Below are 57671 nucleotides of genomic sequence, written 5' to 3'. Positions count from 1 at the left end.
CTTTAAGAGAAGTTTTAGGCTCGCATGTGAGTCAAGCAGGGAGTTTAGTGGAATCCAAACGATTGCGCTTTGATTTCTCGCATGCTAAAGCGCTCAATGATGAAGAGTTAGAAAAAGTAGAAGATTTGGTTAATGCTCAAATTTTCAAGCATTTAAAAAGCCAGGTGGAGCATATGCCTTTAAATCAGGCTAAAGATAAGGGAGCGTTAGCGTTATTTAATGAAAAATACGCTGAAAATGTGCGGGTGGTGAGCTTTAAGGAAGCGTCCATTGAATTGTGTGGGGGCATTCATGTGGAAAATACCGGGCTTATTGGGGGGTTTAGGATTGTAAAAGAAAGCGGGGTGAGTAGTGGGGTCAGACGCATTGAAGCGGTGTGCGGGAAAGCCTTTTACCAACTGGCTAAAGAAGAAAATAAAGAGCTTAAAAACGCTAAGACTTTATTGAAAAATAACGATGTGATCGCCGGCATCAACAAGCTTAAAGAGAGCGTGAAAAACAGTCAAAAAGCCCCCGTTTCTATGGATTTACCGGTTGAAAAAATCCATGGCGTGGATTTGGTGGTTGGCGTCGTGGAGCAAGGCGACATTAAAGAAATGATTGACCGGTTGAAAAGTAAGCATGAAAGATTGCTCGCTATGGTGTTTAAAAAAGAAAATGAGCGAATCACTCTCGCATGCGGGGTGAAAAACGCGCCCATAAAAGCGAATGTGTGGGCTAATGAAGTGGCACAAATTTTAGGGGGCAAAGGGGGCGGGAGAGGTGATTTTGCGAGTGCTGGAGGCAAGGATATTGAAAATTTGCAAGCCGCGCTCAATTTAGCGAAAAATACCGCTCTTAAAGCTTTAGAGGGATAGCGTGGAGCTTATTTTAGGCTCTCAATCCAGCGCTAGGGCGAATCTTTTAAAAGAGCATGGGATTAAGTTTGAACAAAAAGCGCTCTATTTTGATGAAGAAAGCCTAAAAACCACAGATCCTAGGGAGTTTGTCTATTTGGCGTGCAAGGGGAAATTAGAAAAAGCTAAAGAGTTACTTGCGAATAATTGCGTTATCGTGGTGGCTGATAGCGTGGTGAGCGTGGGTAATCGCATGCAACGAAAAGCTAAAAACAAGCAAGAAGCCCTTGAATTTTTAAAACTCCAAAATGGTCATGAAATAGAGGTTTTAACCTGCTCTGCATTGATTTCTCCTGTTTTGGAATGGCTGGATTTATCGGTTTTTAGAGCGCGTTTAAAGGCGTTTGATCCTAGCGAGATAGAAAAATATTTAGAGAGCGGATTGTGGCAAGAAAGCGCGGGCTGTGTGCGGTTAGAAGACTTTCATAAGCCCTATATTAAAAGCTCAAGCAAGAATTTAAGCGTGGGGTTGGGGCTGAATGTGGAAGGCTTGTTAGGGGCGCTAAAATTAGGGGCTGAAATTGTGTCGTTATAAACGCTATTGTTTTATAAACATTAAAACACTATCCACTGACTGATAAATCCCCTTGACAAACAAAAAAAAACGATATAATACAACATTTGATGTTTAAGGAGTTGTCATGGGGTCTTGGTCTCGTATTCTTTTATCAATCTTGGTGGTGGTTTTGGGATTAGTGCTTACTACCATGCTCATAAATTGGCATGTTTAGCGGGAATGATCTATTGTGGCTATGGCATTATTACAGATTTTAGCGTTCTATCATCTACAATGTGGTGGTTGGTCTTTATCAAAAATAACATGGTTTTGCATAGGTTATATCGCTTTATGGGGGCTTACGCTTATTAGGAGTTTTTTTACATGTTCTACAATAGAAGACTATTCGTAAAAATTGATTGAAAAAATCAAAATAGGGGAAAAACCAGAACCTTTAAAAACAGGTTCTAGCAAAAATATAAAGTTAGGGATTATTTCCCAAAACGCCCACCGGTGGTAGGGTAGCCATAAATAGAGCCATCTTTGATTTTCATGTGATCTTCCCAAGGCAATTTGTATTTACCAGCGGCTAAGTCTTTGATGTAGGTTAAGCCTGCATCATGTTCTCCGCCCGGTTTAGCCACATACCCTCTATGGCCTAGGTTGTAAATGTTGTTTTCTAAGCCCCAGCTTAAGCGAGCGTTGTCAGCCATTTTAGGATAGATTTCCCCAGTTACAATCTCCCAAGGGTTGCGGTGCCCTTGAACAAGAGTCGTGCCATCAAAGTTACAGATTTGTCCCTCACCAAAGTAGTAAAAGACATTATCATAGCCGGCTAAATTCACGCTCACGGTATACATCAAATTGTGCCATGCGTTGGAGCGGTTGGTCAAAATCCATTGATCATTGACTTGAGTGCTATAGCCTGAAATGCGGATATACACATTGCACCCTTTATAGGCTGCTTCTCTAGCAAGTTCTGGAATCATGCCGTCATGGCAAATGCACACGGCTAATTTTGATCCGCCCGGACCCTCGCACACAGGCATTCCTAAATCCCCAGGATACCATGGTTCAATGGGATTCCATGGGAATAGCTTGCGGTATTTTAGAATGATTTTACCTTGCGGATCAATGATAATGGCGGTGTTGTAGGGGTTTTTGTTAGAATCAGGATTGCGTTCCATGATTGAAAAAACACCATAAACTTTCGCCTCTTTACACGCTTGAGCGTATAACTCTGTCTCTTTACCCGGGACATCTAATAAAAACTCTTCGCTAAGCCACTTAGCGGTATTCAAACCTTGCGTGCTATATTCAGGGAAAATGATAAGTTCCACTCCCGGATACCCCGCTTTAGTCGCATGCAAGGTTCTAATAATGCTTTCAATATTGTGATCAATATCCTTACGGCTATTGACAATTGGCACAGGAAACTGAATGGCTGCCACTAAAAACCCTTCAATAGGTTTGCCCATACTACCGATACTTCCCATAATAACTCCTTCTAAAAGTTTTGTCGCAATAACAATAACAATTATTGCGAGAGAATACTATTGCAAGAGAACTAATTTAGAGTAAATGCGAGATTTTTTGATAAAAAGATTCAAATCTATTTTTAAAGCACTTTTCAACCTCTATGGGTGCTGCTTTAAAAACCCCTAAAAGCCCTTTAACAATTCCACAAATTCTTTAAAAATATAGTGGCTCTCTTTGGGGCCGGGGCTGCTTTCTGGGTGGTGCTGGACAGAAATAATGGGAGCGTTTTTATAGCACACGCCCTCAATGGTGTTGTCAAAAAGATTGCGGTGCGTGATAATAGCGATTTCTTCAATGTCTTCAGGGACGCAATAGTTGTGGTTTTGCGCGGTGATTTCAACAGCGTTTGTTTTTAGGTTTTTAACGGGGTGGTTGCTCCCATGATGGCCAAATTTGAGCTTGTAAGTAGGGTAGCCTTGTGCGATAGAGAGCAATTGATGCCCTAAGCAAATGCCAAACATGGGGATTTTAGCGTTAATGAGTTGTTTGATTTCTTTAATTTCTTGCTGCAAGCTTAAAGGATCGCCCGGCCCGTTAGAGAGGAAAATCCCGCTAATTTCTTTTTTTTCATAGGCTTTAATCAGCTCGTTAGCTTTAGTGTGGTGCGGGTAAATAAGGGCTTTTAACCCCACATTTTGAAGCTCGTTTAAGATATTGCCCTTAGCCCCAAAGTCTAACACGGCGATAATTTTATGAGAGGTTTTTTCATCAAAAGGCTTGTAATCTAGGGTTTTGAAATCAAAAATCGCGCGTTGGTGCGTGGTGATTTTTGGCGTAGAAACGCTAGACACTAGGGGGGAGTGAGAAATTCTAGGGGCGTTTTTTAAAATTTCTTCAAGCTTGTTTTTGTCATGCTCTATCGTGGAAGCGACCATCATCAAGCACCCATGATGGCGTAAGGTTTTGATCAAACTCCTGGTATCAACGCCACAAATCCCTAAAACGCCACGCTCTTTCAAATAAGCGCTCAAGCTAAAATCCGCCCTTGAATTAGAAAAAAATTCGTTGTAATGGCGCGCTAAAACCCCTGCGCATGAAAAAAGGGATTCATCATCTTTAAAATTAGCGCCCACAACCCCAATTTCAGGCATGCTAAAAACCACAAATTGCCCCTTATAGCTAGGGTCGCTAATGACTTCTTGATAGCCGCTCATAGAAGTGTTAAAAACAAGCTCGCCCGCTTGCGTGCCACTAGCCCCAAAACTTTGCGCTTTTAAAAAAAGCCCGTTTTCTAAATAGAGAGAGACCATTATAAAAAGCCTTTGCGCCTTAATTCTTCTTCATAGAGCCTTTCAAACACCAACTCGTATTCATCGCTCCCTACGGGCAGTTTGCGTTTGTAATGCTTGATTTTTTCATGCACTTCATTTTCAATGCTTTCATACGCTTTAGAATAGGTGTCAATGGATTTGTAAATCAAGTTTCTTATCAAATTCTCTGACACGCTAAACATGATCAAATCCTCATCTAAGATTTTATTCAAAATCTGGTGCGACAAATCGTTGCACCTTTCTTCCCAAAACAAATGGAAGCCCTCTTTTTGAGCGATCTGTCTTTTAATCATCCAAAAAAGCTGCCTTTCATCCATCCGCATGAATTCTATCTCATCGGTGTTTTCTTCTAAAAGCTCTCTGGCTTGCTCATCTATGGCGTTTTCTTTTTTAACGCTTTTTTCCAGAATTTCTTCTATCAATTCGCACAACAATTCCCTAGGGGCTTTTAATTCTAATAGTTTTGAATGGATAAAGTCGTTGGCAATCTTATGGCTTATATGGTTTATATGGGTTAGTTTGAGTCTCATGATTTTTCTCGCATATTTTATTTATTTTTAGAGTGTATTTTATCACTCTTTAGATAAAATGCTTTTTAAAGAATGGGTTAATGGCGCACCAAACTATAGGATTGTAGAATTTTATCAGCGTAGATGATTTTAATATCCGGGCGTTTTTTAGAAATTTTAGTGTTAATCAGTCTTAACCTCCCCCCCTCTTTAATACCATAAAATTGAAGCCTTAAAGCGAGTTGTTTATTGTTAGTGCGGATTTGATGAATGCCCCTTAATTGCAAGGCTATAGCGACTTCTTTGGCTAAGAAATGCCGGTTTAATAATTTTTCATTAGCGCCAGAAATTTTACTCCCCCATAAAAAAAGCGTTTCAGTGAGCATTAAAAGATACAAACTAAAAACGCGCAAATAATACTGCCCCCTAAATTCCTTTAAACGCACCCTAAGGCTATTTAAAACGCTTTTAACAAACAAAGGCAAACCGATTAACGCTAAGGGGGCGAAAGTTTTTAAATCTATCTCTTGACGCATGCTCAAAAGCAAAGGGAAAAGCCAACCGCTCGCGCTCATAAAGGCTAGTAACGATGGCTTTTTATCAAAAAGGGCTTTGTAGAGCGTATAAGGGTAGTAGAGGAAGAATAAGGGCGAATATAAAAGCATGAGTTCTAAGCATGTGTCTATAAAATACCCACTAGGCAAGCCCTTATTGAAACTCCCGCTAAAAAGAGCAATATTCACGCCCAAACCCACCAAAATAAAGATCGCGCTCTTAAAATAGCGTCTTCTTAAGGCGTAGGCAAAAACCCCTAGTAAAAGCGGGATGAACGCGCCGTCTAAAAATGCACAAGCGCTGAGGGTTAAATAAGGGATTTTTTGGGTTTTGATATACAAATAGCTAACCAAAAGCCCAAGGCTTAACACCAGCACGCTTTTAGCCAATAAAATCGCAAAGAGATTCACCCCAGGCAATAAAGCGTAAGTCAATACCACATAAAGGGCGTCTTTAGGCTTTTTTAAAATCTTTCGCCCTATCAAATAAAATAAAAACATGTTAATGAGATGAGCGATCAAAAAAGGCAATCTTAAAGCCAAATCGTTTTGGCCTAAAATGGCGGCGCTTTTTTGAGCGATTTGAACAAACCATGCGCTGCTATAAAAAAAATCCTTCGCTTCATTGTAGCTGATAGAAATTTCTTCACTCATCAACAGCCCCAAAGCCAGGACTAAAAAAACCATGATGATAAAGACTAAATCGCTTAAATCAAAGCTTCTTGTTTTTTTCTCTGGATAAATAAAATAGCGGAAATATAACAGAGTGCTTTGTAAGGGGCTTAGTTGCATGGCTTAAATTTTTTTAATTCTTTTAAAAGAGCGGGCAAGGCAATGAGTAGGCCTGAACATAAAATCAAAGCCACCCCTAAAGAGCTTTTAAGATCCAAAAATGTATCGCCCAAATACAGCCCAAACAACAGCCCCCAAACAATGCGGGTGTATTCAATGGGGGCAATGATCCCAGCAGGAGCGTTCATGTAAGCATAGGTTAAGAAATACTGCCCTAAAGTCCCGCTAATCCCTATTAAAGAAATCCACAAAATGTCTTCTTTTCTAGGGATATGAATGCCTGTGGATAAAAAAGGAATATCAATGAACATGCCTATTAATCCAAGAAGGCTCATGCCAAAGGCGAACGCTAAAATCACGGCTTGCTTGTCATAATATTCCCTCAAATCCCTTAAAGTGATATACGCTAAAGACACAAAAATCCCGCTCAATATGCCCATAAGGATTTCAACCGGCCCCACATTTTCCACGCTAGGATCGGAGATCAACACCACCCCCACTAGCCCGATGCATGCAGAAATTAACGCGCTTCTTTTGAGTTTTTCTTTCAAAAGCAAAGGGGAAAGAAGCACCGTATAAATCGGTGCGCATTGCGAAAAGGCCGTCGCTGTAGCGAGCGAAATTTTTTCAATATTATAAAAAAACGCTAGCATGGCTAAGCCCCCCACAACGACCCTAAAAGCGAGCTTTTTAAAACCGCCTTGTTTGTAACTCTTCAAGCGGTAGGGTTTGAAAGGATAAACAAGTAAGAGTAAAAGCGTCATGGTAATGGAGCGGTAAAACACGTTTTCCATAGGGGAAAAATAATCCGCTGTGATTTTAACAAACGCGCTCATGATCCCAAAGCAAAAATTCGCCAAGAGTATCATTGAAACGCCAAATAAAATGGTATTACGCATGCCCTTTACCCATAAAGATTTTAGGGTAGTTTAACCTAAAATCTCTAATTAAGTCTTAAAGTTTTTAAGCTCTAAAAGCATAAAAGTTGCATTGATTGGTAAAATCATGTTATAACAATGTTCTAGGAGTTTTACCTTTTGTTTTGTCTAGAATGATTCTAGAAGCTTCAGCATTTCAAGCTCCTTATAGAAATATGAAAACATAAAAACACGAATCCTTTTTGAAAATAAACTCCTAGACCCTTTTTAAAGGGTTTGAACGCCATCACTTAGAAAACTCTTTTAAGATTTTCAAGTCCCTTGTTTTGTTAAAAACCCATGCCATAAGATCTCATCTCATTAGGGAATGGATTTTGCTTAACATTAGCGTAAAATTCAATTATAGGAAATTCGCATGGCTGTTTCTTCTATCAATCTGTTTGATTCTAATCTCTATGGGCTTTTAAACGCTAAAAGCACTCCTAAAGAAGACCTGGCTCCTGTTGAAAACACAGAAAAAATAGAGCGAGAAAAAAAGGACGCTCCAACAGAAAACCTCCCCTTTAACCCTGACAAGCGAGAGACTTACGGCTTTTTGGTTTTAGAATTGATGAGCGATAGAGAGTATGAGGCTTTTTTAAGAGCTACGGCCGGAATGGATGAGAGTCAGAAACGCTTGGCCGCTCAGTCGCTCTATAGTTTGACGGATTTTTATAACGGGAAATTCTCTAAAGAAGTGGAAAACGCCCCCAAACAACCGATAAATGGCTTGCACAAAAAAGCCCTACAAACCTTTAACGCTACCAACCATAACGCTTTTTTGCAACGCTACCAGAACGCTTATAACAACCCTTCAACGATGGATGTTACCCTTTAAAATGGGGTTAGGGTTGAGGCGCTTTTTTTAATCCGTTTCTTCCAAACTCTTAAACACCTTGATGAGATCGATATGCTCATCAATGTCATGCGCTCTTAAAATACTCGCTCCATTTTGCAGCGCCATTAAATGCAAACTCAAAGTGCCAGCGAGCCGGTCTTGAACTTCACGCCCGGTGATAAGCCCGATCGTGTTTTTACGACTCGCTCCCACCAATAAGGGTTTTTTGAATTTGAGAAAGTGGCTTAAATGCTTGATTAAGGCTAAATTATGCTCTTTTAATTTAGCGAATCCAAACCCTATATCTAAAATAATATCTTGTAACGCGTATTTTTCTAAAACCTCTAATTTTTCCTTAAAAAAGCGATCCATTTCATCAAACAGATTGTGGTAAAAAACATTTTCTTGCATGTCTTTGGGGGTTTTTTGAGCGTGCATTAAAATGCAAGTGGGCTTGTAATCTCGTGCGACTTCTAGCATTTCAATGCTATTAAAACCGCTCACATCATTAAGGATAGAAAAACAATGCTCCAAAGCCATTTTAGCGGTTTGGGCATGGTAGGTGTCTATGCTGAATTTAGCGTATTGGTAGAGTTTTTGGGATTTGATCTCTAGTAAAATTTCTTTTAAGCGCTCTTGCTCTATTCTTGGATCAATGATTTCACTCTCTGGCCTTGAACTAGCCGCACCTATATCAATGAGCGTGATACCTTTTTCTAACAATTGATAGATTTCTTCAAGCGCTTTTTTACTATCAAACCGGCTCTTTTCATAGAAGCTATCCGGAGTCAGGTTTAAAACCGCCATGATCTGCGGGGCGTTAGGTTTTTTGGCTTTGAGGTGGCTTTTTAATTCTTGCGCTAAATGTTTAAGCCCAAAGGGTTGGGAATGGCACTTAACAATAAGGCGTTCTAATTGCTTAGCGCTCGCAATCAACACCCCATCATAAAAAGGCTCTTTAGCTAAAATACAATCTCTTGGCGTGGCAAAATCGCCCCCAACGCTTATGGCCTCTTGCTTTAAAATGAGCGTTGCGCTTAAGGGCAGATGCTGGATTTCAAAAACAAAGCTAACGCCTTTTTGATGCATACGATCTTGTGCGATCTTTTCTGGGCCTATTTTTTGTAAAGCGCTTTTGAGCGCATCAGGGTTAAGGCGTTTTACAATCATGGCGTTTTCTTTTTGGATAAAAGGCTTAAAAGCAGGGGTAAAAGATTATAGCTGAGCTTGTAATAAGAGCTGTTAGCCTTGATCGCTAAATCAAAAGCTTGCAATTCTTGCTCGTTTAAGGGGATCTTATGCCTGTTAACGCTCTCTAACAAGCTTTCAATTTTTTCCCTCTGATTTTCTCTGGAATCAAAATTTTCTTTGTCTAAATTTTTTAAAAACGCATAAATATCTTTCAAATCCAGCTTGGATAAATCCAAATCTAAAGGTTTTAGGGGGATTTTTTGGCGCTTGTCTTCTTTGATCAGGCGGGATTTAATGGTGGCTAAAACATGGTTTGGGCTTTTAGCGAACATGATAAAACAAACATTATTTGGGGGTTCTTCTAAGATTTTTAAAAGTGCGTTTTGGGCTTCTATGCCATAGCTAGGAGCGGCGATTAAAAAGGCGTTTAATTCGCTGTGTTTTAAGTGCGCCTTTGAAATAACTTCTTTAGCATGCTCTATTTTAAAATCCTTGTTGAAAGTTTTGATCACCTTTTTGTCTTTTTCAATGATCTCGGTGTAGAATTTAATGTGGCGCTCAAAAAGGCTTGCAGCCTCTTCTAGGCTCTCTTCAAGATTGTCCGTATAAATAAGGCGGTTGGAGTTTTTCACAGAGTAACCTTATTGTATAGCACGCTAAAAAGCGCGTTTTCAAAGAGTTTGAAGAGTTGCAATAATTTATAATCTAGCAAGCTATCATGCTCTTTTAAAAGCAAGCAATCTTCTTTAAGCTCTTCAAAAAGCCATAAAAAACTAGGGATTTTACTCAATAGTAAGGTTTTTAAGCCTTCATTTTCAACCCTCCCAACATGCCAAAACATGGGGTTTTGATAAGTCATCTCTATGGTGGCTAGAGAGAGATTCGCATCGTTTTTGGGGTAGAAAGAAGAAGCGTTAAAATCAATGACGGACAATAAGGGGCGCTCTTTTAAATCTTTAGGGTTTAAGTTAGAAAGAATGTAGTTTAAAAACCAGCGCCTAGAAGAATCCGTGCTCACTAACAGCGATCCGCCATTAAGCACATGCGAGATGGTTTGCGCGATGAGTTTGGCATAGCTTGATCGCTCTAATTCCAGCCACCCGCTTTGCTGGGCGATAAATTCCCCTTGATCGCGCACAAATTCCTTGATCCAGTCGTAGAAATTTTTCATTGATCCAATTGATACACCGCATGCAAAGTTCTAACCGCTAATTCAGCGTATTTAATGTCAATCAAAACCGAAATTTTAATCTCGCTTGTAGAAATCATCATGATATTGATATTGTCTTTGGCTAGGGCTTTAAAAGCGATGCTCGCTACCCCAGAATGCGACTTCATGCCCACGCCCACTATGGAAACTTTAGCGATATTTTCATCATAATCAATGGAATCCATTTGCGCTAAAAAAGGCTTTAAGGCTTGCTTGGTTTCTTCTATTTGGGTTTTAACGATCGTAAAATCCAAATCGGTTTTGCCGTCTCTGCCGATCGTTTGGACGATCATATCCACATTAATGCGATACTCCGCTAAAGCGCCAAAGATTTCAGCGGCAATGCCAGGCCGATCTTCCACGCCCTCCATGCTCACACGAGCCTGATTCTTATCCAATGCGATCCCACTCACTATAGGGGTTTCCATGCGTTCTCCTTTAAAGTCTTTTTCAGCCACAATGAGCGTGCCTTCGCTATGGTTAAACGAATTGCGAGTCACTAACTTCACGCTGAGTTTTTTGGCCAACTCTACCGAGCGGTTTAACAACACTTTAGCCCCCATAGAAGCTAATTCAAGCATTTCATCATAGCTGATTTGCGCGATTTTTTGAGCCTTTTCTTCAATGCGCGGATCGGTGGTATAAACGCCATCCACATCCGTATAGATTTCGCACAGATCCGCTTTTAAAGCCCCGGCCAAAGCGACCGCGCTCAAATCGCTCCCCCCACGCCCTAAAGTCGTTGTTTCACCTTGAATATCAGCACCTTGAAACCCAGCGATCACCACAATGTAGTTTTTTTCTAAAAGCTCTGTGATGCGTTTAGTGTCAATGGATTGGATCACGGCGTTTTGAAAATGCGAACTGGTTAAAATGCCCGCTTCTTTCCCGCTCAAGGAAATGGCTCTATGCCCATACCTCTCTAACGCCATGCTTAAAGCCGCGCTTGAAATCCATTCCCCTGTGCTGACAATCCTGTCCATTTCTCGCTTGTTAGGGTTATGGCTAAAATTCTTGCCAAATTCTAAAAGCCTATCCGTTTCGCCACTCATCGCTGAAACCACCACCACCACCTGATGCCCTAATTTAACGCTTTCTAAAACCCTTTGAGCGACATTGTGGATCCTTTCTATGCTGCCCATGCTCGTGCCGCCGTATTTTTGAACGATTAACACCCTATAAATACCCTTCTCTTTTGAAATAAGCGATGACTTGGCGGTACACTTGGCGTTTGAAAGGAACGATTTTTTTAAGCAAATCCTTAAGATGGATGAATTGATAAGCCCTAAATTCTGGCGTGTGTTTGTTCAAATCAATGTTGTTCGCATGCTTTAGGCGCACTAAAAAATAGCGTTGCTTTTGCCCGTCAAACGCATAGAATTTATGCTCCATATTGCTTGGGAAATCATAGGCGATCCATCTGGGGTATTGTGCTAAAATCTCTATTTCATTCGTGCCAATTTCTTCTAATAATTCCCTATGGAGTGCTTCTAATGGGGTTTCGCTCTCATCAATGCCCCCTTGGGGGAATTGCCACGCTCCTTCAATATCTACGCGCTCGGCGATAAAAACTTCGCATGTATTAGGGTAGTCTGGCGACATGATAATGGCCGCAACGTTAGGACGATATTTTTTATGTAGCATAGGTCTTTATTTTAGCTCTTTCTTGTTTGATTAAGATTAATATTATAGTGTATGCTGGCTTTAAGTAGGGTTAAGAATGCCATTAAAATCAAAAATTAAGGAAAAAGGGCTTGAAACTCATTTTAATAGCGCCCAAATAGCACTATTAAAACTGAGAGGGTTTATTTGAGAGTGGGGATGTATTTGGCTAAAGCTTTGATGTCTTCATCGCTTAATTTTTTAGCTTGTGCGGTCATGACAGGATTTTTGTTGGCACCGCTTTTAAAATCCATAAGCTCTTTTTCAATTTCCGCTTCAGTCATCATGTTGACGATTTTGCTTTTGCCTAAAGCTTTCTTTTCAAACTTAACCCCATGGCAAGCGGCACAACTTTTTGCAAGGGCTTTAACATCGGTTGCCATTAAAATGTTTGCGAACGCCAAAACGCCTAAAGCCATAATAACCTTTTTCATCGTTTATCTCCTCTACTTATCAAAATGATCTTAAAATGATACAATTACAAGTTTAAGTTTTGCTTAAAAATGAAGTGAAAATGAGAGAAATAAATATGATTTTATACATTCATATCCCCTTTTGTGAAAATAAATGCGGTTATTGCGCTTTCAATTCCTATGAAAATAAGCATGGGTTAAAAGAAGAATACACTCAAGCGTTGTGCCTGGATTTAAAGCATGCGTTAAGTCAAACTGATGAACCAATTGAAAGCGTTTTTATTGGCGGCGGCACGCCCAACACTTTGAGCGTGAAAGCTTTTGAAAGGATTTTTGAAAGCATTCATCAACATGCACACTTGAGCTCAGATTGTGAGATCACCACTGAAGCTAACCCCGAACTCATTTCTAAAGCTTGGTGTCAAGGCTTAAAAGATTTAGGGATCAACCGCTTGAGTTTAGGGGTGCAAAGTTTTAGGGAAGATAAATTGTTGTTTTTAGAGCGCCAACATTCTAAAAATATCGCCCCCGTGATAGAAACTATTTTAAAAAGCGGGATTGAAAATGTCAGCATTGATTTGATTTATAACACCCCATTAGATAATGAAAACTCTTTAAAAGAAGAACTAAAACTCGCTAAAGAACTCCCTATCAACCACTTGAGCGCTTACGCTTTGAGCGTTGAAAAAAACACGAATTTAGAAAAAAACGCCAAAAAACCCTCAAGCGTGGATTTTGACAATGTGGTAAAAGAGGCTTTAGAGGGCTTTTCTTTCAAGCAATACGAAGTGTCTAATTACGCTAGAAATTATCAAGTCAAGCATAATTTAGCTTACTGGGGGGCTAAAGATTATTTAGGGTGTGGGGCTGGGGCTGTAGGTTGCGTGGCGAATGAGCGTTTTTTTGCAAAAAAACTCATAGAAAACTACATTAAAGACCCCCTAAAACGCCAAGTTGAGACGCTTAATAAACAAGACAAGCGCTTAGAAAAGCTGTTTTTAGGCTTAAGGTGCGTGCTAGGGGTTGAGCTTAGTTTGTTAGATGGAAATAAAGTAAAGTTTTTGATTGAAGAAAATAAGGCTTTCATTAAAAATAACCGCTTGGTAGCGAGCGATTTTTTCATGGCCGATGAAATGGCTTTGTGGCTGTTGTAAGGCTCTGCTTTAATTAAGCGTTAATGAAACGCCAAAAAGCGTTTTTTAGTTAATGCCTACAAAATTTTTAGCCAAAAACCAACCAATAGCCACCCCAATAAGCCCTAAAAGGTTAGTGCCTAAGACATAAGAAATGGCTTCAAGGTATTGGGATTTTTGCAAGAGTTTTAAAGTGTCTAACCCATAAGAAGAAAAGGTCGTAAAACCCCCTAAAACCCCGGTGACAAAGAAAATCCCAAAATCATCACCAAAAACTTTTTTAACAGCCAAATGCCCCATAAAGCCGATGACAAAACACCCTATGAGATTCACGCTAAAAGTCCCTAAAGGGAAACTTTCAAACATTAAAAATTTGCTAGGCATCATTTTGCCCACAAAATATCTCAATGAACTCCCTATAGCCCCTCCTAAAGCGGCCCATAAAAAGACAAAATTCATGCATCATCCTTTAAAAATCAATGGAGAGTATTATAATGAGGTGTTTTTAACATTCCTTAACCCTCAAATTTAAAGCCAGTTCTAAACACGCTTCTAAGGAAGGCTTTTTGGCAATATAGCTTGGAATGCCTTGCTCTTGTAAAAAATGAGCGGTCGTGTTGCCAATGCTGATAGCGGTGTAATTTTCTAAAAATTCAAAATAGCGCAAAAAGGCTTTTGCGTGGCTTATGGCGGTAAAAATAAGAATACTCTTTTCTTTGGGTTTTAGGGCGTTTTGTTCGCTTAAGGTTAAATGTTTGAGCTTGTTTTCATAAACAACGGCTTGCTTGAAATTGATGCCATGCTCTAAAAGAATGGTGTCTAAAGAAGAGGCAATCTCTTTTGCCCTGAGATACAAAACGCTTTTTTTTTCCAATAAAGGAAGGATTTCTTGAACGAACTCTTTGCCATGGGCTTTTTCCCCTATAAAGGCGGTTTTAAAATGGTGATCTTGTAAAGTTTTTGCGGTGGGTTCGCTCAAAGCGTAAGCAGGAATGTTTTGTAACATTTTGAGTTTGGGGCTGTTTTTTAGAGTTTCTAGCAAGGAAAACACCGCATTTTTAGAAGTGAAAATCAGGGCGTCAAAAGGGGTTAGATCTAATTCTAAAGGATAGTAGCGCAATTCATTTAAAATGAGAGTCTTATAAGGGGCGATTTTTTGAGAATGCACCCATACAATCTCCCTCATGCCTAGTTTTTTTTATTGCTCAAAGAGATATCATCATAGACCATTCTAAAGCCGTATTTTTCAAAATCATAGACATTGCCCTCTAAATAATAGGGCGTATAGCCTAATTCATGCATGCTTTTAGCCGCATCTAAAGCCCTGCGGCCAGCCCTGCAATGGAGCAACACTTTTTGATCTTTGTGCTTAGATAAAAAATCAGCGAGCTTTTCTTGGTCATTGACGCTAATGAGCGTAGCGTTAGGCAAATGCAATTCTTCATATTCGTCCAATTCGCGCACATCTACGACGATAAAATCATTGAAATTGACTTCTTCTAAACTGATCGCATAATCTTCAAGCATGTTTATCCTTAATTTTTAAAGTAAGGTTATGTTACAATGATTTGATAAATAGGAATATTTAAGGAGTGCGTGTGGAAGAAAATTATCATGCTTTTTTTACCGAAGCGAGTGGGTTTTTAAACGAGCGGATCTTTAAGGATTATTTACGCCGTTTGGCTTATGGCATTGATGCGTCATGTTATCGTTATATCCCTAAAATAGTCGCTTGGGTGAAAAGTGAAGAAGAAGTCCAAAAGCTTTGTGTTTTAGCCAAAAAGCATAGCGTTTCATTGACTTTTAGAGCGGCTGGGAGTTCCTTATCAGGGCAAGCGAGCTGTGATGGGGTGCTAGTGGTGGTGGCACATTTTTTCAAAGACGCTCAAATTTTAAATAACGCTACAAGCATTCAGCTCTCATGCGGAGTCATAGGAAGCCATGCGAACGCTTTATTAAAACCTTACCATAAAAAAATAGGCCCAGATCCTTCTACGATAAACACCGCTATGATAGGGGGGATTGTCGCTAATAACGCTAGTGGGATGTGTTGCGGGGTGGAGCAAAACAGCTACAAAACCCTAAAATCCTTAAGAGTGATTTTAGCTGATGGCACTCTTTTAGACACGGCCAATCAAGAGAGCGTTGAGAGTTTCAAAAACGCGCGCAAAGATTTGATTGAAGGGGTTTTAAACTTAAGAAAAGAGATTTTAGAAGACAAGGAATTGCATGCTCTCATTAAGAAAAAATACGAGATCAAAAACACCACCGGCTACAGCTTAAACGCCCTCATTGATTTTGAAGACCCTATTGAAATTATTAGCCATTTATTCATAGGCTCTGAGGGGACTTTAGGCTTTATTTCAAGCGTGGGATTAGAATGCGTGAAAGACTACGCTTATAAAACTTGCGCATTATTGTTTTATGAAAATTTGGAGCGATGCGCCAAAGCCGCTCAAATTTTAGCCGCCTTAAAAGCCAAACAACCCGAAATGATTTCTTCAGCAGAGCTTATGGATTATGCGTGCTTAAAAAGCGTGAAAGGTTTGGAGGGCATGCCTAGAGTGATTTTAGAAATCAAAGAACCTAACGCATGCTTACTCATTCAAAGCGAAAGCGATGATCCTTTAATTTTAGAAAACAACATGCAAGCGATTTTAAACGCCTTGAATGCGATACCGGTCGTTTTAGATTCTCAAATCAGTAGTGATCCTAATGTTTATCAATCGTGGTGGAAGATCAGAAAAGGCATTTTCCCTATCGCAGCGTCAAAAAGAAAAAGCCAAAGCTCTGTGATCATTGAAGACATCTGCTTCAGTCAAGAAAATTTTGTAGAGGGGGCAAAAGCGATTGAAGGGCTTTTAAAAAAACATGGCTTTAAGGATAATGGCATTATTTTTGGGCATGCGTTAAGCGGGAATTTGCACTTTGTCGTTACGCCGATTTTAGAAAATGAAGCTGAAAGAAAAGCGTTTGAAAATTTAGTTTCTGAGATGTTTTTAATGGTGAGCAAAAGCTCTGGCTCTATTAAAGCCGAACATGGCACAGGCAGGATGGTAGCCCCCTTTGTGGAAATGGAGTGGGGGGAAAAAGCCTATAAAATCCACAAGCAAATCAAAGAATTGTTTGATCCTAACGGCCTTTTAAACCCTAATGTGATCATCACAAACGATAAAGAAATCCACACTAAAAATTTAAAGAGCATTCACCCTATTGAAGAATATTTGGACATGTGCATGGAATGCGGGTTTTGTGAAAGGATTTGCCCTAGCAAAGATTTATCTTTAACGCCACGACAACGAATCGTTATCCACAGAGAGGTAGAGCGTTTAAAAGAAAGGGTGAGTCATGGTCATGATGAAGATCAAGTTTTATTAGATGAGCTTTTAAGAGAGTCTGAATATTTAGCGCATGCCACTTGCGCGGTGTGCCATATGTGTTCTACCCTATGCCCTTTAGAAATTGATACTGGAAAGATCGCTCTAAAGCATTATCAAAAAAACCCTAAAGGCGAAAAGATTGCTTCAAAGATCCTTAATCACATGCAAACAACCACAAGCATGGCTCGTTTTTCTTTAAAAAGCGCTCGCTTGGTTCAAAACCTCATAGGCTCTCACAACTTAGTGAGCCTAACTAAAGGGATTAAAAAATTCATCAAGCCCTTCCCTAAAGCCTTTCATTACATGCCCAAAAACAACGCCTATCCTTTAGAAAATAAAACACATGAAAGCGAAGAAAAAGTCATTTATTTCAGCACATGCATCAACCGCTCGTTCGCTCCATCAAACAAAATGGCGGATAAAAGATGCATTCAAGAAGTGTTTGAATCTCTATGCCAAAAAGCCAAAGTTTCTGTAATGTATCCTAATGGATTGGGCGCGCTTTGTTGCGGGAAAGCCTTTATCAATTACACCGACTTAACCAAACAAAACAATGAAAAAAACCATGCGATTTTTTTACAATTAAGCGATAACGGCAAGATACCGATTGTTTTAGACCATAGCGCATGTTCGACGCATTTTATCAAGCAAATGAAAGCTTATAAGGATTTGAAAGTCTATGATTTGAGCGTCTATATTGAAGAAGTTCTAAGCCCAAAATTAAAATTCAACCCCATTAACGAAGACATAGGGTTATACACGATGTGCGCTTTAAAGTTAGAAAATAAAGAAGAATTGTTATTGAATTTGGCTAAAAAATGCACTTTAGGCGAGATTGTTATCCATAAAGAGACGGGTTGTTGCGGCTTTGCAGGGAATAAGGGCTTTTTTACCCCTGAATTGAACGAGAGCGCTTTAAACGGCTTTCAAGCGTTTTACCAATCCTATGATCTTAAAAGGGGCTTTTCCACTTCCAGCACTTGCGAGATCGGTTTGAGTGAAAAAACCCGATTTTCTTGGCAGCATATCGCTTATTTGGTGGATGCTTGCACGCTTTAAATGGTGTATAATTAAAGAATTTCTTTAAAGGGTAAAGGCATTGGATAACACTCTCAAACACCTTGCCATTATTATGGATGGTAATGGCAGGTGGGCTAAATTAAAGAATAAAGCTAGGGCTTATGGGCATAAAAAGGGCGTAAAAACCCTTAAAGACATTACGATCTGGTGCGCTAACCACAAGCTAGAATGCTTGACTTTATACGCTTTTTCTACGGAAAATTGGAAACGCCCTAAAAGTGAAGTGGATTTTTTGATGAAAATGCTTAAAAAATACCTTAAAGATGAGCGATCCACTTATTTGGATAATAACATACGCTTCAGGGCGATAGGGGATTTAGAGGGCTTTTCTAAAGAATTGAGAGACACGATCTTGCAGCTTGAAAACGATACTAGGCATTTTAAGGATTTTACGCAAGTTTTAGCCCTTAATTACGGATCTAAAAACGAGCTTTCAAGGGCGTTTAAAAGCTTATTAGAAAGACCGCCTAACAATATAAGCCTTTTAGAAAGTTTAGAAAATGAAATTTCTAATCGTTTAGACACGCATGATTTGCCGGAAGTGGATTTGTTGTTGCGAACAGGGGGGGAAATGCGCTTGTCTAATTTTTTATTGTGGCAGTCCAGCTATGCGGAATTGTTTTTCACGCCGATTTTATGGCCTGATTTCACCCCTAAAGATTTAGAAAACATCATTAGCGATTTTTACAAAAGAGTGCGCAAATTCGGGGAATTAAAATGCTAGTAGAAATAGAGAATTTGACTAAAACTTATGGGAGTTTAAAAGCACTAGACAATATCAGTTTGAAACTACCCAAACAGCAATTTATAGGGCTTTTAGGGCCTAATGGGGCGGGTAAAACCACTCTGTTAAAAATTTTAGCTGGATTGAATTTGAACTATCAGGGGGAAGTGAAAATTTTAAACCAAAAGATCGGCATAGAGACTAAAAAAAGCGTGGCGTTTTTAAGCGATGGCGATTTTTTAGATCCTAAATTAACGCCTTTAAAAGCGATCGCTTTTTACAAGGATTTTTTCAGCGATTTTGATTCATCAAAAGCCCTAGATTTGCTCAAACGCTTCAGCGTGCCTTTAAAAAGAGAGTTTAAAGCCCTTTCAAAAGGCATGAGGGAAAAATTACAGCTGATTTTAACCCTATCACGAAACGCTTCTTTGTATCTTTTTGATGAGCCGGTGGCTGGGATTGACCCTATCGCAAGAGAAGAGATTTTTGAGTTAATCGCTAAGGAATTTAGCCAAAACGCAAGCTTGTTAGTCTCTACGCATTTGGTGGTGGATGTGGAAAAGTATTTAGACAGCGCGATTTTTTTAAAAGAAGCCAAAGTAGTGGCTTTTGGGGGTGTGGGAGAGTTAAAAAAAGGGTATAGCAGTTTGGAGGCAGCGTATAAAGAAAGGCTGAAATAGATCAGTAAAGGATTTCCTATTGAGTGATAATATTTTAAGAAATACTAAAAGCGTTTTTTATAATAATATAAAAGATTTTGACGCTAGTTAAATGATAACTTCTTAAAAAAGCGCTCTTTAGGGTTAGGGGGTTTAGTTTGGGGTTGTAGGGGGAATGAGTTTTACTATTAAAAATAAAATCTAAAGTCATGTCTAATCATAACAGATGGCTTGATTGCTAAAGATTGTATTGTTGCAGATGAAGCCTAAGATTGAATTGCGAGTTATCGCTTTGTTGGTGGTGAGATCTTTAGAAAAAATCTTTTTAGTAATATTTATGTTGGGTTTTGGTTTCGTTGAGTTTAGGTTTCATTAAGTTTAATGGGGTATTAAAATTAGAAATAGCTAGAATTTTTGTCTTATTCTATTTTTGGTAGAATAATAATTTCTCACAAGGAATTACACATGGATAATATTTGGTTTCAGTATAAAATTGGCAAGCAACTAGATGAATTAGAAATTGAAGATTCTTTATGTCTTTCTTTATTCAAATCTCTTGAAAATTGTATTAAGTTTAAAAAACTTAGCAATATTGGATTAAAAGAAGCAGAAATTAAAAGAGATACTGAAATTTTAAGAGAAAAAAATCTTAAAGAACAGCGTAGGCAAAAAGAAGAGCAAGAAAAAAAATCTCAAGAGAATTTTCAAAAGTTTTTAGAATTTTGCAAACAACAAAGTCGTGTTCTTAAAAAATTTGATAACACCAATTTTTCGTTTGAATGCGATGAGCCGGCTACAAAAAAGCCCTTAGAAAACCCTACAAACAACATTCTTAACTCCAATCATCAAAATACACAGCCACAAAACAATACTAAAATGTTTGATTATTTTGATAATCTTAGGTATTGAAGTGAAAAAAGCATTATCCATAACAAGCAAAATAACTCTTTGGTTATTGGCGCTTCTAGGTGTTTATGCTTTAGTGATCTTTGTTGCACTTAAAACCTATTATCAAAATAAAGGCTATAGTATTTTAACATTTGGAGTAACTATAATGACAGAAGAAACCTATGAAGCCTATCTTGATACGAATATTAAACAATTGGAAGAGATAAGAAATCAAAAGCTTAACAAAGCATTGGAATTGTGCAAACAATCAGGTCTTGTCCTTAGAGCGTTTGACGGCAAAAATTTTTCATTTGAATGCGATAAAACCAATCGCTCTAAACTCTAACGAAAAGGTGAATCCTTAGAATTTGAATTTTTCTAAAAGATTAAGAGCAAAAATTAGAAATTCGAACGCAATTGAAACCTTACCGCCCATACCCACGACTATAACTTCTCTCGTTTTCTATCTTTTGATTGTGTTTTTTATGCTGTATAGTTTTACATGGAATTTCTTTAAAATTTAAGTATAATTGTAAGAATCGCCTAGATGATTCGTGTTTCTTATTGATGGCAAGTTCGTTGAAAAAATAAGTTAGGCTAAGGTAGTGGTTTTTGTGTGATGGCATTTTTTAAATCTGCCCCTAAGAAAATCCTCCTAGCCTTATTAGTGTAGGTTTGTTGAACTTATGCGCATGTAAAAGTAGCGGTCATCTGGGTTTAAAAACAACCACATTTTAGGAAAGACATGAAAGATAACAACAACTATAATGTTTTAATTGTGGGGAATAAGGGGCGAGAGTATGCTTTGGCTCAAAGGCTTCAGCAAGATGAGCGAGTGAATGCTTTGTATTTTTGTTTGGGTAATGGTGGCACTCAAGATTTAGGCGAAAATCTGGAATGCGAACATTACGAGCATATCGTGGAATTAGCCCTGAAAAAACAGATCCATTTAGCCATCATTTCAGAAGAAGAGCTTTTGGTTTTAGGGCTTACAGAGATGCTAGAAAAAGCGGGGATTTTAGTGTTTGGGGCTTCTAAAGAGGCGGCTAAGTTAGAGGCTTCTAAAAGCTATATGAAAGCTTTTGTTAAAGAATGCGGTATCAAGAGCGCGTCTTACTTTGAAACAAACGATTTAAAAGAAGCTCTCAGTTACATTCAAAACGCTTCTTTCCCCCTAGTGATTAAAGCGTTGAATAAAAACACAAGCATTGTCCATCAACAAGAAGAAGCGCTAAAAATCCTTGAAGACGCTTTCAAACAGAGCAATGAGCCTGTGATCATAGAGCCTTTTTTAGAGGGATTTGAGCTTTCAGTTACAGCGCTCATAGCCAATGATGATTTTATCTTGTTGCCCTTTTGCCAAAACTACAAACGCTTATTAGAGGGGGATAACGGGGTCAATACAGGAGGTATGGGGGCCATCGCTCCTGCAAACTTTTTCTCTAATGAATTAGAAGAGAAAATAAAAAATCATATCTTTAAACCCACTTTAGAGAAACTTCGGGCTGACAACACGCCTTTTAAAGGGGTTTTACTCGCTGAAATTGTAATCATAGAAGAAAAGGGTGTTTTAGAGCCGTATTTATTGGATTTTAGCGTGCGTTTTAAAGACATTGAATGCCAAACGATTTTACCCCTTTTAGAAAGCTCGCTTTTAGATTTGTGTTTGGCTACAGCCAAAGGGGAATTACATTCTCTTGAATTGGTGTTTTCTAAAGAATTTGTGATGAGTGTGGCACTTGTTTCTAGGAATTACCCCACTAGCTCTTCGCCCAAACAAACCCTTTATATTGATCCGGTTGATGAAAAAAAGGGTCATTTGATTTTAGGGGAGGTGGAGCAGGATAATGGCGTGTTTGAAAGCAGTGGGGGGAGGGTGATCTTTGCCATTGGCAGAGGAAAATCCTTATTAGAAGCCAGAAACCATGCTTATGAAATCGCTCAAAAGGTGCATTTTGAAGGCATGTTTTATCGCAAGGACATTGGTTTTAAGGTGTTGGATTTGAAAGAATATTCTTAAAGTTTAAGACAAACTAAAGAGTTTGTCTTGTTTGTTTTGAATGCACTCTCCAAATTTAGAAAAAGAAGAAACTGAAATCATAGAAACACTCCTTATGCGTGAAAAAATGCGTTTATGCCCCTTGTATTGGCGCATCTTAGCGTTTTTAACCGATGGTTTGTTAGTGGCGTTTTTATTGAGCGATCTTTTAGGGGCGTGCGATTTTTTGCATTCTTTATATTGGCTAGCTAACCCCATTTATCACAGCGCGTTTGTTGCGATAGGTTTTATCGTCTTGTATGGCGTTTATGAAATCTTTTTTGTGTGTTTGTGCAAGATGAGTTTGGCTAAACTGGTTTTTAGGATTAAAATCATTGATATTTATTTAGCGGATTGCCCCAGTAGGGCTATTTTATTGAAGCGTTTAGGGTTAAAGATCGTGGTTTTTCTATGCCCCTTTTTATGGTTTGTAGTGTTTAAAAACCCCTATCATAGGGCGTGGCATGAAGAAAAAAGCAAAAGTCTTTTGGTGTTGTTTTAATCATGATTTATTGGTTGTATTTGGCGGTCTTTTTTTTGTTGAGCGCATTAGACGCTAAAGAAATCGCTATGCAACGATTTGACAAACAAAACCATAAGATTTTTGAAATCCTTGCGGATAAAGTGAGCGCTAAAGACAATGTGATAACCGCATCAGGGAATGCGATCTTATTGAATTATGATGTGTATATTCTAGCGGACAAGGTGCGTTATGACACTAAAACCAAAGAAGCGTTATTAGAGGGGAATATTAAGGTTTATAGGGGCGAGGGTTTGCTCGTTAAAACCGATTACGTGAAATTGAGTTTGAATGAAAAATATGAAATCATTTTCCCCTTTTATGTCCAAGACAGCGTGAGCGGGATTTGGGTGAGCGCGGATATTGCCAGCGGGAAGGATCAAAAATATAAGGTGAAAAACATGAGCGCTTCAGGGTGCAGCATTGATAACCCCATTTGGCATGTCAATGCGACTTCAGGCTCATTCAACATGCAAAAATCGCATTTGTCTATGTGGAATCCTAAGATCTATGTCGGTGATATTCCTGTATTGTATTTGCCCTATATTTTCATGTCCACTAGCAATAAAAGAACTACCGGGTTTTTATACCCTGAGTTTGGCACTTCCAACTTAGACGGCTTTATTTATTTGCAACCCTTTTATTTAGCCCCCAAAAACTCATGGGATATGACCTTTACCCCACAAATCCGCTATAAAAGGGGGTTTGGCTTGAATTTTGAAGCGCGCTACATCAACTCTAAAGACGACAGGTTTTTATTCAACGCACGCTATTTTAGGAATTACACCCAATACGTCAAACGCTACGATTTGAGGAATCAAAATATCTACGGGTTTGAATTTTTAAGCTCTAGCAGGGACACTTTACAAAAATACTTTCATCTTAAGTCTAATATTGACAACGGGCATTACATTGACTTTTTATACATGAACGATTTGGACTATGTGCGTTTTGAAAAGGTTAATAAGCGCATCACAGACGCCACGCACATGTCTAGGGCGAATTATTATTTGCAAACAGAAAACAATTATTACGGCTTGAATATCAAGTATTTTTTAAACCTGAATAAAATCAACAATAACCGCACCTTCCAATCTGTCCCTAATTTGCAATACCATAAATATTTAAATTCTTTGTATTTTAGAAATTTATTGTATTCAGTGGATTATCAGTTTAGAAACACCGCAAGAGAGATCGGCTATGGCTATGTGCAAAACGCTTTGAATGTGCCGGTGGGCTTGCAATTTTCTTTGTTTAAAAAGTATTTGTCTTTAGGGCTTTGGAACGATCTCCAACTATCTAATGTGGCTTTAATGCAATCTAAAAATTCCTTCGTGCCTACGATCCCTAATGAATCAAGGGAATTTGGGAATTTTGTGTCTTCAAATTTTTCCATGTATGTCAATACGGATTTAGCCAGGGAATACAACAAGCTTTTCCACACGATCCAACTAGAAGCGATTTTCAACATCCCTTATTACACCTTTAAAAACGGCTTGTTTTCTCAAAACATGTATGCTTTAAGCGCGCAAGCCTTAAACAGCTACACTTCGCCTTTATTGAGAGATTATGATTATCAAGGGCGTTTGTATGACTCCGTGTGGAATCCTAGCAGTATTTTACCTATCAATGCGAGCAATAAGACGGTGGATTTAACCCTAACGCAATACCTTTATGGCTTAAGAGGGCAAGAATTGTTGTATTTTAAAATATCGCAACTCATCAATCTTGACGATAAAGTTTCGCCCTTTAGAATGCCACTAGAGAGCAAGATCGGGTTTTCGCCCTTAACGGGATTGAATATTTTTGGGAATGTCTTTTATTCGTTTTATCAAAACCGCTTAGAAGAAATCTCTGTGAACGCCAATTACCAACGCAAGTTTTTAAGCTTTAACCTCTCTTATTTTTTAAGAAACAATTTTAGCAGTGGGATTAATAGCATTGTAGAAAATCCTGCGGATTATTTAAAGGCGGGTTTTAGCAACGATTTTGGTTATTTTTCCATGAGCGCGGATGTGGGTTATGATATTAGAAACAATGTGGTTTTAAATTGGAATGTGGGGATTTATAAAAAAATCCGTTGTTTTGGGATTGGCTTTCAATTCGTCAACCAACGACGCCCCATTCTCACCGGCGATCCCAACCAGCCTATAAGAGTGTTTGAAAATAACTATGTTAAGCTAGAATTAGACTTTTCACCGATCACTAAAACCAATGTAACTTACCGCTCTTTACAGCGTAAGTAAAAAAGGAATAGATTTGAATACGGACTTTAGCCATATCACTGACATTGAAAACATGCGTTTTATCAATGAAGAAGACGCTTTGAACAAATTGATCAATGAAATCCACACGCGCCACATTGATTTAAAAGATTCCATCATGCTCGCTTTGAGTTTTAACGCTCTGTATTTAGCTCACGCTTTAGCGCAAAAATTTGGAGCGACTTATGATATACTTTTTTTAGAACCTATCCTAGCTCCCTTAAACTCAAAATGCGAGATCGCTTTAGTGAGTGAAAGCATGGATATAGTGATGAATGAAAGTTTGATTAATTCCTTTGACATCACTTTAGACTATGTTTATGGGGAAGCCAAGCGGGCTTATGAAGAAGATATTTTGTCTCACATTTACCAGTATCGCAAAGGCAATGCGATCAAAAGCTTAAAAGATAAAAATATTTTTATCGTAGATAGGGGGATTGAAACCGGGTTTAGAGCAGGGTTAGGCGTGCAAACTTGCTTGAAAAAAGAATGCCAAGACATTTATATTTTAACCCCCATTCTCGCGCAAAATGTCGCTCAAGGCTTAGAAAGCTTGTGCGATGGGGTGATTAGCGTGTACCGCCCTGAATGTTTTGTCTCTGTGGAGCATCATTATAAAGAACTCAAGCGATTAAGCAATGAAGAAATTGAAAAATACTTGGGCGCTAACAACGCACCCAATTTAAAAAAGGAACATTAAATATGGATTTTATCACCATCAATTCTAGTAACAAAACCGAAGAATTCGCTCTCAAACAAGTGGCCAAACAAGCCACCAGCTCTCTAATGTATCGCTTAGGAAAAACCATTATTTTAGCGAGCGTGTGCATAGAAAGAGAGCCCGTGAGTGAAGATTTTCTGCCTTTAGTGGTGCAATTTTTAGAAAAATCTTATGCAGCCGGTAAAATCCCGGGCGGTTTTGTTAAAAGAGAAGGCAGGGCGCAAGATTTTGAAATCTTAACCTCTAGGCTCATAGACAGGACTTTACGCCCTTTATTCCCTAAAGATTACCGCTACCCTACACAGATCACTTTAATGGTTTTAAGCCATGATATTGAAAACGATTTGCAGGTTTCTGCTTTAAACGCCGCTTCAGCCGCTCTCTTTTTGGCCCATATCGCTCCTATTAAAAGCGTGAGCGCTTGCAGGATCGCTAGGATTGATAACGAATTTATCATTAACCCTAACACAAGCCTTTTGAATCAATCCAGTTTGGATTTGTTCGTGTCCGGCACAAAAGAGAGTTTGAACATGATAGAAATGCGCTCTTTGGGGCAACAATTAAACGCTTTAGAAGAGCCTTTAATGCTAAAAGCTTTAGAATTGGCTCAAAAAAGTTTGAAAGAAACTTGCACGCTTTATGAAGAGGTTTTCACGCCCCACCAAAACGAGCTGCTTTTTAAAGAAAGCCAAGGAATAGTCTTCAATGAAAGGCTGTTAGATTTATTGAAAAATCAGTATTTTGATGAAATCATCAAAGGCATTGAAAGTTCTGCTTTGAGCGAGCGAGAAAATGTTTTCAATGAAATTGCTAAAAAAATCAGCGAAGCCCACTCAGAATTCAGTTTAGAAGAAATTGAATTGTCTTTAGAAAAAGTGAAAAAAACTGAGATAAGGCGCATGATTATTAAGGATAAAATCCGCCCGGATAAGCGCGCGTTAGAAGAGGTGCGGCCCATTTCAATAGAGAGTAACTTGCTCCCTATGGCGCACAGCTCCATTTTATTCACTAGGGGGCAAACGCAGAGCTTAGTGGTAGGGGTTTTAGGCACGGATAATGACGCTCAAACCCATGAGAGTTTGGAGCATAAAGCCCCTATCAAAGAGCGCTTCATGTTTCATTATAATTTCCCTCCTTTTTGCGTGGGCGAAGCGAGCTCTATTGGCGCGACTTCAAGGCGCGAATTAGGGCATGGGAATTTAGCTAAAAGAGCCTTAGAAACGAGCATTAAAAATAAAGAGCAGGTGATACGATTGGTTTCTGAGATTTTAGAAAGCAATGGTTCAAGCTCAATGGCGAGCGTGTGCGCAGGGTCTTTAGCCCTTTATGCAAGCGGTGTGGAAATTCATGATTTAGTCGCTGGGGTGGCTATGGGCATGGTGAGCGAAGGGCAAGATCACGCCATTTTAAGCGATATTAGCGGTTTAGAAGACGCCGAAGGCGATATGGATTTTAAGATTGCCGGGAATTTAGAAGGCATTACGGCTATGCAAATGGATACCAAAATGAGCGGTATTAGATTAGAGGTTTTATACCAAGCCTTACTCCAAGCCAAAGAAGCGCGAGAACATATTTTAAAAATCATGCATGAAGCGAAAGAAAAGATTGTGATCAATTTTTCCCATTTGCCCATGACTGAAATTTTTAATGTCGCGCCGGATAAAATTATAGAAATTATCGGTCAAGGGGGGCGTGTGATTAAAGAAATAGTAGAAAAGTTTGAAGTTAAAATTGATTTGAATAAACCGAGCGGTGAAGTGAAAATCATGGGGAATAAAGAGCGCGTTTTAAAAACTAAAGAATTTATTTTAAATTATTTGCATTCTTTAGATCAAGAATTGGAGCAATACGCTATTGATGAGGTGCTAGAAGCTCAAGTGAAACGAATCGTGGATTTTGGGGCGTTTTTAAGCCTGCCTAAGGGAGGTGAAGGCTTGTTGAGAAAGCAACACATGGAGAGGTGCCAAGTGGCTTTAAAAGAAGGCGATAGCATTCGGTGCAGGGTCATTAGCTTCAATAAGGGTAAGATCGCCTTGGATTTGGCTTAAAATTTAAAAAAGCGTTTTTAAAAGAGATTTTAAGCTAGTTTGTATTAAAATAAATCCTTGCTTGTGTTTTTGAAAGTAGAGGAACGATTCGAAATAAAAATCAAGCTTAATCTTTGAAACGGAGTGCGAAAATGAAATTTTTAGCGTTATTTTTTCTGGCTTTAGCGGGCGTTGCTTTCGCTCATGATGGTGGAATGGGTGGGATGGATATGATTAAATCTTATTCTATCCTAGGAGCGATGATTGGTCTAGGGATTGCCGCTTTTGGTGGGGCGATCGGTATGGGGAATGCGGCTGCAGCGACCATTACAGGCACAGCGAGAAACCCAGGAGTGGGCGGTAAATTGCTCACCACCATGTTCGTGGCCATGGCGATGATTGAAGCGCAAGTGATCTATACTCTAGTGTTTGCTATTATCGCTATTTATAGTAACCCATTCTTAAGTTAAGGGTTTTTTGATGGGCTAAATTATTGCTTAAAAAGCATGATTTAGCTATAATATCTGTTTTAAATTTTTAGCACTGGTGGTGGAATTGGTAGACACGCCATCTTGAGGGGGTGGTGGGAGCAATCTCGTGCGAGTTCGAGTCTCGCCCAGTGCACCATTAAGTTTCTTTAAGGAATAAGTGGGTATAATCTCACTCTTTGTTCTATGATACGCCGAAGTGGTGGAATTGGTAGACACGCTAGACTCAAAATCTGGTGGGAGCAATCCCGTGTCGGTTCGAGTCCGACCTTCGGCACCATTAATAGTTAATAGTAATCTTTTTCAATCTGCTTTTTATTTTTTTCGTTTAAAATAGTTTTATCCCAAATAAATACCAAATCAATGTGGATTAGCGGGTTTTTAAGCCTTTTTAAAGGGTTGTTTAAGAGAATTTAAAAAAATTAAAAGAGAGAGCGTTTTACTCTATTGATTTTACTCCATTAAAAGGAGTGTGAGTTTGGTATAATGGCAAGAAAAATTTGCATCAAGTTTTATTGGAATGGATGAGAAAAATCTGCTTAAGTCATGTTGATCCAAATATATTTCAACCGGAGACTCTGTCATGCTAGATTTGTCTTATAGCCTGGAGCGTGTCTTGCAAGAAGACCCGGCAGCTAGGAATAAGTGGGAGGTGCTCTTGCTTTATCCGGGCATTCATGCGCTGCTTTGTTACCGCCTAGCGCATGCGTTGCACAAGAAAGGGTTTTATTTTATTGCTCGCGCGCTTTCTCAGTTAGCGCGTTTTATCACTGGGATAGAAATCCATCCGGGCGCTAAGATTGGGAGAGGGCTTTTTATTGATCATGGCATGGGTGTGGTGATTGGCGAGACCACAGAAATTGGAGATGATGTTACCATTTATCATGGCGTAACTCTAGGGGGCACGGGCAAGTTTAAGGGCAAGCGCCACCCTACTTTAGGCAACCGAGTGGTAGTGGGGGCAGGGGCTAAGGTCTTGGGCGCGATTTGCGTGGGCGATGATGTGAAGATTGGGGCTAATGCGGTGGTGCTTTCAGATTTACCCACGGGTTCTACGGCTGTAGGCGCTAAAGCCAAAACCATCACAAAAGATCGTTAATTTTAGACAAGCGGTTGAGCTAATTTGCACGATGCGGGCTATTTTGAGGTAAATTGATCAATGAGACTGATTTTATGAGAGTTAAGCGGGTTTGTTGTTAAGCTATTCTTTAGGGATTTTGTGATAGAATACTCAAATACTCAAATACTCAAATACTCAAATACTCAAATAAGGTTTATCTGTTAGTTAGGCTATAGACTAGACTGGTAGTTTGATGTTGGGTATATCACAATTTATATTTTAGGAGGTTTATAATGGCGGTTGTAATTAAAGTCGTTAATGGCAAAATACAGGAATATGAGAATGGTAACTATAAGAGAACTTATGGTAGTAATATCGTAGCTGCAGATACTGATGGGCATATTGTTGCTGCTGTTACTGCAAAGGGTAAGGTAGAAGAATATGAGAATGGTAGCTATAAGAGAACTTATGGTAGTAACGCTATTAATGTGCAAGTTTCAGGTGGTGTAGTGGCTGTAACCACATCAAAGGGTAAAGTGGAAGAATATAAGAATGGTAGTTATAAAAGAACCTACTAGAAAATAGGGCAATAGCGGCAAAAGCTTTGATGCATTCAGCTAGTAGGGGGTGTCGCTGTTTTTCTAGTGGTGTTTTAATGAGCAGTTGCGATAGAAAAAGTCTTTGTTTATAATAGGGGGTTGTTTCGTTGTTTTAATGAAGCGATTGGTAGGGCGTGCGGTATTAAAAAACGATCATTGTTTCACATAGGATTGATTGGTTGGTTTTAGGATTATTTTAATCGTGGGGGTTAAGACTTATTCATAATCAAGTTATGTTACAATACATAAAATTTAACTTTAATAATAGCCATACCATTTTCAAAGAAGCATACAAACACAGATCAATGAACTACATCGGCTCTAAATATAAGCTCATTCCCTTTATTAAGGAAAATATCCATGCGGTTGCGGGCAATGATCTCTCTGGCACGATTTTTTGTGATCTGTTCGCTGGGACGGGCATTGTGGGGCGTGCATTTAAAAAAGCCGTTAATAAGATCATCTCTAATGATTTGGAATATTATAGCTTTGTTTTGAATCAAAATTATATCGGCAACATTCAAGAAATCCCCAACAAAGAAGAGCTTATTGATAGGCTCAATAGCGTTGCTTTAAAAAAGGGCTTTATTCATTCGTATTATTCTTTAGGGGGGAGTTCAAGGCAGTATTTTAGCGAAACAAACGCTCAAAAAATTGATGCGATGCGTCTAAAAATTGAAGAGCTTAAGCTTTCTCAAAACATTGATAATTGTGCGTATTATTTTTTGCTCGCATCGTTATTAGAAAGCGCGGACAAGGTGGCTAACACCGCTTCAGTTTATGGGGCTTTTTTAAAACGCCTTAAAAAAAGCGCTCAAAAAGAACTCGTCTTAAAAGGCGCTCATTTTGATTTGAGCTTAAACGCTAATGAAGTGTACCAGCAGGATTCTAATGATTTGATTGGAAAGATTTCAGGGGATATTTTGTATTTAGATCCCCCTTATAATGCGAGGCAATACGGGGCGAATTACCATTTATTGAACACGATTGCTGCTTATACGCCCTTTACTCCAAAAGGCAAAACCGGCTTGCCCAGTTATCAGAAATCCTCTTTTTGCTCTCGTGCTAAAATCTTAAACGCTTTTGAAAATTTAATCAAAAAAGCGCGATTCAAATATATTTTTTTAAGCTATAACAATGAAGGGCTTATGAGCGAAACAGAGATTAAAAATATCTTAAAAAAATACGGCGCTTACTCCTTAATGACCAAAACCTACATGCGTTTTAAAGCGGATAACAAACGCGCCCATAAAGCCGCACACACCAAAGAGTGTTTGCATATTCTTATCAAATAAGAGTCAAAATAGCCCAACCTTTAAATGGCAAAAATAATCGCTTAAATACCGCTTGAATAAGGTAAAATGAAACCAAAATAAGCCTATAAAAAAGGGGAAATCATGGCGCTTGAAGTGGTTTTATGGGATTTTGATGGCGTGATTTTTGACAGCATGCATTTAAAAAATGAAGGGTTTAAGGCGTTGTTTCAAAAGCATGGCAACAAGAATCAAGAGGATTTGAAACAATTTGAAGTTTATCATTATCAAAGTGGGGGGATTTCAAGGAATGAAAAAATCCAATATTTTTATAACGAGATTTTAAAAACCCCTATCGCTCAAGAAGAAGTGGATGTATTAGCCCTAGAGTTTGGCACTATTATAGAACAAAAGCTTTTTGATAGGGAGCATTTGAATAGCGAAGTGATGGCGTTTATTGATAAGCATTATCAAAATTATATTTTCCATATCGCTTCAGCGGCTTTGCATAGCGAATTGCAAGTGTTGTGCGAGTTTTTAGGGATTACTAAGTATTTTAAGAGCGTTGAAGGGAGTCCGCCCAATAAACCGAAAATCATCGCTAATATCATTCAAAAATATGCCTATAACCCAAGCCGCATGCTAATGATAGGCGATAGCGTCAATGACTATGAAAGCGCTAAGGCTAATAAAGTGGCGTTTCTGGGTTACAACAGCAAGGTTTTGAAAAATTTAGTGGGTCAAAACGGCTATCAAGGGAAGTATTTGGAGAGCTTTAAGGGGTTTGATTTGCAAAATTTTATAAAAGAGTAAAACCAACTTTAGCCAAGCTTGTCTTTGTGTTGGCTCATGTCAATGATGACTTCACAGCGTTCAATCGTGCTTAAGCGGTGGGCGATAATGATCAGGGTTTTATCTTTGGCGATTTGATAGATTTCATCCATGATTTTACTCTCGGTTTCATTGTCTAGGGCTGAAGTGGCTTCATCTAAAACCAAAATTTCAGGGTTATCGTATAAGGCTCTCGCGATGCCTATGCGCTGTTTTTGACCGCCGCTAAGCTTAGCGCCCCCTTCGCCCACTTGGGTTTTAAGGCCCTCATGCTCGCATAAAAAATCATAAATATGAGCCATTTTGCACACCTTAATCAAGCGTTTTTCATCTATGGCGCTCCCAAAAGCGATATTATCCCCCACAGTGCCATCAAAAAGGTAAATATTTTGGGGGATATAGCCTATTTTTTTACGCCATGAGCGCCTGTTTTCGTTGGTTAAAAGGGTGTTATCAATAAAAATTTCCCCACTTTTAGGGTAGGTAAGCCCCATAATAATATCCGCTAGCGTGGATTTCCCGCACCCGCTATGGCCTATGAGAGCGACTCTTTGACCTTTTTGAATGGTGAGATTAAAATTCTTTAAAACCGGGTGTTTTGGCTTATAAGCGAATGAAATGTTTTGAAGAGTGATTTTTTTATTAAAGTCTAAAGGGACTAAATCCTCTTCAACGATGGTTTTAGTAAGGCTTTTAAAAACAATGTTAGTCGCAAGCTGGTTGTAAGCGATTTCATTATACTGATTCAAAACGCCAGTAATAGAAGGGAGCGTGCGATAAAGCGCTAGAGCATACATAGAAATGGTAGGGAGCACCATTTTAGCTTCGCCGTATTTGAATAAAATGTAAGCGACCGCTAAAATCAACAAGCTAAAGCCCACCGTTTCTAATGAATACCTGGGGACTACTTGTAAAGTGGCGTAAATGATCTCGGTGTCATGGGCTTTACGGCTATTTTCTCCAAAAAGCTTGTGGGCTTCTTCGTGGTTGTCTTTGAGTTTAGTGATTTTGAAATTGCTGAAAAATTTGGAAAAAACTTTAAGCGTTTGCGCCCTAGATTTTGCCGCTATCTCGCCCTTTTTTTGAATAAGAATGGTGATTTTTTTAGTGATGATAAAAATTTGTATAGAGATGATTAGAGTGAATACAAGCGTTAACTTCCAGTTAGTGATTAATAGCGTGGAATAGAAAAAAACGATCACGGTTAATTCGGTGAGTAGATTCAAAAAAGCGTTAAAGCTCATAAACATGCCATCCGCTTTATTATTGATAATGTCTCTTAAAGAATCCAAGTTGTGGTTAAGGTGGGAGAGGTAGTTGCTTTTAATGTGCTGTAAAAAAAGTTGTTGTTTGATTTGATAGGCTTTCTTATTGGAAAAACGCCCTTTCAAATAAGTGAAAGACACCCCATAAAACATCCTGAACAAATAAATCCCCACCAAGCAAAAACTAAAGAAATACATAAGGCGAACGGGAGATGAAAAATGGAAAAAATCATAGACCATTTTCCAGTCTTTATCGTCTAAAGCCCTATTAGGATCGGAAGCGAGAGTGATAAAAGGCATTAGGAGGGTTAGAGACATCACTTCCACAAAAGAAGAAAAAACCGCCATCAGCACAAGCAGGAAAAAAACCATTTTTTCCTTGAAAGTGATGAGCATGTAGATTTGCTTTAAAGAACGCAAAAAGTATTTTAAAGTAGAAATTTTATGTTTTTTTTTCGCCATAATTTAAGTGTCCATAAATTCTTTTATATGTAATAAGCTTGAGCTGTGTTAAGCCAAATTGAGCTAGATTATAGCTAAATTTTAACCATGCTCTGTGCCATACGAATAATTTAGCTTTCTGTTATCATTTCTTGACAAGTCAAGTATAAAACTGCTATAATCCCAAGTCTTTGATTATTTTAGTTGCTGGCTTAGCTCAGTTGGTAGAGCAGCTGCCTTGTAAGCAGCAGGTCGGGGGTTCAAGTCCCTTAGCCAGCTCCAGTTAAAATGTTATTTTGCGAAGTTTTTGGTGAGATACTCAAGTGGCCAACGAGGGCAGACTGTAAATCTGCTGACTATGTCTTCCGTGGTTCGAATCCACGTCTCACCACCATTTTGTTTTTTTAGATGCGGGAATAGCTCAGTTGGCTAGAGCATCAGCCTTCCAAGCTGAGGGTCGCGGGTTCGAGTCCCGTTTCCCGCTCCATTTTTAGGATAACATTTTAGTTTTTGAGACGCCTATATAGCTCAGAGGCAGAGCACTTCCTTGGTAAGGAAGAGGTCGGCGGTTCAATTCCGCTTATAGGCTCCAGTTTATAATCTCTTGAATGGCGATAAGACAAAAATGTCTTAAATTTTGTGGTAGCATTTAGGAATACTTAGGATTTTGTTTAGTATAATTCTAAAATCCATTTCAATAAAATTAAGGAGAAATACAAATGGCAAAAGAAAAGTTTAATAGAACTAAGCCGCATGTTAATATTGGAACCATTGGGCATGTAGACCATGGTAAAACGACTTTGAGTGCAGCGATTTCAGCGGTGCTTTCTTTGAAAGGTCTTGCAGAAATGAAAGACTATGATAATATTGATAACGCCCCTGAAGAAAAAGAAAGAGGGATCACTATCGCTACTTCTCACATTGAATATGAGACTGAAAACAGACACTATGCACATGTGGATTGCCCAGGACACGCTGACTATGTAAAAAACATGATCACCGGTGCGGCGCAAATGGACGGAGCGATTTTGGTTGTTTCTGCAGCTGATGGTCCTATGCCTCAAACCAGAGAGCATATCTTATTGTCTCGTCAAGTAGGCGTGCCTCACATCGTTGTTTTCTTAAACAAACAAGACATGGTAGATGACCAAGAATTGTTGGAACTTGTGGAAATGGAAGTGCGCGAATTGTTGAGCGCGTATGAATTTCCTGGCGATGACACTCCTATCATAGCGGGTTCAGCTTTAAGAGCTTTAGAAGAAGCAAAGGCTGGTAATGTGGGTGAATGGGGTGAAAAAGTGCTTAAACTTATGGCTGAAGTGGATGCCTATATCCCTACTCCAGAAAGAGACACTGAAAAAACTTTCTTGATGCCGGTTGAAGATGTGTTCTCTATTGCGGGTAGAGGGACTGTGGTTACAGGTAGGATTGAAAGAGGCGTGGTGAAAGTAGGCGATGAAGTGGAAATCGTTGGTATCAGACCTACACAAAAAACGACTGTAACCGGTGTAGAAATGTTTAGGAAAGAGTTGGAAAAAGGTGAAGCCGGCGATAATGTGGGCGTGCTTTTGAGAGGAACTAAAAAAGAAGAAGTAGAACGCGGTATGGTTCTATGCAAACCAGGTTCTATCACTCCGCACAAGAAATTTGAGGGAGAAATTTATGTCCTTTCTAAAGAAGAAGGCGGGAGACACACTCCATTCTTCACCAATTACCGCCCGCAATTCTATGTGCGCACGACTGATGTGACTGGCTCTATCACCCTTCCTGAAGGCGTAGAAATGGTTATGCCTGGCGATAATGTGAAAATTACTGTAGAATTGATTAGCCCTGTTGCGTTAGAGTTGGGAACTAAATTTGCGATTCGTGAAGGCGGTAGGACCGTTGGTGCTGGTGTTGTGAGCAATATTATTGAATAATATTAGCAAAAAGAGTTACCATAAAGGGTCATTATGAAAGTTAAAATAGGGTTGAAGTGTTCTGATTGTGAAGACATCAATTACAGCACAACCAAGAACGCTAAAACTAACACTGAAAAACTGGAGCTTAAGAAGTTCTGCCCAAGGGAAAACAAACACACTCTTCATAAAGAAATCAAATTGAAGAGCTAGTTCTTTCTTTTGTGTTGTGATTTAAAAGGAGGGGAGATTAGGTCAGTAGCTCCAATGGTAGAGCGTCGGTCTCCAAAACCGGTTGTTGGGGGTTCGAGTCCCTCCTGGCCTGCCATCTACTAATTTATTCTATCAAATTTTTGTTTCAATTGGATTGTTTTTGAATTTTTTAATTTTAGTTTAAGCTATTTTGGATAAAATTGAAAATTCTTTTAATGTATAAATATTAAGTTTAAGTGAGGGCGAAAAGAAACTATGGATAAATGGCTCATGCAATATAAATTAGCTAGAGAAGAGCTTTCTAAAGTGATATTTCCTATTAAAGAGCAGATACGCAATGCGCTTGTTTCTGTTTTGGTGGTGGTGAGTGCTATCACGCTGTTTTTAGCTTTGTTGGATTTTTCTCTGGGGGCTTTTATCTCTAGTGTTCTATAGGTTGGTGGCTTTAAATAAGGAGAATAATGATGGATTGGTATGCTATACAAACTTATTCAGGGAGCGAGCAGTCCGTTAAGAAAGCGATTGAGAATCTAGCGAACGATCATAATATAAGAGATAGGATACAAGAGATCATTGTGCCTACTGAAGATATTATAGAGGTTTCTAAAAAAAGCAAGACGAAAGTAACGGAACGAAGCCTTTATCCTGGATATGTTTTTATTAAGGTGGATTTAGATACGGTTTTGTGGCATAAGATACAATCTTTGCCAAGAGTGAGCCGTTTTATTGGAGAAAATAAAAAGCCAACCCCATTGAGTGAAGCGGATATTGGGCATATTTTAGAAAAAATGAATAACCGAGCGGCCCCCAAGCCCAAAATCTTTTTTGAGCAAGGCGAAGTGGTGCGTGTGGTGGAAGGCCCTTTTGCGAACTTTACCGCTACGGTGGAAGAGTATGATGTGGAACACCGCAAGCTCAAGCTCAATGTTTCTATTTTTGGTAGGAACACTCCAATAGAGATTTTGCATTCGCAAGTGGAAAAAATTATATAACTTTTTAAGGAGAAAACATGGCTAAAAAAGTAGTCGGAGAAATCAAACTTCAAATCCCTGCCGGTAAGGCAAACCCTTCACCTCCCGTAGGGCCAGCGTTGGGTCAAAGAGGGGTTAATATCATGGAATTTTGTAAGGCTTTTAATGAGAGAACTAAAGACATGGGGAGTTTTAATATCCCGGTGATTATCACGGTTTATCAAGATAAGAGTTTTACCTTTATCACTAAAAAGCCTCCGGTAACCGATTTGATCAAAAAAGCTTCTGGGGTTGAAAAAGGTTCTGACAACCCACTCAAAAATAAAATTGCAAAGCTCACCCACAAGCAAGTGGAAGAGATCGCACAATTGAAAATGGAAGATTTAAATACAAGCACCATGGAAGCGGCCAAAAAAATCGTTATGGGCAGCGCTAGGAGCATGGGCGTAGAAGTTGTGGATTGATTGGGTGTTGTTGGAATTGAAAGAAATTTTTAAGGATTAGAATCGTGGCAAAAAAAGTATTTAAAAGATTGGAAAAACTTTTTTCTAAAATTCAAAACGATAAAGCGTATGGCGTAGAGCAAGGCGTAGAGGTAGTTAAATCTCTCGCTTCAGCCAAATTTGATGAAACCGTGGAAGTAGCGTTAAGACTAGGGGTTGATCCAAGGCATGCGGATCAAATGGTGCGCGGTGCGGTGGTGCTTCCTCATGGAACAGGGAAAAAAGTGAGGGTGGCTGTTTTTGCAAAAGACATTAAACAAGATGAAGCCAAGAACGCTGGGGCTGATGTCGTTGGCGGAGACGATTTGGCTGAAGAAATCAAAAACGGCCGTATTGATTTTGACATGGTGATCGCAACGCCTGATATGATGGCGGTTGTCGGTAAAGTGGGTAGGATTTTAGGCCCTAAAGGTTTGATGCCAAACCCCAAAACCGGAACCGTTACGATGGATATTGCTAAAGCGGTTAGTAATGCTAAAAGCGGTCAAGTGAATTTCAGGGTGGATAAAAAGGGCAATGTTCATGCCCCTATTGGTAAGGCGAGTTTTCCTGAAGAAAAAATCAAAGAAAACATGCTTGAGTTGGTTAAAACGATCAACCGCCTAAAACCCAGTAGCGCGAAAGGCAAGTATATTAGAAACGCCGCTCTTTCGCTCACCATGTCGCCTTCAGTGAATTTGGACGCACAAGAATTGATGGACATTAAATAGCGTTAGGAGTTTTTAATCTTAGGCTGAAGATCGTAAGAGCTAAAAAGCTTAAAATTTCTTTTTTAAAAAGATAATCTTGCAGAGGTCTAGTCTAGAAAGGAGGAAAAGATGCAAAAACAACATCAAAGGCAGCATAAAGTAGAGCTAGTCGCTAACTTAAAATCGCAATTTGCAGATGCCAAAGCCCTTTTAATTTGCGATTATAAGGGTCTTAGCGTGAAAAAGTTGGAAGCTTTAAGGAATAAGGCTCGCAATCAAGACATTAAAGTGCAAGTGATTAAGAACACTCTCGCTCATATTGCCATGAAAGAGGCCGGCTATTCTGATTTGGATTTGAAAGAAACCAATGTGTTTTTGTGGGGCGGTGATCAAATCGCTCTCTCTAAACTCGTGTTTGATTTCCAAAAAGAGCATAAAGATCATTTTGTGTTGAAAGCGGGCTTGTTTGATAAAGAAAGCGTTAGCGTAGCTCATGTGGAAGCGGTTTCAAAACTCCCAAGCAAAGAAGAGCTTATGGGAATGTTGCTTTCTGTTTGGACGGCTCCGGCACGTTATTTTGTGACCGGTTTAGACAATTTGCGTAAAGCGAAAGAAGAAAACTAAGAGCCTATGATGGCTTTAATTAAAAAAATTTGAAGGATTGGATTATGGCAATTTCAAAAGAAGAAGTGTTAGAGTATATTGGTTCATTGAGCGTTTTAGAGCTTGCTGAATTGGTTAAAATGTTTGAGGAAAAATTTGGCGTGAGCGCGACTCCAACGGTCGTAGCGGGTGCGGCTGTAGCTGGCGGTGCAGCGGCTGAGAGCGAAGAAAAAACCGAATTTAATGTGATTTTGGCTGATAGCGGTGCTGAAAAAATCAAGGTGATTAAAGTGGTTCGTGAAATCACTGGACTTGGCCTGAAAGAAGCTAAAGACGCTACCGAAAAAACCCCTCATGTGCTTAAAGAGGGCGTGAATAAAGAAGAAGCTGAAACCATCAAGAAGAAACTTGAAGAAGTGGGTGCTAAGGTTGAAGTCAAGTAAGACTTAAAAACAGAAAGGCCTTTGTGCCTTTCTCTGCTCTAGTGTGGCAGATGATTTTGCTCCATGATTTTGTTTGTGAGCGTGTGGCCTAAAGTGGTTAGTATTGCAGGTGGGTTTTGGTATTTTTATCATGGATGGTTCTAAAGTTTAAAGATCCTTTTGCAATGCTTACTTGAATTAATGCATTAAATAACTCAAAATTTTTGATCAAAGGCTTGAAATATGTCAAAAAAAATTCCCCTAAAAAACCGCTTGAGAGCTGATTTTACAAAAACCCCGACAGATTTAGAAGTTCCTAATTTATTATTATTACAACGAGACAGCTATGATTCTTTCTTGTATTCCAAAGATGGCAAAGAGAGTGGGATTGAAAAGGTTTTTAAATCCATTTTCCCTATTCAAGATGAGCATAACCGCATCACTTTAGAATACGCAGGTTGCGAATTTGGCAAGTCTAAATACACTGTTAGAGAAGCGATGGAGAGGGGCATTACCTACTCTATTCCGCTTAAAATTAAAGTGCGCTTAATCTTGTGGGAAAAAGATACCAAAAGTGGCGAAAAGAACGGCATCAAGGATATTAAAGAACAAAGCATTTTCATTCGTGAGATCCCTTTGATGACAGAACGCACTTCATTTATTATCAATGGGGTGGAGCGCGTGGTCGTCAATCAGCTCCACAGAAGCCCCGGTGTGATTTTCAAAGAAGAAGAGTCCAGCACTTCTTTAAACAAGCTCATTTACACAGGGCAAATCATCCCTGATAGGGGTTCGTGGCTGTATTTTGAATACGATTCTAAAGATGTTTTGTATGCTCGTATCAACAAACGCCGTAAAGTGCCTGTTACCATTTTATTCAGGGCGATGGATTATCAAAAACAAGACATCATCAAAATGTTCTACCCGCTTGTTAAAGTGCGTTATGAAAACGATAAATATTTGATCCCGTTTGCTTCATTAGACGCCAATCAAAGAATGGAATTTGACTTGAAAGATCCTCAAGGCAAGATCATTCTTTTAGCAGGAAAAAAGCTCACTTCAAGAAAGATTAAAGAGCTTAAAGAAAACCATTTGGAATGGGTGGAATACCCTATGGATATTTTACTCAATCGCCATTTAGCTGAGCCTGTTATGGTAGAGAAAGAAGTCTTATTGGACATGCTCACTCAGCTAGATAAAAACAAATTAGAAAAAATCCACGATTTAGGCGTGCAAGAATTTGTGATCATCAACGATCTGGCTTTAGGGCATGACGCTTCCATTATCCATTCTTTTTCAGCCGATTCTGAGTCTTTGAAATTACTCAAGCAAACCGAAAAAATTGATGATGAAAACGCTCTAGCAGCGATTCGTATCCATAAGGTTATGAAACCAGGCGATCCTGTTACGACTGAAGTGGCTAAGCAGTTTGTCAAAAAACTTTTCTTTGATCCAGAACGCTATGATTTGACCATGGTGGGGCGCATGAAAATGAATCACAAGTTAGGCTTGCATGTGCCTGATTACATCACGACTTTAACGCATGAAGATATTATCACCACCGTTAAATATCTCATGAAAATCAAAAACAATCAGGGCAAGATTGATGACAGAGACCATTTGGGAAATCGTAGGATTAGGGCGGTAGGGGAACTATTGGCCAATGAATTGCATTCAGGCTTAGTGAAAATGCAAAAGACCATTAAAGACAAGCTCACTACCATGAGTGGGGCTTTTGATTCGCTCATGCCCCATGACTTGGTTAATTCTAAAATGATCACTAGCACCATCATGGAATTTTTCATGGGCGGCCAGCTCTCGCAATTTATGGATCAAACTAACCCTTTGAGTGAAGTTACGCACAAACGCCGCCTTTCAGCGCTCGGTGAAGGGGGGTTAGTCAAAGACAGGGTAGGGTTTGAAGCCAGGGATGTGCACCCCACGCATTATGGCCGAATTTGTCCCATTGAAACCCCAGAAGGTCAAAATATCGGTCTGATCAACACCCTTTCCACTTTCACAAGAGTGAATGATTTAGGCTTTATTGAAGCCCCTTATAAAAAGGTTGTGGATGGCAAGGTAGTGGGTGAGACGATTTATTTGACCGCTATCCAAGAAGACAGCCACATCATCGCTCCTGCAAGCACCCCCATTGATGAAGAGGGTAATATTTTGGGCGATTTGATTGAAACGCGCGTGGAAGGCGAAATCGTTTTAAACGAAAAAAGCAAAGTAACCTTAATGGATTTAAGCTCTAGCATGCTAGTAGGGGTCGCCGCATCGCTCATTCCTTTCTTAGAGCATGATGACGCCAACCGCGCCTTAATGGGGACTAACATGCAACGCCAAGCGGTGCCTTTATTAAGAAGCGACGCTCCCATTGTAGGCACAGGGATTGAAAAAATTATCGCTAGGGATTCTTGGGGAGCGATCAAGGCCAATCGTGCAGGCGTTGTAGAAAAAATTGATTCTAAAAACATCTATATTTTAGGCGAAGGCAAAGAAGAAGCCTATATTGACGCGTATTCTTTGCAAAAAAACTTACGCACCAACCAAAACACCAGCTTCAATCAAGTCCCTATCGTTAAAGTGGGCGATAAAGTAGAAGCTGGGCAAATCATCGCTGATGGCCCTAGCATGGATAGGGGCGAGTTAGCGTTAGGGAAAAATGTGCGCGTGGCGTTCATGCCTTGGAATGGCTATAACTTTGAAGACGCCATCGTGGTGAGTGAGCGCATCACTAAAGACGATGTTTTCACTTCCACCCACATTTATGAAAAAGAAGTGGATGCCAGAGAGCTTAAGCATGGCGCGGAAGAATTTACCGCTGATATTCCTGATGTGAAAGAAGAAGCGCTCGCCCATCTTGATGAAAGCGGGATCGTTAAAGTCGGCACTTATGTGAGCGCTGGCATGATTTTAGTGGGCAAGACTTCTCCTAAAGGCGAGATTAAAAGCACGCCTGAAGAGCGGCTTTTAAGGGCTATTTTTGGGGATAAAGCTGGGCATGTGGTCAATAAGAGTTTGTATTGCCCCCCCAGTTTGGAAGGCACGGTGATTGACGTGAAAGTTTTCACTAAAAAAGGCTATGAGAAGGATGCGCGGGTTTTGAGCGCGTATGAAGAAGAAAAAGCCAAGCTTGATATGGAGCATTTTGATCGCTTGACCATGCTCAATAGAGAAGAATTGTTGCGCGTTAGTTCGCTCCTTTCTCAAGCGATTTTAGAAGAGCCTTTCAGCCATAACGGCAAGGATTATAAAGAAGGCGATCAAATCCCTAAAGAAGAAATCGCTTCAATCAACCGCTTCACTTTGGCTAGTTTGGTCAAAAAGTATTCTAAAGAAGTGCAAAACCACTATGAAATCACTAAAAACAATTTCTTAGAGCAAAAGAAAGTTTTGGGCGAAGAGCATGAAGAAAAGCTTTCTATTTTAGAAAAAGATGATATTTTGCCTAATGGCGTGATCAAAAAAGTCAAGCTCTATATCGCTACAAAGCGAAAGCTTAAAGTGGGCGATAAAATGGCAGGAAGGCATGGGAATAAAGGGATTGTGTCTAATATTGTGCCGGTTGCGGATATGCCTTATACCGCTGATGGCGAGCCTGTAGATATTGTCTTAAACCCTTTAGGCGTGCCAAGCCGCATGAATATCGGGCAGATTTTAGAAATGCATTTAGGCTTAGTGGGGAAAGAATTTGGGAAGCAAATCGCTAGCATGCTAGAGGATAAAACCAAAGATTTTGCCAAAGAATTGCGCGCTAAAATGCTAGAAATCGCTAACGCCATTAATGAAAAAGACCCCTTGACAATCCATGTCCTTGAGAATTGCTCTGATGAAGAGCTTTTGGAATACGCTAAAGATTGGAGCAAGGGCGTTAAGATGGCTATCCCTGTGTTTGAAGGCATCTCGCAAGAAAAATTTTATAAGCTGTTTGAGTTAGCCAAGATCGCTATGGATGGCAAAATGGATCTGTATGATGGGCGCACCGGCGAAAAAATGAGGGAGCGCGTGAATGTGGGCTATATGTATATGATCAAACTCCACCATCTAGTGGATGAAAAAGCCCATGCCAGAAGCACAGGCCCTTATAGCCTAGTAACGCACCAACCCGTTGGGGGTAAAGCGCTCTTTGGAGGTCAAAGGTTTGGGGAAATGGAAGTGTGGGCGCTAGAAGCTTATGGTGCGGCGCACACCTTAAAAGAAATGCTCACCATTAAATCCGATGATATTAGAGGCAGAGAAAACGCTTATAGGGCTATCGCTAAAGGTGAGCAAGTGGGCGAGAGCGAAATCCCTGAGACTTTCTATGTTTTGACTAAAGAATTGCAATCGCTCGCTTTGGATATTAATATTTTTGGGGACGATGTGGATGAAGATGGAGCGCCTAAACCCATTGTCATTAAAGAAGATGACAGGCCTAAAGATTTTAGCTCTTTCCAACTCACACTAGCCAGCCCTGAAAAAATCCATTCTTGGAGTTATGGGGAAGTTAAAAAGCCAGAAACGATCAATTATCGCACCCTAAAGCCTGAACGAGATGGCTTGTTTTGCATGAAAATCTTTGGTCCCACTAAAGATTATGAATGCTTGTGCGGTAAATACAAAAAGCCTCGCTTCAAAGACATTGGCACATGCGAAAAATGCGGCGTGGCGATCACGCATTCCAAAGTCAGGCGTTTTAGAATGGGGCATATTGAATTGGCCACTCCTGTAGCGCACATCTGGTATGTCAATTCCTTACCTAGCCGTATCGGCACGCTTTTAGGCGTTAAGATGAAAGACTTAGAGCGCGTGTTGTATTATGAAGCTTATATCGTTAAAGAACCAGGCGAAGCCGCTTATGACAATGAAGGCACTAAGCTTGTGATGAAATACGATATTTTGAATGAAGAGCAGTATCAAAATATCTCACGAAGATACGAAGATAGGGGCTTTGTAGCGCAAATGGGCGGCGAAGCGATCAAGGATTTGCTAGAAGAAATTGATCTGATCACCTTATTGCAGAGTTTGAAAGAAGAAGTGAAAGACACTAATTCGGATGCGAAAAAGAAAAAACTCATTAAGCGTTTGAAAGTGGTAGAAAGCTTTTTAAATTCTGGTAATAGGCCTGAATGGATGATGCTCACGGTTTTACCGGTATTGCCACCGGATTTAAGGCCTTTAGTCGCGCTAGATGGCGGGAAGTTTGCGGTCAGCGATGTGAATGAATTGTATCGTCGTGTTATTAATCGTAACCAACGCTTGAAACGCCTAATGGAGCTTGGGGCGCCAGAAATCATTGTGCGCAACGAAAAAAGGATGTTGCAAGAAGCCGTGGATGTGCTTTTTGATAACGGCCGCAGCACCAATGCGGTTAAAGGGGCTAACAAACGCCCTTTAAAATCGCTCAGCGAAATCATTAAAGGCAAGCAAGGGCGTTTCAGGCAAAACCTTTTAGGTAAGCGCGTGGATTTTTCAGGCAGAAGCGTGATTGTGGTTGGACCTAATCTTAAAATGGATGAATGCGGGTTGCCCAAAAACATGGCGTTAGAACTCTTCAAACCGCATTTGTTATCCAAGCTTGAAGAGAGAGGCTATGCCACCACGCTCAAACAAGCTAAACGCATGATTGAACAAAAAAGCAATGAAGTGTGGGAGTGCTTGCAAGAAATCACAGAGGGGTATCCGGTGCTACTCAACCGCGCTCCTACCTTGCACAAGCAATCCATTCAAGCGTTCCATCCAAAGCTGATTGACGGCAAAGCGATCCAGTTGCACCCGTTAGTGTGTTCAGCGTTTAACGCCGATTTTGACGGGGATCAAATGGCGGTGCATGTGCCTTTAAGCCAGGAAGCGATCGCTGAATGCAAGGTGCTGATGTTAAGCTCTATGAATATCCTTCTGCCCGCTAGCGGTAAAGCCGTAGCCATTCCTAGCCAGGATATGGTTTTAGGGCTTTATTATCTTTCTTTAGAAAAGAGTGGGGTCAAGGGCGAACATAAGCTTTTTTCTAGCGTGAATGAAATCATCACCGCTATTGACACGAAAGAATTAGACATCCACGCAAAGATTAGGGTTTTAGATCAAGGGAATATTATCGCTACGAGCGCGGGGCGCATGATCATTAAGTCTATTTTGCCTGATTTTATCCCTACGGATTTGTGGAACAGACCCATGAAGAAAAAAGATATTGGCGTGCTTGTGGATTATGTGCATAAAGTCGGCGGTATCGGTATTACTGCAACCTTTTTGGATCATTTGAAAACGCTTGGCTTTAGGTATGCGACTAAGGCTGGTATTTCTATCTCTATGGAAGATATTATCACGCCAAAAGACAAGCAAAAAATGGTGGAAAAAGCCAAAATAGAAGTTAAAAAAATCCAGCAACAATACGATCAAGGGCTGCTCACTGACCAGGAGCGTTACAATAAGATCATTGACACTTGGACTGAAGTCAATGACAGAATGAGTAAAGAAATGATGACCGCTATCGCGCAAGATAAAGAGGGCTTTAACTCTATTTACATGATGGCGGATAGCGGCGCAAGGGGTAGCGCGGCGCAAATCCGTCAGCTTTCAGCGATGAGGGGTCTTATGACAAAGCCGGATGGCAGTATCATTGAAACGCCCATTATTTCTAACTTTAAAGAGGGGTTGAATGTCTTAGAATACTTTAACTCCACGCATGGCGCTAGAAAGGGCTTAGCGGATACAGCACTAAAAACAGCCAATGCGGGGTATTTGACAAGAAAGCTCATTGATGTTTCGCAAAATGTCAAGGTGGTGTCTGATGATTGCGGCACGCATGAAGGGATTGAAATCACGGATATTGCAGTAGGGAGTGAATTGATTGAACCTTTAGAAGAGCGTATTTTTGGGCGCGTTTTATTGGAAGATGTGATCGATCCCATTACGAATGAAATCTTGCTTTATGCGGACACTTTGATTGATGAAGAGGGCGCTAAAAAGGTGGTTGAAGCCGGGATTAAATCCATTACGATCCGCACCCCAGTAACTTGTAAAGCGCCAAAGGGCGTGTGCGCGAAATGCTATGGCTTGAATTTGGGCGAAGGCAAGATGAGCTATCCAGGTGAAGCGGTGGGCGTGGTAGCCGCGCAATCTATTGGGGAGCCTGGAACGCAGCTCACTTTAAGGACTTTCCATGTGGGCGGGACAGCGAGCAGGAGTCAGGATGAGCGCGAAATTGTAGCGAGCAAAGAAGGTTTTGTGCGTTTCTACAACCTTAGGACTTACACGAATAAAGAGGGTAAAAACATTATCGCTAACCGCCGTAACGCTTCTATTTTAGTGGTAGAGCCTAAGATTAAAGCGCCTTTTGATGGGGAATTACGCATTGAAACGGTCTATGAAGAAGTCGTTGTGAGCGTGAAAAATGGCGATCAAGAAGCTAAATTTGTTTTAAGAAGAAGCGATATTGTCAAGCCAAGCGAATTAGCCGGCGTTGGCGGTAAGATTGAGGGGAAAGTGTATTTGCCTTATGCTAGTGGGCATAAGGTGCATAAGGGGGGAAGTATCGCTGATATTATCCAAGAGGGCTGGAATGTGCCTAATCGCATCCCTTATGCGAGCGAATTGCTAGTCAAGGATAATGACCCTATTGCACAAGATGTGTATGCCAAAGAAAAAGGCATAATCAAATACTATGTTTTAGAGGCTAACCATTTAGAGCGCACCCATGGGATCAAAAAGGGCGATATGGTGAGTGAAAAAGGCTTGTTTGCGGTGATAGCTGATGATAATGGTAGGGAAGCCGCTCGCCATTATATCGCTAGGGGTTCTGAGATCTTGATTGATGATAATAGTGAAGTGAGCGCTAATAGCGTGATTTCTAAACCCACGACTAACACTTTCAAAACGATTGCCACATGGGATCCTTACAACACCCCTATCATTGCGGACTTTAAAGGTAAGGTGAGTTTTGTGGATGTTATCGCAGGGGTTACGGTCGCTGAAAAAGAAGACGAAAATACCGGTATCACAAGCTTAGTGGTGAATGATTACATTCCAAGCGGATACAAACCAAGCTTGCTTTTAGAAGGGGCTAATGGCGAAGAAGCACGTTATTTCCTAGAGCCAAAAACTTCTATCGCCATTAGCGATGGCTTTAGCGTGGAGCAGGCTGAAGTGTTAGCGAAAATCCCTAAAGCGACCGTTAAATCCAGGGATATTACTGGGGGTCTCCCAAGGGTTTCTGAACTCTTTGAAGCGAGAAAACCCAAGCCTAAAGATGTGGCGATCCTTTCTGAAGTGGATGGGATAGTGAGTTTTGGCAAACCCATTCGCAATAAAGAACACATCATCGTAACTTCTAAAGATGGCCGTTCTATGGATTATTTTGTGGATAAAGGCAAGCAAATTCTAGTGCATGCCGATGAATTTGTGCATGCAGGAGAAGCGATGACGGATGGAGTAATCTCAAGCCATGATATTTTAAGGATCAGTGGCGAAAAAGAGCTTTATAAATACATTGTGAGCGAAGTCCAGCAAGTGTATCGCAGGCAGGGGGTGAGCATTGCGGACAAGCACATTGAAATCATTGTCTCTCAAATGCTAAGGCAAGTGCGCATTTTAGACAGCGGGGATAGCAAGTTTATTGAAGGGGATTTAGTCAGTAAAAAACTCTTCAAAGAAGAAAACGCTCGTGTGATCGCTTTAAAAGGCGAGCCAGCGATTGCTGAACCGGTGCTTTTAGGGATCACCAGAGCGGCTATTGGGAGCGATAGCATCATTTCAGCGGCCTCTTTTCAAGAAACGACTAAAGTTTTAACAGAAGCCAGTATCGCCATGAAAAAAGACTTTTTGGAAGACTTGAAAGAAAATGTGGTGTTAGGAAGGATGATTCCTGTGGGAACGGGCATGTATAAGAATAAAAAAATCGTGCTGAGAGCGCTTGAAGATGGCCCTAAATTTTGATATAAAAAATCGGTTAAGATTTTTAAAAGAAAAATTAGGGTAAAATGGAAAGACTTATAGTTTTAAATTTTTAGAATAAGGAAAAATAGTGCCTACTATCAATCAGTTGATTAGAAAAGAAAGGAAAAAGGTGGTTAAAAAAACCAAATCACCTGCATTAGTGGAATGCCCTCAAAGGAGAGGGGTTTGTACTAGGGTTTATACAACTACCCCTAAAAAGCCTAACTCGGCTTTAAGAAAGGTTGCTAAGGTTCGTTTGACCAGCAAATTTGAAGTGATTAGTTACATCCCTGGTGAGGGGCATAACTTGCAAGAGCACTCCATTGTGTTAGTGCGTGGGGGTAGGGTTAAGGACTTACCCGGTGTGAAATACCATATTGTCCGTGGTGCTTTAGACACTGCAGGGGTCAATAAGAGAACGGTTTCACGCTCTAAGTATGGGACTAAAAAAGCTAAAGCAACCGACAAGAAAGCAACAGACAGCAAGAAAAAATAAGAGGAAAACAAACACATGAGAAGAAGAAAAGCACCCGTTAGGGAGGTTTTGGGCGATCCTGTTTATGGGAATAAGGTGGTTACCAAGTTTATCAATAAGATGATGTATGACGGCAAGAAAAGCGTAGCGGAAAAAATCATCTACAAAGCTTTTAATAAGATTGAAGAAAAAAGCGGTGAAAAGGGCATTGAAGTGTTTGAAAAAGCCCTAGAGAGGGTGCGTCCTTTGGTGGAAGTGCGCAGCCGAAGAGTGGGTGGGGCCACTTATCAAGTGCCGGTAGAAGTGCGAGCGAGTCGCCAGCAGTCGCTATCAATCCGTTGGATTTTAGAAGCCACTAGAAAACGCAACGAAAGAATGATGGTGGATAGATTGGCTAATGAGCTTATGGATGCAGCTAGCGATAAGGGTGCGGCTTTTAAGAAAAAAGAAGATGTGCATAAAATGGCAGAAGCGAATAAAGCGTTCGCGCATTACCGCTGGTAATTGGAGTTAGAATGGCTAGAAAAACCCCATTAAACAGGATCAGAAATATCGGTATCGCCGCTCACATTGATGCCGGGAAAACCACCACTTCTGAAAGGATTTTATTCTATACAGGCGTGAGCCATAAGATCGGCGAAGTGCATGATGGCGCGGCGACAATGGACTGGATGGAGCAAGAAAAAGAAAGAGGGATCACTATCACTTCTGCGGCAACGACTTGCTTTTGGAAGGATCACCAAATCAATTTGATTGACACTCCAGGGCATGTGGATTTTACCATTGAAGTGGAACGATCCATGCGCGTGCTAGATGGCGCGGTTTCAGTGTTTTGCTCGGTGGGGGGCGTGCAACCTCAAAGCGAGACTGTGTGGCGTCAAGCGAATAAATACGGCGTGCCTAGGATTGTTTTTGTCAATAAAATGGATAGGATTGGGGCGAATTTCTACAATGTAGAAAATCAGATCAAACAACGCTTGAAAGCGAATCCTGTGCCTATCAATATCCCCATTGGGGCTGAAGACACTTTTATTGGCGTGATTGATTTAGTCCAAATGAAAGCGATCGTTTGGAATAATGAAACCATGGGAGCCAAATACGATGTGGAAGAAATCCCTAGCGATTTATTAGAAAGGGCTAAAGAATACCGAGAAAAGCTTGTAGAAGCCGTAGCCGAGCAAGATGAAGCCTTAATGGAAAAGTATTTGGGCGGTGAGGAATTAAGCGTTGAAGAAATCAAAAAGGGCATTAAAACAGGTTGTTTGAACATGAGCCTTGTCCCCATGCTTTGTGGTTCTTCTTTTAAAAATAAGGGCGTGCAGACTTTATTAGATGCGGTGATTGACTACTTGCCAGCACCCACAGAGGTTGTGGATATTAAGGGGATTGATCCAAAGAGCGAGGAAGAAGTTTTTGTGAAATCCAGCGACGATGGCGAGTTTGCCGGTTTGGCGTTTAAGATCATGACGGATCCTTTTGTGGGTCAACTCACTTTTGTGCGCGTGTATCGTGGTAAGCTAGAGTCCGGTAGCTATGTGTATAACTCCACCAAAGACAAAAAAGAGCGCGTGGGAAGACTCCTTAAAATGCATTCCAACAAGAGAGAAGACATTAAAGAAGTTTATGCGGGCGAGATTTGCGCGTTTGTGGGCTTGAAAGACACGCTGACTGGGGACACGCTTTGCGATGAAAAGAACGCCGTCGTCTTAGAGAGGATGGAATTTCCTGAGCCGGTCATTCACATCGCTGTGGAGCCTAAAACGAAAGCAGACCAGGAAAAAATGGGCGTAGCGTTAGGCAAGCTCGCTGAAGAGGATCCAAGCTTTAGGGTGATGACTCAAGAAGAAACCGGGCAAACTCTCATTGGCGGCATGGGTGAATTGCACCTAGAAATCATCGTGGATAGGTTGAAAAGAGAATTTAAGGTGGAAGCTGAAATCGGTCAGCCGCAAGTCGCCTTTAGAGAGACTATCCGCTCAAGCGTGAGTAAAGAGCATAAATACGCTAAGCAAAGCGGTGGTCGTGGGCAATACGGGCATGTGTTTATCAAGCTTGAGCCTAAAGAGCCTGGCAGTGGGTATGAATTTGTGAATGAAATTTCTGGGGGCGTGATCCCTAAAGAATATATCCCTGCGGTGGATAAGGGTATCCAAGAAGCGATGCAAAATGGCGTTTTGGCAGGCTATCCGGTGGTGGATTTTAAAGTTACCCTTTATGATGGGAGCTACCATGATGTGGATTCTTCAGAAATGGCGTTTAAAATCGCTGGATCTATGGCGTTTAAAGAAGCGAGTCGCACGGCTAACCCGGTTTTACTAGAGCCTATGATGAAAGTGGAAGTGGAAGTCCCTGAAGAATACATGGGCGATGTGATTGGCGATTTGAATAGAAGAAGAGGGCAAATCAATTCTATGGACGATAGATTAGGCTTGAAAATCGTGAACGCTTTTGTGCCGTTGGTGGAAATGTTTGGTTATTCTACGGATTTACGATCAGCCACTCAAGGGCGTGGGACTTACTCTATGGAGTTTGATCATTATGGCGAAGTGCCTAGCAATATCGCTAAGGAAATTGTAGAAAAACGCAAAGGCTGATTTGATTATAACGCTCTCTTAAAAAAGGGGTGTTGCACTATTTAAACTTTTCTCCTTTAAATTAAAGAGACTTTTTAGGTGGTTTATCCCCTTAATGAGTCTTTCTTCATTTTAATTTGCTATAAAATTGCTTTTTAGCTTTGTTCTCATCAAATAAGGGGTAACTAAAACTTTGATTTTTAAAAATGGGGTTTTGGTTGCTTCGTTTAATCGTTTTAGATTTTATTTCATGGTGGAATTCGTTTTCTTAAGGGGTTAGGGGGTATTTTGTGGCAATGCCCTTTAAAAATCCCCCTAGCTCATAGACTGCCTGCAAGAAATTTCATTTGATGAGCGACAAAGTCTTTTGTGTTCAAAAAACGCTTTTTGGCATTTTTCAAATTCTTATAATCAATTTTTTATTAAAACAAAGCCTTGTTAAAATGCCTTAAAAAAATTTGTTAGGGAGAAAACACACTAACAAATAAAAAGAACGCTTCAATCTTTTTTAAAAAGCCAACGCAATATAAATACCCAATAATTTTATTTATCCACCATTTTATTGATTCTTTCAGGGTAGCGAGCCCCTTCTATTTTGATTGCAGCCAATTCTTTTTGGAAAACCTCCAATTCTTTTTGACTCCAAGAAACTTGCAAAGCCCCTATATTTTCTATGAGCCTGGATTCTTTGGTGGTGCCAAAGAGAGGGACAATGATTTTTTGGGTGTGCAAAATCCATGAGAGAGCCAGTTGGGCTGGTGTAACGCCTTTAGCGTGTGCATGATCTTGGATCAATTCCACTAAAGCGTAATTTTTGGCTAGATTTTCTTGATTGAATCTGGGAGAAACGCTTCTAAAATCTTCACTAGCAAAGGTGGCATTTTTTTCAAATTTCGCGCCTAAAAACCCCTTACCCAAAGGCGAAAAGGCGACAAAGCCAATTTTTTCTTTTTCTAAAAATCCTAAAATCTCTTTTTCAGGTTCGCGCCACCACAAGGAATATTCGCTCTGCAACGCGCTTAAAGGGCAAATTTGATGGGCTTTTTGGATGCTAGACAACCCTGCCTCACTCATCCCCCAAGCTTTAATTTTTCCTTCTTTAATAAGAGCTTGCATAACTTCTGCCACTTCTTCTATGGGCGTGTTAGTATCCACACGGTGCTGGTAGTATAAATCAATGCATTCTACTTTTAAGCGTTTCAAACTCCCCTCAACAGCACTCTTAATACGACTAGGACTGGAATCTAAAAACATAGTTGCGTATTTGTCGTTAGGATCTGCGTAGTAAATCCCAAACTTGCTCGCTACCACAACCTTGTCTCTAAAAGGCTTGATCGCTTCGCCTAAAAGCTCTTCATTATCTTCCCCATAAGCCTCTGCAGTATCAAAAAAGTTAATACCCAATTCCAAAGCCTTGTGGATAAGTTTAACCATCTGCTTTTTATCATGGACTTCCCCATACCCATAAGTCATGCCCATGCACCCTAGAGCTAACGCGCTCACTTTTAAAGGACCTAAATGACGCTGTTGCATACAAACTCCTTGATTTTATATTGGGTTTTCAGTATAACCGCAATCTTAATTTTTGTCAAACTTTCTAAAACCAGAGATAATTTAGTTTTTTAAGGCAACAAAACCACCAAAATCATCAAAAATTTGATTGGTTTCTATTCATTTACTTTTGAAAAATATAATTCTCTCGCTTTTAAAACCATCACAAGGAGTTTTCGTATGAAAAAGCAAATCTTGACAGGCGTTTTGTTATCAGTTTTAGCGGTGAGTTCTGTATACGCTCACAAAGACAAAAAAGACGCTAAAAAACCTGAGTTAAGCTCTCAATTAGTGGCTCACAAAGACAAAAAAGACGCTAAAAAAACCTGAGTTAAGCTCTCAATTAGTGGCTCACAAAGACAAAAAAGACGCTAAAAAACCTAAAAACTCAGTAGCTTAAGGGCTTTTGACTCAAAAAAGCGTTTTTAAAAACGCTTTTTTGAATACTATTCTATCCATTTTTACCACTCTTTAAATTTTTTGCATGCAGATTTTTCAATTTTTGTCAATAGAGCCGTGTTTTTAAAAACATTAAAAAATAAATAAAAGGCGTTTAACCCTCTTCTAAAAGCACAGAAGCGGCTTGAATAACTTCAAAGGGCGTGATGGATTTCATGCACAAATGGTTTCTTTCATTCTTTAAGGGGCAGACTCGTTTTTTGCAAGGCGAACAGCTTAAATGATGGTTTAATACAATGGCTTTTTGGGCTTTATAGGGGCTAGTTTCTTTTTCATCAGTGGGGCCAAAAAGAGCGATTAAGGGGGTTTGTGTGCCAGCAGCCACATGCATAGGACCGCTATCATTAGTGATGAATAAATCTAAAGTAGCGATGCTCTCTATCAATTCTTCAATGCTGGTTTTCCCGCACAGATTATAAGCGTTATTGAATAATAAGGGGTTTTTCAACAAGCCTTTAACGGATTTTAAAATTCCTTCAGAAACGATAGCGTCTTCTTTAGCCCCAAAAAAATAAATTTCATGCCCTTTTTCTAACAAAGTAGCGGCGACTTCAGCGTAATAAGAAGCCAACCATCTTTTAGCACTCCCATAGCTTGCACTAGGGTTAAAGCCGATTTTTTTAGGGGTGTTTGGGGTGCGAGCGGGGAGGTTAAAGGCTAGTTTTAAGGGTAAAACGCTTTTTTGATCCAATTCTTTTTTTAAAAATTGCGAAAACAAAAAGCAATATTTTTCCACTTGGTGATACTCTTTAGGGGCAGGAGCGATCGCATGGCTGAGAAACAAAGAACGAAAAAATTGAGCAAAACCGATGCGAACGGGCGTTTTTGTTGCATAGAGCAAAAAAGCGGAATAAAAATGGTTGTTTAAAGCGATCGCCATATCGCAACGCCCTATTTTTTGAGCGAGTTTGTAGGTGGCTAATAACCTGAAAAAGGATTTTTTGGTGTCATCTGTAAAAACGGCTTCTATTTTCTCATCTTTTTGGAAAAGTTCGCAAGTGATTTTTGGGCCAACCAAGACAAAACGCGCGTTAGGGTAGTGGTTTTTAAGGGTGTAAAAAAGCGAGCTTGCCATCACCCCATCGCCTAACCAATTAGGCAAACGCAATAAAATACGCATGCGTTTGGGTGTGATCATGTTCATCAATAGCCCTTTTTTAAAGATTTTAAGCTAAAATTTTAACATACAAATACAAGGAAATGGAATGATTACCCCTAAAGTGTTGAGCGGGTTTAAAGACCGCTTGCCTAAAGATGCGATACAAAAGGCTCAGTTGCTTTCTAAAGTTTCAGTTGTTTTTCAAAGTTTTGGTTTTGTGCCGATTGAAACCCCCCATTTGGAATACGCTGAAACGCTACTGCCTGATGCGAGCAGTGATATTCAAAAAGAGATTTATCGTTTTAAAGATCATGGGGATAGAGATGTGGCTCTAAGGTTTGATTTGACCGTGCCATTAGCGCGCTTTGTTTCTTTGCACCACCAAACGCTAGGCATGCCCTTTAAACGCTACGCTATAGGCAATGTCTTTAGGGGTGAAAGGGCGCAAAAAGGGCGTTATAGAGAATTTACGCAATGCGATTTTGATTTTATAGGGAGCGAGAGCTTGGTGTGCGATGCTGAGATCATTCAAGTGATTATCGCTTCTTTAAAAGCTTTGGATTTGGAAGATTTTTGCGTTTCTATCAATCACAGGAAAATTTTGAACGGGATATGCGAATATTTTGGGATTTCTCAAGTGAATGCGGTGCTGCGCATTGTGGATAAACTAGAAAAGATTGGCCTAGATGGGGTTGAAGAAGAGTTAAAAAAAGAATGCGATTTGAATTTAAACACCATTAAAGAGCTTTTAGAAATGGTTCAAATCCAACAAAACGATTTAAGCCATGCGGAATTTTTTGAAAAAATTGCTTATTTGAAAGATTATAATGAAAATCTAAAACAGGGCATACAGGATTTAGAAAAGCTATACCAGTTGTTAGGGGATTTGCAAATTTCTCAAAACCTGTATAAGATTGATTTTTCTATCGCTAGGGGCTTAGGGTATTATACAGGGATTGTGTATGAAACCACGCTTAATGATATGAAGTCTTTAGGGAGCGTGTGTTCAGGGGGCCGTTACGATCATTTGACTAAAAATTTTTCTAAAGAAAATTTGCAAGGGGTGGGGGCTTCTATTGGGATTGACCGGTTGATTGTGGCTTTAAGTGAAATGCAATTATTAGATGAGCGCTCCACCCAAGCTAAAGTGCTAATCGCTTGCATGCATGAAGAATATTTTTCTTATGCAAACCGCTTGGCCGAGTCTTTAAGACAAAGCGGGATTTTTAGCGAAGTCTATCCAGAAGCCCAAAAAATCAAAAAACCCTTTTCTTACGCCAACCATAAAGGGCATGAGTTTGTGGCTATCATTGGCGAAGAAGAATTTAAAAGCGAAACTTTAAGCTTAAAAAACATGCATTCAGGCATGCAATTGAATTGTTTGAGCTTTTTAAAAGCCCTTGAAATCATTGGAGAAAACGATGAAGACTTATAATGTCGCCATTGTCGGGGCCAGTGGGGCGGTAGGGCAAGAGTTGATTAAGGGTTTAGAACATTCTTCTTTCCCTATTAAAAAGTTTGTCCCGCTCGCTAGTGCTAGAAGTGCTGGTAAAAAGATCAAAGCGTTCAATAAAGATCATGAAATTTTGGAAACCACGCATGAGGTTTTTGAAAAAGAAAAGATAGACATCGCCTTTTTTAGCGCTGGGGGGAGCGTGAGCGAAGAATTTGCCATAAGCGCTTCAAAAACGGCCCTAATGATTGATAACACGAGCTTTTTTAGATTGAATGAAAAAGTGCCTTTAGTCGTGCCTGAAATCAACGCTAAAGAAATTTTTAACGCTCCTTTAAATATCATCGCTAACCCTAATTGCTCCACCATTCAAATGACGCAAATCTTAAATCCCTTGCACCTCCATTTTAAGATAAAAAGCGTGATTGTTAGCACCTATCAAGCCGTGAGTGGGGCAGGAAACAAGGGGATAGAGAGTTTGAAAAATGAGCTAAAAACCGCTTTAGAATGTTTGGAAAAAGACCCCGCTATTGATTTAAACCAGGTTTTGCAAGCCGGGGCTTTCCCTTACCCGATCGCTTTCAATGCGATCGCTCATATTGATGTTTTTAAGGAGAATGGCTACACGAAAGAAGAGCTAAAAATGGTGCATGAAACCCACAAAATCATGGGCGTGGATTTCCCTATTAGCGCGACTTGCGTGCGCGTGCCGGTATTAAGGAGCCATAGCGAGAGTTTGAGTATCGCTTTTGAAAAAGAATTCGATCTCAAAGAAGTCTATGAAGTTTTAAAAAACGCCCCTAGCGTGGTTGTTTGCGATGATCCCAGTTATAATCTTTACCCAACGCCCCTAAAAGCGAGCCACACGGATAGCGTCTTTATAGGGCGCTTGAGGAAGGATTTGTTTGATAAGAAAACCTTGCACGGCTTTTGCGTGGCGGATCAATTAAGAGTGGGGGCAGCCACCAACGCGCTCAAAATCGCCATGCATTACATTAAGAACGCTTGAGTTTATTCAAAGATAACAAAGATGAATGCACATGCGCTTGAATTAAGGGCAAGGATCAATCTAGCCCAATCTCTCAAAAAGAGCTTTAGGTTACTAAGTTTGCGATGTTAAACAAGGGTGTAATTGAATTTCTCAAGGCTTGATTGAGAGAAATGCTAATATTTGGTAGGTCAAAAGGAATATAAAGGCTTACACTCAAGCAGAGAGTGAATGTTTAACTAGCGAGTTATTGCCTATTATTCCATTTAAAAGGGTGTGAGTTTAAGGTATAAGGAAAACTTGTATCAAGTTTTGTTGGAATGGATTAGAAAAATCTGATTGGATTGACCCTCACAATTTTTCAAACCAATTGTTTAATAGCGATTAAATATGGCTATATATACTACAATAATAAGATTTTGAAAAGTGAGATTGTTTTTTTGAAAGGATTTAAATGCCTATTATAAGGGTTTTAGTAATGCTTGCAACAATGATGATGAAGTTAGGAAAAATGGCAAAAGAAAAGAAAGTTTTTAAGAGTGTGGGAGTGTCTATAATGGGGATTGCTTTTTGGGAGGCGATAAAAGACTCGATAAAAAAACAAATTAAAAAAAGCAATTGGATATGCGGGAATGTTAAGACTGCGGATGATTATTTAAAAACGCATCCTAACTCATGGTTTAATTCAGCAATAGGTGTAACAACGATAACAGCCATGCTTATGAATGTGTGTTTTGCTGATGACCAATCCAAAAAGGAAGTGGCTGAAACTCAAAAGGAAGCTGAAAATGCTAGGGATAGAGCAAACAAGAGTGGGATAGAACTGGAACAAGAAAAACAGAAGACAAGCAATATAGAGACTAATAACCAAATAAAAGTAGAACAAGAAAAACAGAAGACAAGCAATACGCAAAAAGATTTGGTTAAAGAACAGAAAGATTTGGTTAAAGAACAGAAAGATTTGGTTAAAGAACAGAAAGATTTGGTTAAAGAACAGAAAGATTTGGTTAAAGAACAGAAAGATTTGGTTAAAGAACAGAAAGATTTGGTTAAAGAACAGAAAGATTTGGTTAAAAAAGCAGAACAAAATTGCCAAGAAAATCATAATCAATTCTTTATTAAAAAAGTAGGAATTAAGGGTGGTATTGGTATAGAAGTAGAAGCTGAATGCAAAACCCCTAAACCCACAAAAACCAATC

At 39.8% G+C, this 57671-nt stretch carries 51 protein-coding genes, 7 tRNA genes and 3 pseudogenes (1 of these 61 running past the window's edge); 43 read left to right on the top strand and 18 right to left on the bottom strand.

The features are described 5' to 3' along the window. The 3 genes and pseudogenes from alaS to QT74_RS08170 all read left to right on the top strand — a co-directional run. Window positions 1-857 carry the final stretch of an alanine--tRNA ligase gene (alaS, locus tag QT74_RS04335; protein WP_033764912.1) on the top strand. Its footprint begins 1687 nt before the window's first position, so only the last 857 of its 2544 coding nucleotides appear in the window; its start codon lies off the left edge, out of view; it ends in the stop codon at window positions 855-857. 1 nt (window position 858) lies between these two features. Continuing rightward, a complete protein-coding gene (gene maf, locus QT74_RS04330) occupies window positions 859-1431 on the top strand; it encodes a septum formation inhibitor Maf (RefSeq protein ID WP_033764910.1) in 573 nt (190 codons plus the stop codon). Window positions 1432-1545: 114 nt separating this feature from the next. Further along, a pseudogene (locus QT74_RS08170) lies at window positions 1546-1804 on the top strand (hypothetical protein). 79 nt (window positions 1805-1883) lie between these two features. Here QT74_RS08170 and QT74_RS04320 read toward each other — a convergent pair. The 6 genes and pseudogenes from QT74_RS04320 to QT74_RS08840 form a co-directional block, all read right to left on the bottom strand. Next, window positions 1884-2888 (bottom strand): formamidase, encoded by a 1005-nt coding sequence (locus QT74_RS04320; protein ID WP_000534792.1) that lies wholly within the window; start codon window positions 2886-2888, stop codon window positions 1884-1886. A 165-nt stretch (window positions 2889-3053) separates the two neighbouring features. Further along, entirely contained in the window at window positions 3054-4181 is a 1128-nt protein-coding gene (carA, locus tag QT74_RS04315) for a glutamine-hydrolyzing carbamoyl-phosphate synthase small subunit (RefSeq protein ID WP_033764908.1), read from the bottom strand. Then, window positions 4181-4732, bottom strand: coding sequence for a DUF507 family protein (locus QT74_RS04310; RefSeq protein ID WP_020972841.1), 552 nt, complete (start codon window positions 4730-4732; stop codon window positions 4181-4183). Before QT74_RS04310 ends, carA begins: the two co-directional genes overlap by 1 nt. A 77-nt stretch (window positions 4733-4809) precedes the next feature. Continuing rightward, entirely contained in the window at window positions 4810-6057 is a 1248-nt protein-coding gene (locus tag QT74_RS04305; RefSeq protein WP_033764905.1) for a glycosyltransferase family 39 protein, read from the bottom strand. Beyond that, window positions 6048-6956, bottom strand: coding sequence for a DMT family transporter (locus tag QT74_RS04300; RefSeq protein WP_033764903.1), 909 nt, complete (start codon window positions 6954-6956; stop codon window positions 6048-6050). The genes QT74_RS04305 and QT74_RS04300 overlap by 10 nt, the downstream gene beginning before the upstream one ends. A 48-nt stretch (window positions 6957-7004) precedes the next feature. Then, window positions 7005-7222, bottom strand: a pseudogene (locus QT74_RS08840) (hypothetical protein). A gap of 128 nt (window positions 7223-7350) precedes the next feature. On the opposite strand from QT74_RS08840, the gene QT74_RS04295 reads away from it, so the two are divergent. Then, entirely contained in the window at window positions 7351-7812 is a 462-nt protein-coding gene (locus QT74_RS04295; protein WP_033764901.1) for a hypothetical protein, read from the top strand. A 27-nt stretch (window positions 7813-7839) separates the two neighbouring features. Here QT74_RS04295 and folP read toward each other — a convergent pair whose 3' ends face one another. The 6 genes from folP to QT74_RS04265 form a co-directional block, all read right to left on the bottom strand. Next, a complete protein-coding gene (folP, locus tag QT74_RS04290; protein WP_033764899.1) occupies window positions 7840-8982 on the bottom strand; it encodes a dihydropteroate synthase in 1143 nt (380 codons plus the stop codon). Continuing rightward, on the bottom strand, window positions 8979-9635 hold the full coding sequence (locus QT74_RS04285) for a DNA polymerase III subunit delta' (protein WP_033764898.1): 657 nt from the start codon (window positions 9633-9635) through the stop codon (window positions 8979-8981). The genes folP and QT74_RS04285 overlap by 4 nt, the downstream gene beginning before the upstream one ends. Continuing rightward, window positions 9632-10174: a HobA family DNA replication regulator gene (locus QT74_RS04280; RefSeq protein WP_033764895.1), complete on the bottom strand. Its 543-nt coding sequence runs from the start codon at window positions 10172-10174 to the stop codon at window positions 9632-9634. Before QT74_RS04280 ends, QT74_RS04285 begins: the two co-directional genes overlap by 4 nt. Next, complete coding sequence (locus QT74_RS04275) at window positions 10171-11388, bottom strand: aspartate kinase (RefSeq protein ID WP_000909649.1); 1218 nt, start codon at window positions 11386-11388, stop codon at window positions 10171-10173. Before QT74_RS04275 ends, QT74_RS04280 begins: the two co-directional genes overlap by 4 nt. A gap of 1 nt (window position 11389) precedes the next feature. Continuing rightward, entirely contained in the window at window positions 11390-11857 is a 468-nt protein-coding gene (locus QT74_RS04270; protein ID WP_033764892.1) for an RNA pyrophosphohydrolase, read from the bottom strand. 161 nt (window positions 11858-12018) lie between these two features. Then, window positions 12019-12309 (bottom strand): c-type cytochrome, encoded by a 291-nt coding sequence (locus tag QT74_RS04265; protein WP_033764890.1) that lies wholly within the window; start codon window positions 12307-12309, stop codon window positions 12019-12021. Window positions 12310-12404: 95 nt separating this feature from the next. Between QT74_RS04265 and hemW the strand changes: the two genes are divergently transcribed. Continuing rightward, window positions 12405-13442 carry a radical SAM family heme chaperone HemW gene (gene hemW / locus QT74_RS04260; protein WP_195742338.1) on the top strand — a complete coding sequence of 346 codons (1038 nt, stop codon included), beginning with the start codon at window positions 12405-12407 and terminating at the stop codon, window positions 13440-13442. Window positions 13443-13487: 45 nt separating this feature from the next. Here hemW and crcB read toward each other — a convergent pair whose 3' ends face one another. The 3 genes from crcB to QT74_RS04245 are packed head-to-tail and all read right to left on the bottom strand — an operon-like array spanning window position 13488 to window position 14948. Beyond that, window positions 13488-13880, bottom strand: coding sequence for a fluoride efflux transporter CrcB (gene crcB / locus QT74_RS04255; RefSeq protein WP_001011997.1), 393 nt, complete (start codon window positions 13878-13880; stop codon window positions 13488-13490). A 46-nt stretch (window positions 13881-13926) separates the two neighbouring features. Further along, on the bottom strand, window positions 13927-14607 hold the full coding sequence (locus QT74_RS04250) for a uroporphyrinogen-III synthase (RefSeq protein ID WP_033764886.1): 681 nt from the start codon (window positions 14605-14607) through the stop codon (window positions 13927-13929). Between the two features lie 2 nt (window positions 14608-14609). Beyond that, window positions 14610-14948: a rhodanese-like domain-containing protein gene (locus tag QT74_RS04245; protein WP_033764884.1), complete on the bottom strand. Its 339-nt coding sequence runs from the start codon at window positions 14946-14948 to the stop codon at window positions 14610-14612. Between the two features lie 71 nt (window positions 14949-15019). Between QT74_RS04245 and QT74_RS04240 the strand changes: the two genes are divergently transcribed. The 17 genes from QT74_RS04240 (at window position 15020) to QT74_RS04150 (ending at window position 31935) form a co-directional block, all read left to right on the top strand. Further along, entirely contained in the window at window positions 15020-17860 is a 2841-nt protein-coding gene (locus tag QT74_RS04240) for an FAD-binding and (Fe-S)-binding domain-containing protein (protein ID WP_033764882.1), read from the top strand. Window positions 17861-17900: 40 nt separating this feature from the next. After that, window positions 17901-18605, top strand: a complete 705-nt coding sequence (locus QT74_RS04235; protein ID WP_080247172.1) for a di-trans,poly-cis-decaprenylcistransferase — start codon at window positions 17901-17903, stop codon at window positions 18603-18605. Beyond that, the gene (locus QT74_RS04230) at window positions 18599-19285 is read left to right on the top strand and encodes an ABC transporter ATP-binding protein (RefSeq protein ID WP_000959647.1); all 687 of its coding nucleotides are present in this window, start codon (window positions 18599-18601) and stop codon (window positions 19283-19285) included. Before QT74_RS04235 ends, QT74_RS04230 begins: the two co-directional genes overlap by 7 nt. A gap of 444 nt (window positions 19286-19729) precedes the next feature. Then, window positions 19730-20173, top strand: coding sequence for a hypothetical protein (locus tag QT74_RS04220; protein ID WP_033764880.1), 444 nt, complete (start codon window positions 19730-19732; stop codon window positions 20171-20173). 1 nt (window position 20174) lies between these two features. Continuing rightward, window positions 20175-20498, top strand: coding sequence for a hypothetical protein (locus tag QT74_RS04215; protein ID WP_033764878.1), 324 nt, complete (start codon window positions 20175-20177; stop codon window positions 20496-20498). Between the two features lie 399 nt (window positions 20499-20897). Next, window positions 20898-22172, top strand: a complete 1275-nt coding sequence (gene purD, locus QT74_RS04205; protein ID WP_033764876.1) for a phosphoribosylamine--glycine ligase — start codon at window positions 20898-20900, stop codon at window positions 22170-22172. Window positions 22173-22212: 40 nt separating this feature from the next. Next, window positions 22213-22692 carry an RDD family protein gene (locus tag QT74_RS04200; RefSeq protein ID WP_033764873.1) on the top strand — a complete coding sequence of 160 codons (480 nt, stop codon included), beginning with the start codon at window positions 22213-22215 and terminating at the stop codon, window positions 22690-22692. Between the two features lie 2 nt (window positions 22693-22694). Next, window positions 22695-24956, top strand: coding sequence for an LPS-assembly protein LptD (locus QT74_RS04195; protein WP_033764871.1), 2262 nt, complete (start codon window positions 22695-22697; stop codon window positions 24954-24956). Window positions 24957-24969: 13 nt separating this feature from the next. Beyond that, window positions 24970-25674, top strand: a complete 705-nt coding sequence (locus QT74_RS04190) for a phosphoribosyltransferase (RefSeq protein ID WP_033764869.1) — start codon at window positions 24970-24972, stop codon at window positions 25672-25674. 2 nt (window positions 25675-25676) lie between these two features. Beyond that, window positions 25677-27743: a polyribonucleotide nucleotidyltransferase gene (locus QT74_RS04185; protein WP_033764867.1), complete on the top strand. Its 2067-nt coding sequence runs from the start codon at window positions 25677-25679 to the stop codon at window positions 27741-27743. A gap of 131 nt (window positions 27744-27874) precedes the next feature. After that, window positions 27875-28192: a F0F1 ATP synthase subunit C gene (locus QT74_RS04180; protein WP_000669961.1), complete on the top strand. Its 318-nt coding sequence runs from the start codon at window positions 27875-27877 to the stop codon at window positions 28190-28192. Between the two features lie 70 nt (window positions 28193-28262). Next, a tRNA-Leu gene (locus tag QT74_RS04175) sits at window positions 28263-28349 on the top strand. Between the two features lie 54 nt (window positions 28350-28403). Further along, window positions 28404-28490, top strand: a tRNA-Leu gene (locus tag QT74_RS04170). Window positions 28491-28793: 303 nt separating this feature from the next. Next, window positions 28794-29309 (top strand): serine O-acetyltransferase, encoded by a 516-nt coding sequence (gene cysE / locus QT74_RS04165; protein ID WP_033764865.1) that lies wholly within the window; start codon window positions 28794-28796, stop codon window positions 29307-29309. A 254-nt stretch (window positions 29310-29563) separates the two neighbouring features. Continuing rightward, complete coding sequence (locus QT74_RS04160; protein WP_033764864.1) at window positions 29564-29848, top strand: IceA2 protein; 285 nt, start codon at window positions 29564-29566, stop codon at window positions 29846-29848. Window positions 29849-30174: 326 nt separating this feature from the next. After that, window positions 30175-31164: a DNA adenine methylase gene (locus tag QT74_RS04155; protein ID WP_033764862.1), complete on the top strand. Its 990-nt coding sequence runs from the start codon at window positions 30175-30177 to the stop codon at window positions 31162-31164. 102 nt (window positions 31165-31266) lie between these two features. Continuing rightward, window positions 31267-31935 carry an HAD family hydrolase gene (locus QT74_RS04150; protein ID WP_033764859.1) on the top strand — a complete coding sequence of 223 codons (669 nt, stop codon included), beginning with the start codon at window positions 31267-31269 and terminating at the stop codon, window positions 31933-31935. An 8-nt stretch (window positions 31936-31943) separates the two neighbouring features. Here QT74_RS04150 and QT74_RS04145 read toward each other — a convergent pair whose 3' ends face one another. After that, the gene (locus tag QT74_RS04145; protein WP_033764856.1) at window positions 31944-33680 is read right to left on the bottom strand and encodes an ABC transporter ATP-binding protein/permease; all 1737 of its coding nucleotides are present in this window, start codon (window positions 33678-33680) and stop codon (window positions 31944-31946) included. A gap of 185 nt (window positions 33681-33865) precedes the next feature. Between QT74_RS04145 and QT74_RS04140 the strand changes: the two genes are divergently transcribed. The 17 genes from QT74_RS04140 (at window position 33866) to fusA (ending at window position 50943) form a co-directional block, all read left to right on the top strand. After that, a tRNA-Thr gene (locus QT74_RS04140) sits at window positions 33866-33941 on the top strand. Window positions 33942-33968: 27 nt separating this feature from the next. Further along, window positions 33969-34053 (top strand) — tRNA-Tyr (locus tag QT74_RS04135). Between the two features lie 16 nt (window positions 34054-34069). Continuing rightward, window positions 34070-34146 (top strand) — tRNA-Gly (locus QT74_RS04130). 30 nt (window positions 34147-34176) lie between these two features. Then, window positions 34177-34251 (top strand) — tRNA-Thr (locus tag QT74_RS04125). Between the two features lie 127 nt (window positions 34252-34378). Next, entirely contained in the window at window positions 34379-35578 is a 1200-nt protein-coding gene (tuf, locus tag QT74_RS04120) for an elongation factor Tu (protein WP_001040574.1), read from the top strand. Between the two features lie 33 nt (window positions 35579-35611). After that, a complete protein-coding gene (rpmG, locus tag QT74_RS04115) occupies window positions 35612-35770 on the top strand; it encodes a 50S ribosomal protein L33 (RefSeq protein WP_000865159.1) in 159 nt (52 codons plus the stop codon). Window positions 35771-35809: 39 nt separating this feature from the next. Next, a tRNA-Trp gene (locus QT74_RS04110) sits at window positions 35810-35885 on the top strand. 140 nt (window positions 35886-36025) lie between these two features. Continuing rightward, window positions 36026-36205 (top strand): preprotein translocase subunit SecE, encoded by a 180-nt coding sequence (secE, locus tag QT74_RS04105; RefSeq protein WP_000362123.1) that lies wholly within the window; start codon window positions 36026-36028, stop codon window positions 36203-36205. A gap of 29 nt (window positions 36206-36234) precedes the next feature. Further along, window positions 36235-36762: a transcription termination/antitermination protein NusG gene (gene nusG, locus QT74_RS04100; RefSeq protein ID WP_001846772.1), complete on the top strand. Its 528-nt coding sequence runs from the start codon at window positions 36235-36237 to the stop codon at window positions 36760-36762. Between the two features lie 17 nt (window positions 36763-36779). Then, the gene (gene rplK / locus QT74_RS04095; RefSeq protein ID WP_001085997.1) at window positions 36780-37205 is read left to right on the top strand and encodes a 50S ribosomal protein L11; all 426 of its coding nucleotides are present in this window, start codon (window positions 36780-36782) and stop codon (window positions 37203-37205) included. Between the two features lie 44 nt (window positions 37206-37249). After that, on the top strand, window positions 37250-37954 hold the full coding sequence (rplA, locus tag QT74_RS04090; protein ID WP_001085838.1) for a 50S ribosomal protein L1: 705 nt from the start codon (window positions 37250-37252) through the stop codon (window positions 37952-37954). A gap of 108 nt (window positions 37955-38062) precedes the next feature. Next, the gene (gene rplJ / locus QT74_RS04085; RefSeq protein ID WP_033764855.1) at window positions 38063-38557 is read left to right on the top strand and encodes a 50S ribosomal protein L10; all 495 of its coding nucleotides are present in this window, start codon (window positions 38063-38065) and stop codon (window positions 38555-38557) included. A 44-nt stretch (window positions 38558-38601) separates the two neighbouring features. Further along, window positions 38602-38979, top strand: a complete 378-nt coding sequence (gene rplL, locus QT74_RS04080) for a 50S ribosomal protein L7/L12 (protein WP_001018219.1) — start codon at window positions 38602-38604, stop codon at window positions 38977-38979. Window positions 38980-39201: 222 nt separating this feature from the next. Next, a complete protein-coding gene (locus QT74_RS04075; RefSeq protein ID WP_033764853.1) occupies window positions 39202-47874 on the top strand; it encodes a DNA-directed RNA polymerase subunit beta/beta' in 8673 nt (2890 codons plus the stop codon). Window positions 47875-47962: 88 nt separating this feature from the next. Then, the gene (gene rpsL, locus QT74_RS04070) at window positions 47963-48370 is read left to right on the top strand and encodes a 30S ribosomal protein S12 (protein ID WP_001142322.1); all 408 of its coding nucleotides are present in this window, start codon (window positions 47963-47965) and stop codon (window positions 48368-48370) included. Window positions 48371-48385: 15 nt separating this feature from the next. Then, window positions 48386-48853 carry a 30S ribosomal protein S7 gene (rpsG, locus tag QT74_RS04065; protein WP_001254365.1) on the top strand — a complete coding sequence of 156 codons (468 nt, stop codon included), beginning with the start codon at window positions 48386-48388 and terminating at the stop codon, window positions 48851-48853. Between the two features lie 11 nt (window positions 48854-48864). Further along, window positions 48865-50943 carry an elongation factor G gene (gene fusA / locus QT74_RS04060; protein WP_033764850.1) on the top strand — a complete coding sequence of 693 codons (2079 nt, stop codon included), beginning with the start codon at window positions 48865-48867 and terminating at the stop codon, window positions 50941-50943. Between the two features lie 522 nt (window positions 50944-51465). Here the strand turns inward: fusA and QT74_RS04055 are convergent. After that, the gene (locus tag QT74_RS04055; RefSeq protein ID WP_033764848.1) at window positions 51466-52455 is read right to left on the bottom strand and encodes an aldo/keto reductase; all 990 of its coding nucleotides are present in this window, start codon (window positions 52453-52455) and stop codon (window positions 51466-51468) included. A gap of 198 nt (window positions 52456-52653) precedes the next feature. Here QT74_RS04055 and QT74_RS04050 point away from each other — a divergent pair. After that, window positions 52654-52873, top strand: a pseudogene (locus QT74_RS04050) (hypothetical protein). 153 nt (window positions 52874-53026) lie between these two features. Here the strand turns inward: QT74_RS04050 and waaF are convergent. Next, window positions 53027-54076 (bottom strand): lipopolysaccharide heptosyltransferase II, encoded by a 1050-nt coding sequence (waaF, locus tag QT74_RS04045; RefSeq protein WP_033764846.1) that lies wholly within the window; start codon window positions 54074-54076, stop codon window positions 53027-53029. Window positions 54077-54137: 61 nt separating this feature from the next. On the opposite strand from waaF, the gene hisS reads away from it, so the two are divergent. The 3 genes from hisS to QT74_RS04030 all read left to right on the top strand — a co-directional run. After that, window positions 54138-55466 carry a histidine--tRNA ligase gene (gene hisS / locus QT74_RS04040; RefSeq protein ID WP_033618486.1) on the top strand — a complete coding sequence of 443 codons (1329 nt, stop codon included), beginning with the start codon at window positions 54138-54140 and terminating at the stop codon, window positions 55464-55466. Further along, on the top strand, window positions 55453-56493 hold the full coding sequence (gene asd / locus QT74_RS04035; RefSeq protein ID WP_033764844.1) for an aspartate-semialdehyde dehydrogenase: 1041 nt from the start codon (window positions 55453-55455) through the stop codon (window positions 56491-56493). Before hisS ends, asd begins: the two co-directional genes overlap by 14 nt. Window positions 56494-56926: 433 nt before the next feature. Beyond that, on the top strand, window positions 56927-57671 hold a 745-nt coding region (locus QT74_RS04030; RefSeq protein WP_033764842.1), incomplete at its 3' end, for a DUF874 family protein.

Origin of the sequence: Helicobacter pylori SA213A, from assembly GCF_000476275.1 — a bacterium.
GTDB lineage: Bacteria > Campylobacterota > Campylobacteria > Campylobacterales > Helicobacteraceae > Helicobacter > Helicobacter pylori_CL.
This window is presented reverse-complemented; position numbering and strand designations above follow the sequence as displayed.

Excerpts from the sequence above, each read along its gene's own strand:
- QT74_RS04320 (WP_000534792.1), bottom strand. The coding sequence starts at position 2,888 with ATGGGAAGTATCGGTAGTATGGGCAAACCTATTGAAGGGTTTTTAGTG.
- carA (WP_033764908.1), bottom strand. The coding sequence starts at position 4,181 with ATGGTCTCTCTCTATTTAGAAAACGGGCTTTTTTTAAAAGCGCAAAGT.
- QT74_RS04310 (WP_020972841.1), bottom strand. The coding sequence starts at position 4,732 with ATGAGACTCAAACTAACCCATATAAACCATATAAGCCATAAGATTGCC.
- QT74_RS04305 (WP_033764905.1), bottom strand. The coding sequence starts at position 6,057 with ATGCAACTAAGCCCCTTACAAAGCACTCTGTTATATTTCCGCTATTTT.
- QT74_RS04300 (WP_033764903.1), bottom strand. The coding sequence starts at position 6,956 with ATGCGTAATACCATTTTATTTGGCGTTTCAATGATACTCTTGGCGAAT.
- QT74_RS04295 (WP_033764901.1), top strand. The coding sequence starts at position 7,351 with ATGGCTGTTTCTTCTATCAATCTGTTTGATTCTAATCTCTATGGGCTT.
- folP (WP_033764899.1), bottom strand. The coding sequence starts at position 8,982 with ATGATTGTAAAACGCCTTAACCCTGATGCGCTCAAAAGCGCTTTACAA.
- QT74_RS04280 (WP_033764895.1), bottom strand. The coding sequence starts at position 10,174 with ATGAAAAATTTCTACGACTGGATCAAGGAATTTGTGCGCGATCAAGGG.
- QT74_RS04270 (WP_033764892.1), bottom strand. The coding sequence starts at position 11,857 with ATGCTACATAAAAAATATCGTCCTAACGTTGCGGCCATTATCATGTCG.
- QT74_RS04265 (WP_033764890.1), bottom strand. The coding sequence starts at position 12,309 with ATGAAAAAGGTTATTATGGCTTTAGGCGTTTTGGCGTTCGCAAACATT.
- hemW (WP_195742338.1), top strand. The coding sequence starts at position 12,405 with ATGATTTTATACATTCATATCCCCTTTTGTGAAAATAAATGCGGTTAT.
- crcB (WP_001011997.1), bottom strand. The coding sequence starts at position 13,880 with ATGAATTTTGTCTTTTTATGGGCCGCTTTAGGAGGGGCTATAGGGAGT.
- QT74_RS04250 (WP_033764886.1), bottom strand. The coding sequence starts at position 14,607 with ATGAGGGAGATTGTATGGGTGCATTCTCAAAAAATCGCCCCTTATAAG.
- QT74_RS04245 (WP_033764884.1), bottom strand. The coding sequence starts at position 14,948 with ATGCTTGAAGATTATGCGATCAGTTTAGAAGAAGTCAATTTCAATGAT.
- QT74_RS04230 (WP_000959647.1), top strand. The coding sequence starts at position 18,599 with ATGCTAGTAGAAATAGAGAATTTGACTAAAACTTATGGGAGTTTAAAA.
- QT74_RS04220 (WP_033764880.1), top strand. The coding sequence starts at position 19,730 with ATGGATAATATTTGGTTTCAGTATAAAATTGGCAAGCAACTAGATGAA.
- purD (WP_033764876.1), top strand. The coding sequence starts at position 20,898 with ATGAAAGATAACAACAACTATAATGTTTTAATTGTGGGGAATAAGGGG.
- QT74_RS04200 (WP_033764873.1), top strand. The coding sequence starts at position 22,213 with ATGCACTCTCCAAATTTAGAAAAAGAAGAAACTGAAATCATAGAAACA.
- QT74_RS04195 (WP_033764871.1), top strand. The coding sequence starts at position 22,695 with ATGATTTATTGGTTGTATTTGGCGGTCTTTTTTTTGTTGAGCGCATTA.
- QT74_RS04185 (WP_033764867.1), top strand. The coding sequence starts at position 25,677 with ATGGATTTTATCACCATCAATTCTAGTAACAAAACCGAAGAATTCGCT.
- QT74_RS04180 (WP_000669961.1), top strand. The coding sequence starts at position 27,875 with ATGAAATTTTTAGCGTTATTTTTTCTGGCTTTAGCGGGCGTTGCTTTC.
- cysE (WP_033764865.1), top strand. The coding sequence starts at position 28,794 with ATGCTAGATTTGTCTTATAGCCTGGAGCGTGTCTTGCAAGAAGACCCG.
- QT74_RS04160 (WP_033764864.1), top strand. The coding sequence starts at position 29,564 with ATGGCGGTTGTAATTAAAGTCGTTAATGGCAAAATACAGGAATATGAG.
- QT74_RS04155 (WP_033764862.1), top strand. The coding sequence starts at position 30,175 with ATGAACTACATCGGCTCTAAATATAAGCTCATTCCCTTTATTAAGGAA.
- QT74_RS04150 (WP_033764859.1), top strand. The coding sequence starts at position 31,267 with ATGGCGCTTGAAGTGGTTTTATGGGATTTTGATGGCGTGATTTTTGAC.
- QT74_RS04145 (WP_033764856.1), bottom strand. The coding sequence starts at position 33,680 with ATGGCGAAAAAAAAACATAAAATTTCTACTTTAAAATACTTTTTGCGT.
- tuf (WP_001040574.1), top strand. The coding sequence starts at position 34,379 with ATGGCAAAAGAAAAGTTTAATAGAACTAAGCCGCATGTTAATATTGGA.
- rpmG (WP_000865159.1), top strand. The coding sequence starts at position 35,612 with ATGAAAGTTAAAATAGGGTTGAAGTGTTCTGATTGTGAAGACATCAAT.
- secE (WP_000362123.1), top strand. The coding sequence starts at position 36,026 with ATGGATAAATGGCTCATGCAATATAAATTAGCTAGAGAAGAGCTTTCT.
- nusG (WP_001846772.1), top strand. The coding sequence starts at position 36,235 with ATGGATTGGTATGCTATACAAACTTATTCAGGGAGCGAGCAGTCCGTT.
- rplK (WP_001085997.1), top strand. The coding sequence starts at position 36,780 with ATGGCTAAAAAAGTAGTCGGAGAAATCAAACTTCAAATCCCTGCCGGT.
- rplJ (WP_033764855.1), top strand. The coding sequence starts at position 38,063 with ATGCAAAAACAACATCAAAGGCAGCATAAAGTAGAGCTAGTCGCTAAC.
- rplL (WP_001018219.1), top strand. The coding sequence starts at position 38,602 with ATGGCAATTTCAAAAGAAGAAGTGTTAGAGTATATTGGTTCATTGAGC.
- QT74_RS04075 (WP_033764853.1), top strand. The coding sequence starts at position 39,202 with ATGTCAAAAAAAATTCCCCTAAAAAACCGCTTGAGAGCTGATTTTACA.
- rpsG (WP_001254365.1), top strand. The coding sequence starts at position 48,386 with ATGAGAAGAAGAAAAGCACCCGTTAGGGAGGTTTTGGGCGATCCTGTT.
- fusA (WP_033764850.1), top strand. The coding sequence starts at position 48,865 with ATGGCTAGAAAAACCCCATTAAACAGGATCAGAAATATCGGTATCGCC.
- QT74_RS04055 (WP_033764848.1), bottom strand. The coding sequence starts at position 52,455 with ATGCAACAGCGTCATTTAGGTCCTTTAAAAGTGAGCGCGTTAGCTCTA.
- waaF (WP_033764846.1), bottom strand. The coding sequence starts at position 54,076 with ATGAACATGATCACACCCAAACGCATGCGTATTTTATTGCGTTTGCCT.
- hisS (WP_033618486.1), top strand. The coding sequence starts at position 54,138 with ATGATTACCCCTAAAGTGTTGAGCGGGTTTAAAGACCGCTTGCCTAAA.
- asd (WP_033764844.1), top strand. The coding sequence starts at position 55,453 with ATGAAGACTTATAATGTCGCCATTGTCGGGGCCAGTGGGGCGGTAGGG.